The sequence below is a fragment of the Oceanobacter antarcticus genome, assembly GCF_044962685.1.
In the GTDB taxonomy this organism is placed as follows: Bacteria; Pseudomonadota; Gammaproteobacteria; order Pseudomonadales; family Oceanobacteraceae; genus Oceanobacter; species Oceanobacter antarcticus.
This window is the reverse complement of the sequence record NZ_JBBKTX010000023.1, coordinates 1-57,671: the sequence shown is the minus strand read 5'-3', so window position 1 is coordinate 57,671 and position 57,671 is coordinate 1. Positions and strand designations below refer to the sequence as shown.

The 57,671-nt window shown below is 53.7% G+C and carries 50 protein-coding genes, 2 pseudogenes and 1 riboswitch (1 of these 53 running past the window's edge); of the genes and pseudogenes, 35 read left to right on the top strand and 17 right to left on the bottom strand.

Features of this window, described 5'->3' with window-relative positions; all coding sequences use genetic code 11:
• The 3 genes in view from WG929_RS16765 to WG929_RS16755 are tightly spaced (at most 11 nt apart) and all read right to left on the bottom strand, a layout consistent with a single transcriptional unit that may run on beyond the window.
• A protein-coding gene (locus WG929_RS16765) for an FAD-dependent oxidoreductase (RefSeq protein ID WP_416207011.1) crosses the window boundary here: on the bottom strand, window positions 1-207 show its 5' end (the start). It extends 924 nt beyond the left edge of the window; only the first 207 of its 1,131 coding nucleotides appear in the window; the start codon lies at window positions 205-207; its stop codon lies off the left edge, out of view.
• A gap of 10 nt (window positions 208-217) precedes the next feature.
• Window positions 218-592: a Rieske (2Fe-2S) protein gene (locus WG929_RS16760; protein WP_369854662.1), complete on the bottom strand. Its 375-nt coding sequence runs from the start codon at window positions 590-592 to the stop codon at window positions 218-220.
• A gap of 11 nt (window positions 593-603) precedes the next feature.
• A complete protein-coding gene (locus WG929_RS16755) occupies window positions 604-1,536 on the bottom strand; it encodes a VOC family protein (protein WP_416207010.1) in 933 nt (310 codons plus the stop codon).
• Between the two features lie 349 nt (window positions 1,537-1,885).
• On the opposite strand from WG929_RS16755, the gene WG929_RS16750 reads away from it, so the two are divergent.
• The 3 genes from WG929_RS16750 to WG929_RS16740 all read left to right on the top strand — a co-directional run bounded on the left by WG929_RS16750 (window position 1,886) and on the right by WG929_RS16740 (window position 5,157).
• A complete protein-coding gene (locus WG929_RS16750) occupies window positions 1,886-2,032 on the top strand; it encodes a hypothetical protein (protein WP_369854660.1) in 147 nt (48 codons plus the stop codon).
• A gap of 304 nt (window positions 2,033-2,336) precedes the next feature.
• Window positions 2,337-4,121, top strand: coding sequence for a hypothetical protein (locus WG929_RS16745; protein ID WP_369854659.1), 1,785 nt, complete (start codon window positions 2,337-2,339; stop codon window positions 4,119-4,121).
• 76 nt (window positions 4,122-4,197) lie between these two features.
• Complete coding sequence (locus WG929_RS16740) at window positions 4,198-5,157, top strand: hypothetical protein (protein WP_416207009.1); 960 nt, start codon at window positions 4,198-4,200, stop codon at window positions 5,155-5,157.
• Between the two features lie 7 nt (window positions 5,158-5,164).
• Here the strand turns inward: WG929_RS16740 and WG929_RS16735 are convergent, their stop codons facing one another.
• The gene (locus tag WG929_RS16735; RefSeq protein WP_369854657.1) at window positions 5,165-6,088 is read right to left on the bottom strand and encodes a LysR family transcriptional regulator; all 924 of its coding nucleotides are present in this window, start codon (window positions 6,086-6,088) and stop codon (window positions 5,165-5,167) included.
• A gap of 640 nt (window positions 6,089-6,728) precedes the next feature.
• Between WG929_RS16735 and WG929_RS16730 the strand changes: the two genes are divergently transcribed.
• The 8 genes from WG929_RS16730 to WG929_RS16695 all read left to right on the top strand — a co-directional run bounded on the left by WG929_RS16730 (window position 6,729) and on the right by WG929_RS16695 (window position 16,812).
• Complete coding sequence (locus tag WG929_RS16730) at window positions 6,729-7,874, top strand: amidohydrolase family protein (RefSeq protein WP_416207008.1); 1,146 nt, start codon at window positions 6,729-6,731, stop codon at window positions 7,872-7,874.
• Window positions 7,871-8,881: an SMP-30/gluconolactonase/LRE family protein gene (locus WG929_RS16725; RefSeq protein WP_369854655.1), complete on the top strand. Its 1,011-nt coding sequence runs from the start codon at window positions 7,871-7,873 to the stop codon at window positions 8,879-8,881. The genes WG929_RS16730 and WG929_RS16725 overlap by 4 nt, the downstream gene beginning before the upstream one ends.
• Before the next feature lie 49 nt (window positions 8,882-8,930).
• Window positions 8,931-10,625 (top strand): DUF1302 domain-containing protein, encoded by a 1,695-nt coding sequence (locus WG929_RS16720; protein WP_369854654.1) that lies wholly within the window; start codon window positions 8,931-8,933, stop codon window positions 10,623-10,625.
• 15 nt (window positions 10,626-10,640) lie between these two features.
• Entirely contained in the window at window positions 10,641-12,011 is a 1,371-nt protein-coding gene (locus WG929_RS16715; RefSeq protein WP_416207007.1) for a DUF1329 domain-containing protein, read from the top strand.
• A gap of 121 nt (window positions 12,012-12,132) precedes the next feature.
• Complete coding sequence (locus tag WG929_RS16710; protein WP_416207006.1) at window positions 12,133-13,350, top strand: MFS transporter; 1,218 nt, start codon at window positions 12,133-12,135, stop codon at window positions 13,348-13,350.
• Between the two features lie 127 nt (window positions 13,351-13,477).
• On the top strand, window positions 13,478-15,337 hold the full coding sequence (locus WG929_RS16705) for a phytoene desaturase family protein (protein WP_369854651.1): 1,860 nt from the start codon (window positions 13,478-13,480) through the stop codon (window positions 15,335-15,337).
• A 104-nt stretch (window positions 15,338-15,441) separates the two neighbouring features.
• Window positions 15,442-16,224, top strand: a complete 783-nt coding sequence (locus tag WG929_RS16700; RefSeq protein WP_416207005.1) for an SDR family NAD(P)-dependent oxidoreductase — start codon at window positions 15,442-15,444, stop codon at window positions 16,222-16,224.
• A 45-nt stretch (window positions 16,225-16,269) separates the two neighbouring features.
• A complete protein-coding gene (locus tag WG929_RS16695; RefSeq protein ID WP_416207004.1) occupies window positions 16,270-16,812 on the top strand; it encodes a nuclear transport factor 2 family protein in 543 nt (180 codons plus the stop codon).
• Between the two features lie 116 nt (window positions 16,813-16,928).
• Here the strand turns inward: WG929_RS16695 and WG929_RS16690 are convergent, their stop codons facing one another.
• On the bottom strand, window positions 16,929-17,708 hold the full coding sequence (locus WG929_RS16690; protein ID WP_369854648.1) for a TOBE domain-containing protein: 780 nt from the start codon (window positions 17,706-17,708) through the stop codon (window positions 16,929-16,931).
• A 397-nt stretch (window positions 17,709-18,105) separates the two neighbouring features.
• Between WG929_RS16690 and WG929_RS16685 the strand changes: the two genes are divergently transcribed.
• From WG929_RS16685 to WG929_RS16670, 4 genes are all read left to right on the top strand, one after another.
• Complete coding sequence (locus tag WG929_RS16685; RefSeq protein ID WP_416207003.1) at window positions 18,106-18,372, top strand: hypothetical protein; 267 nt, start codon at window positions 18,106-18,108, stop codon at window positions 18,370-18,372.
• A gap of 231 nt (window positions 18,373-18,603) precedes the next feature.
• The gene (locus tag WG929_RS16680) at window positions 18,604-20,901 is read left to right on the top strand and encodes an ATP-dependent helicase (RefSeq protein ID WP_416207002.1); all 2,298 of its coding nucleotides are present in this window, start codon (window positions 18,604-18,606) and stop codon (window positions 20,899-20,901) included.
• A gap of 29 nt (window positions 20,902-20,930) precedes the next feature.
• On the top strand, window positions 20,931-22,127 hold the full coding sequence (locus WG929_RS16675) for a DUF4124 domain-containing protein (protein ID WP_416207001.1): 1,197 nt from the start codon (window positions 20,931-20,933) through the stop codon (window positions 22,125-22,127).
• Window positions 22,128-22,313: 186 nt separating this feature from the next.
• Window positions 22,314-22,799 carry an FKBP-type peptidyl-prolyl cis-trans isomerase gene (locus WG929_RS16670; RefSeq protein ID WP_416207000.1) on the top strand — a complete coding sequence of 162 codons (486 nt, stop codon included), beginning with the start codon at window positions 22,314-22,316 and terminating at the stop codon, window positions 22,797-22,799.
• A gap of 92 nt (window positions 22,800-22,891) precedes the next feature.
• Here the strand turns inward: WG929_RS16670 and WG929_RS16665 are convergent, their stop codons facing one another.
• Window positions 22,892-23,689 (bottom strand): type IV pili methyl-accepting chemotaxis transducer N-terminal domain-containing protein, encoded by a 798-nt coding sequence (locus tag WG929_RS16665; RefSeq protein ID WP_416206999.1) that lies wholly within the window; start codon window positions 23,687-23,689, stop codon window positions 22,892-22,894.
• A gap of 376 nt (window positions 23,690-24,065) precedes the next feature.
• On the bottom strand, window positions 24,066-24,914 hold the full coding sequence (locus WG929_RS16660; RefSeq protein ID WP_416206998.1) for an LEA/WHy family protein: 849 nt from the start codon (window positions 24,912-24,914) through the stop codon (window positions 24,066-24,068).
• 225 nt (window positions 24,915-25,139) lie between these two features.
• Here WG929_RS16660 and WG929_RS16655 point away from each other — a divergent pair, with 225 nt between their 5' ends.
• Entirely contained in the window at window positions 25,140-26,075 is a 936-nt protein-coding gene (locus WG929_RS16655; RefSeq protein WP_416206997.1) for a LysR family transcriptional regulator, read from the top strand.
• Between the two features lie 5 nt (window positions 26,076-26,080).
• On the opposite strand, the gene WG929_RS16650 is transcribed toward WG929_RS16655, so the two are convergent.
• Window positions 26,081-27,010, bottom strand: a complete 930-nt coding sequence (locus tag WG929_RS16650; RefSeq protein WP_416206996.1) for a D-hexose-6-phosphate mutarotase — start codon at window positions 27,008-27,010, stop codon at window positions 26,081-26,083.
• An 81-nt stretch (window positions 27,011-27,091) separates the two neighbouring features.
• Between WG929_RS16650 and WG929_RS16645 the strand changes: the two genes are divergently transcribed.
• Both WG929_RS16645 and WG929_RS16640 read left to right on the top strand, forming a co-directional pair.
• A complete protein-coding gene (locus tag WG929_RS16645; RefSeq protein WP_416206995.1) occupies window positions 27,092-27,571 on the top strand; it encodes a hypothetical protein in 480 nt (159 codons plus the stop codon).
• Between the two features lie 142 nt (window positions 27,572-27,713).
• Entirely contained in the window at window positions 27,714-28,550 is an 837-nt protein-coding gene (locus tag WG929_RS16640; protein ID WP_416206994.1) for a siderophore-interacting protein, read from the top strand.
• Between the two features lie 18 nt (window positions 28,551-28,568).
• Here the strand turns inward: WG929_RS16640 and WG929_RS16635 are convergent, their stop codons facing one another.
• Window positions 28,569-29,156, bottom strand: coding sequence for a YbhB/YbcL family Raf kinase inhibitor-like protein (locus WG929_RS16635; RefSeq protein ID WP_416206993.1), 588 nt, complete (start codon window positions 29,154-29,156; stop codon window positions 28,569-28,571).
• Window positions 29,157-29,468: 312 nt separating this feature from the next.
• Between WG929_RS16635 and WG929_RS16630 the strand changes: the two genes are divergently transcribed.
• The 4 genes from WG929_RS16630 (at window position 29,469) to WG929_RS16615 (ending at window position 33,563) form a co-directional block, all read left to right on the top strand.
• The gene (locus WG929_RS16630) at window positions 29,469-30,566 is read left to right on the top strand and encodes an OmpA family protein (RefSeq protein ID WP_416206992.1); all 1,098 of its coding nucleotides are present in this window, start codon (window positions 29,469-29,471) and stop codon (window positions 30,564-30,566) included.
• 272 nt (window positions 30,567-30,838) lie between these two features.
• Window positions 30,839-31,375, top strand: coding sequence for a hypothetical protein (locus tag WG929_RS16625; RefSeq protein ID WP_416206991.1), 537 nt, complete (start codon window positions 30,839-30,841; stop codon window positions 31,373-31,375).
• Between the two features lie 327 nt (window positions 31,376-31,702).
• The gene (locus WG929_RS16620; protein WP_416207029.1) at window positions 31,703-32,137 is read left to right on the top strand and encodes an energy transducer TonB; all 435 of its coding nucleotides are present in this window, start codon (window positions 31,703-31,705) and stop codon (window positions 32,135-32,137) included.
• 4 nt (window positions 32,138-32,141) lie between these two features.
• Window positions 32,142-33,563, top strand: a complete 1,422-nt coding sequence (locus WG929_RS16615; RefSeq protein ID WP_416206990.1) for a hypothetical protein — start codon at window positions 32,142-32,144, stop codon at window positions 33,561-33,563.
• Here the strand turns inward: WG929_RS16615 and WG929_RS16610 are convergent.
• Complete coding sequence (locus tag WG929_RS16610) at window positions 33,560-34,033, bottom strand: MaoC/PaaZ C-terminal domain-containing protein (protein WP_416206989.1); 474 nt, start codon at window positions 34,031-34,033, stop codon at window positions 33,560-33,562. The two genes, WG929_RS16615 and WG929_RS16610, sit on opposite strands and share 4 nt — an antisense overlap.
• A gap of 100 nt (window positions 34,034-34,133) precedes the next feature.
• Window positions 34,134-35,141 (bottom strand): alpha/beta fold hydrolase, encoded by a 1,008-nt coding sequence (locus tag WG929_RS16605; RefSeq protein ID WP_416206988.1) that lies wholly within the window; start codon window positions 35,139-35,141, stop codon window positions 34,134-34,136.
• A gap of 301 nt (window positions 35,142-35,442) precedes the next feature.
• On the opposite strand from WG929_RS16605, the gene WG929_RS16600 reads away from it, so the two are divergent.
• Window positions 35,443-37,143 carry an AMP-binding protein gene (locus WG929_RS16600; protein ID WP_416206987.1) on the top strand — a complete coding sequence of 567 codons (1,701 nt, stop codon included), beginning with the start codon at window positions 35,443-35,445 and terminating at the stop codon, window positions 37,141-37,143.
• 110 nt (window positions 37,144-37,253) lie between these two features.
• Here WG929_RS16600 and WG929_RS16595 read toward each other — a convergent pair whose 3' ends face one another.
• Window positions 37,254-38,066 (bottom strand): type IV pili methyl-accepting chemotaxis transducer N-terminal domain-containing protein, encoded by an 813-nt coding sequence (locus tag WG929_RS16595; RefSeq protein WP_416206986.1) that lies wholly within the window; start codon window positions 38,064-38,066, stop codon window positions 37,254-37,256.
• Between the two features lie 564 nt (window positions 38,067-38,630).
• Window positions 38,631-38,773, top strand: a riboswitch (cobalamin riboswitch).
• Between the two features lie 171 nt (window positions 38,774-38,944).
• Here WG929_RS16595 and WG929_RS16590 point away from each other — a divergent pair.
• The 10 genes from WG929_RS16590 (at window position 38,945) to WG929_RS16545 (ending at window position 47,485) form a co-directional block, all read left to right on the top strand.
• Window positions 38,945-39,769 (top strand): ABC transporter ATP-binding protein, encoded by an 825-nt coding sequence (locus WG929_RS16590; RefSeq protein ID WP_416206985.1) that lies wholly within the window; start codon window positions 38,945-38,947, stop codon window positions 39,767-39,769.
• On the top strand, window positions 39,766-40,788 hold the full coding sequence (locus tag WG929_RS16585) for a FecCD family ABC transporter permease (RefSeq protein WP_416206984.1): 1,023 nt from the start codon (window positions 39,766-39,768) through the stop codon (window positions 40,786-40,788). Before WG929_RS16590 ends, WG929_RS16585 begins: the two co-directional genes overlap by 4 nt.
• Before the next feature lie 14 nt (window positions 40,789-40,802).
• Window positions 40,803-41,873, top strand: a complete 1,071-nt coding sequence (cobT, locus tag WG929_RS16580; protein ID WP_416206983.1) for a nicotinate-nucleotide--dimethylbenzimidazole phosphoribosyltransferase — start codon at window positions 40,803-40,805, stop codon at window positions 41,871-41,873.
• Window positions 41,873-42,667, top strand: coding sequence for an adenosylcobinamide-GDP ribazoletransferase (cobS, locus tag WG929_RS16575; RefSeq protein ID WP_369854625.1), 795 nt, complete (start codon window positions 41,873-41,875; stop codon window positions 42,665-42,667). Before cobT ends, cobS begins: the two co-directional genes overlap by 1 nt.
• On the top strand, window positions 42,664-43,188 hold the full coding sequence (gene cobU, locus WG929_RS16570) for a bifunctional adenosylcobinamide kinase/adenosylcobinamide-phosphate guanylyltransferase (protein ID WP_369854624.1): 525 nt from the start codon (window positions 42,664-42,666) through the stop codon (window positions 43,186-43,188). The genes cobS and cobU overlap by 4 nt, the downstream gene beginning before the upstream one ends.
• A 3-nt stretch (window positions 43,189-43,191) precedes the next feature.
• Window positions 43,192-43,863 carry a histidine phosphatase family protein gene (locus WG929_RS16565; protein WP_416206982.1) on the top strand — a complete coding sequence of 224 codons (672 nt, stop codon included), beginning with the start codon at window positions 43,192-43,194 and terminating at the stop codon, window positions 43,861-43,863.
• Complete coding sequence (locus WG929_RS16560) at window positions 43,829-45,445, top strand: cobyric acid synthase (protein WP_416206981.1); 1,617 nt, start codon at window positions 43,829-43,831, stop codon at window positions 45,443-45,445. The genes WG929_RS16565 and WG929_RS16560 overlap by 35 nt, the downstream gene beginning before the upstream one ends.
• Window positions 45,429-46,034: a cob(I)yrinic acid a,c-diamide adenosyltransferase gene (cobO, locus tag WG929_RS16555; protein ID WP_416206980.1), complete on the top strand. Its 606-nt coding sequence runs from the start codon at window positions 45,429-45,431 to the stop codon at window positions 46,032-46,034. The genes WG929_RS16560 and cobO overlap by 17 nt, the downstream gene beginning before the upstream one ends.
• Complete coding sequence (locus tag WG929_RS16550; RefSeq protein ID WP_416206979.1) at window positions 46,031-46,945, top strand: cobalamin-binding protein; 915 nt, start codon at window positions 46,031-46,033, stop codon at window positions 46,943-46,945. The genes cobO and WG929_RS16550 overlap by 4 nt, the downstream gene beginning before the upstream one ends.
• Before the next feature lie 105 nt (window positions 46,946-47,050).
• Window positions 47,051-47,485 carry a ketosteroid isomerase-related protein gene (locus WG929_RS16545; RefSeq protein WP_416206978.1) on the top strand — a complete coding sequence of 145 codons (435 nt, stop codon included), beginning with the start codon at window positions 47,051-47,053 and terminating at the stop codon, window positions 47,483-47,485.
• Here WG929_RS16545 and WG929_RS16540 read toward each other — a convergent pair.
• The 4 genes from WG929_RS16540 to WG929_RS16525 all read right to left on the bottom strand — a co-directional run bounded on the left by WG929_RS16540 (window position 47,482) and on the right by WG929_RS16525 (window position 52,671).
• Window positions 47,482-48,708 carry a PepSY-associated TM helix domain-containing protein gene (locus tag WG929_RS16540; protein WP_416206977.1) on the bottom strand — a complete coding sequence of 409 codons (1,227 nt, stop codon included), beginning with the start codon at window positions 48,706-48,708 and terminating at the stop codon, window positions 47,482-47,484. The genes WG929_RS16545 and WG929_RS16540 overlap by 4 nt on opposite strands.
• A 6-nt stretch (window positions 48,709-48,714) precedes the next feature.
• Window positions 48,715-51,087 carry a TonB-dependent siderophore receptor gene (locus WG929_RS16535; protein ID WP_416206976.1) on the bottom strand — a complete coding sequence of 791 codons (2,373 nt, stop codon included), beginning with the start codon at window positions 51,085-51,087 and terminating at the stop codon, window positions 48,715-48,717.
• A gap of 77 nt (window positions 51,088-51,164) precedes the next feature.
• Window positions 51,165-52,166: a FecR domain-containing protein gene (locus tag WG929_RS16530; RefSeq protein WP_416206975.1), complete on the bottom strand. Its 1,002-nt coding sequence runs from the start codon at window positions 52,164-52,166 to the stop codon at window positions 51,165-51,167.
• Between the two features lies 1 nt (window position 52,167).
• Window positions 52,168-52,671, bottom strand: coding sequence for a sigma-70 family RNA polymerase sigma factor (locus WG929_RS16525; protein WP_416206974.1), 504 nt, complete (start codon window positions 52,669-52,671; stop codon window positions 52,168-52,170).
• A 273-nt stretch (window positions 52,672-52,944) separates the two neighbouring features.
• On the opposite strand from WG929_RS16525, the gene hrpA reads away from it, so the two are divergent.
• Window positions 52,945-56,889 (top strand): ATP-dependent RNA helicase HrpA, encoded by a 3,945-nt coding sequence (gene hrpA, locus WG929_RS16520; RefSeq protein ID WP_416206973.1) that lies wholly within the window; start codon window positions 52,945-52,947, stop codon window positions 56,887-56,889.
• Between the two features lie 46 nt (window positions 56,890-56,935).
• On the opposite strand, the pseudogene WG929_RS16515 reads toward hrpA, so the two are convergent.
• A pseudogene (locus tag WG929_RS16515) lies at window positions 56,936-57,130 on the bottom strand (transposase domain-containing protein); the annotation flags it as partial.
• Window positions 57,131-57,155: 25 nt separating this feature from the next.
• On the opposite strand from WG929_RS16515, the pseudogene WG929_RS16510 reads away from it, so the two are divergent.
• Window positions 57,156-57,460 (top strand): annotated as a pseudogene (locus WG929_RS16510) (IS3 family transposase); the annotation flags it as partial.
• Window positions 57,461-57,671 lie beyond the last annotated feature (211 nt).

Genomic DNA, 57,671 nt, shown 5'->3' with positions numbered 1-57,671 from the left:
TTGTGCCTTGAATTGTGGCAGCACGCCAATGGCTTCAATGGCGCGCAGCGACGGGCCACTGACGGTAATGCCAGCGCCATCGGTGCGCCAGTTGGGGTCGATTTCGACCAGTTCAACGTCAGCGCCGAGCTGCTTCAGCAGGATGGCGGCAGACATGCCGGTAAAGCCGCCACCGATAATCAGAATCTTCTGTGCGGGCAGGGTCATGGTGAATCCCTCAGTATTGTTCTTGTTCGTTGTCCGGAGTTTGCTGCAAATACAGCTCACCTGTTTCAGTCAGTCGCAGGATAACTTTTTCCAGCGACTGCCCAGGGCAAGGTCCAATCAGACACTCGCCGGTTTCAGTATCAAACTGTGCACCGTGGGCACCGCAAATAATGCGAGTGCCTGCCTTGTTGAGAAACCGATCCTTGCGCCAGGCCATCGAGGTGCCTTCATAGCCCCGGTGAGGGCAGGCATTTCGATAGCCCAGCAATCGGTCGCCTTTGCGTAATACAAACAGGCTGTCTCGTCCAAGCTGGTGCGGGTCAAATCCCCGAGCACAGCCATCGTCAATGTCGTTGAGATGGCCTAGCTTTATCCAGTTACTCATCGCCCTGGAGATCAGTGTGGGTCGCCGCCGGGCATCCACTTATCGACCAGAGTGAAGTTGAATATCTGCGAGGCATCGGCACTGGCGTCGATTTCCCGAGCTGTCCAGCTGTCGTCATGGAGATCCATATCGGCGTCGTATTCAACATGAACGCCCATTGGACTATTGAAGTACCAAAACCAGTTGGAGCCGTAGATGTGGCGGCCTGGGCCCCAGAAGGACTCATAGCCTTTGTCCTGGAAGCGTTTGCCTGCCAGCAGTAATTCGTTCGGGCCGCCCAGGTGGAAGGTGAAGTGTTCTACACCTTGCATCTCCGGTGGGGTATTCACCAAAAACAGGGTGTGGTGATCGAGGGTGCCTTGTGGGCGCAGGAATGGCCCCAGGTTGGTAAAGCGGTCGGCAACGCGAAAACCCAGTCGTTCGATGTAAAACTTCTCGGCTTTTTTGCTATCCGGGACGAAGTACACCACGTGCGACAATGAACGCAGCTTGATTCCTACCGACTCGTCAGCCCCGATCACATTGACCGGACGGCCCGGTTCGTCACCAGGGGCGTTGATTTTTTCGGCCGGAATACTGATCGGCTGGCGTATTGATAGCTGGAAGCCGAGGGTAAAACCCATATCGTCTTCGGCTTCAATGGAGCCATCATCGAGATGACGGACGTCGCGATCCTTGCCCAATTCTTCGGCAATGGCACTCAGAGTGGCCTGGTCGGCCACGCCGTGGATCGTTTTGCGCAGCATTGAGCCGGTCGGCAGAGCCGGTGGCAATGACGGATCGTCCTTGTGGCGAATCACCACAGAGGTGCCGTCGAGCGCTTCGAAGGTGCCGCCAGCGGCAGACACGTCTTTGGGGCTAAGACCGTAGTCGGTCAGGTACTGGTTGCAGGCTTCGACATCGTCGACGCCAAACACCAGGCTATCTAGGCCAGTGATGTTCATGGGCATTACCTTGTTGTCATTATTCTTGACGTCAGCAGCCGGGCGGTATGTCACTCGCAGGGGCCGAGACGATAAATGTCAGTCTAAGGAGGCTAGAGGTATCCATATAAATGGTTTATAGCTATGGCAATCATGGGTTTGCTGGATGGTTATCCGGTCGGGAGGATGAGCCAGTCCGAGTGCCTCGCAACAATGACGCGGGTCATGATGCAATATAGAGGCGAGCAGAGGCTGCTGCCAGACCCATGGTTTGTAGCAATTGCAGTCATTGGTGTAAGCGATAGGGGGCATCTATTTAATCCTGCACGGCTCTGCGCGAGTGTTGCCGTTGTTCAGGGCAAGGCGGCGAATGCAGCGAAATGACGCGTCCTTTTCACATTCGTCAACACCGCACTGGACGGCGGCAACCCGCGCCCTGCGGGGGCTGCCGGATGGTCTCGACTCGGTGTCGCCGACGTTTGACGTGACCCGTCAGGCCTGCAAGTCGGCTTCGTGATTCGAAACCATCCGGTAGCCCAGAGTGAGCACCGGATTAAATAGATGTCCCCATACGGTAAGGGTTGCTGGTGAATTTCAGGTTTGATAGCGCGAGTGGGTTGTCAGGAAGGTCAGTTTTTCTACTGTCTTGGCTGACGCTTTTTTACACCTCTGACCTGTAATGCTCCCTATTGCCAAACGGGATACAAACCATTGCGACTAGCCATTGTACTGATCCCTCGGGCGCTCCGTATGTTCTGTCGGTGCGTTCACCCAATTCGTGGGCGTCACGACAATAAACATAATAAATAAAGGGATCAAATATGATGGCTAACCTCAAACCACTGTGGTGTTTTGTTCGCTCCGTTTCTTGTCTGTTACCGGTTGCAGCTGCCCCGTTTTTAACCGCCTGTGGCGGTGACGATGACACCAATACGGCCAGTGCCGCAGAGCTTTCAGTCGAAGCGGATAGTAGTTATCAAATTGCTGAAACCACCAGTTTGTCGTCACTGACGCTAGCCACTGGTGCCAGTCTTGCTACGGCTGATGGCTATAGTTTGACGCTGACCGTTGATGGCGTGGAAACACCGATTGAGGCCGACAGTCGTTACAGTGGCGATGTTGTGCTGACACCGACCAGCAAGATTGCCATTACTTACGGTGAACTTGAACCACACGAATTCCGTACTGCCGTTTATGTGGAAGATGGTGCTTATATTGCCAGCAAATCGGTGAATGCTGCACTGGTGGATAGTGACGTAACCGATACCACTCTGACGGGTGGCAGTATCACCTCGGTTGGAGAGAATTTTAACGGTGTCATGGTGACCAGTAGTGCAGATAATACGGATACATTTGACTACAGCATCGATGGACTAACCGTCGACTTTAGCGGCAACGGCGGTAATGATTTTGCTGGTTTTGGTTCAGCGCTCTATGCCGGTGGCTATGCCAATGTGACCGTTGACAATACCACTATTAATACGCATGGGGCGATACGTACCGCTGTCTTTGCTGGCGGTAATAGCACCATGAGGGTGAATAACAGCTCGATTGAAGTAGAGAACGGCACACTGCCAGACGATTACGAATTTACCGTGGCGCTGGGCGAAATGATGGAGGTGCCTTGGATGCTGGGTCTGACCGGTAACGTCCGGGCTACCAATCTGGTGGGCAATGCCACAGCCTACTACATCAACTCCACAGTGAAAGCTCAGGGGTGGGGAGCGTTGTCCACTGATGATACAGAATCTGTGCGTCTGTATTGTATCGACTCGACACTGGAAACCGTCGAAAGTGGTTATGGGGCTTATTCTATTGGTGATGCCATTGATACTTTTAGTGGTTGTACCATCAATGTGAACGACTATGGCCTGATTATGGCTGCTGAAGGTTCTGGTATTTTTACTGATGGTACGGTGGTGAACTCAGATCGTTTTGGTGTGATGGCTCACTCCAACGGTAACGGTACTCTGCGTATTGAGCGTGGCAGTGTTTTTAATACCGGAGAGGCGATTATTCAAGCTAAGGGTAGTTTCCCGACGATTGAAGTGGATAACGCGACCTTGAACTCCGAAGACGGCATTATTTTGCAACTGATGGCCAATGATGACCCTTATTTTGCGGTATTCCTGGAATCCTTCCCGGAGCTGGCGGGGGAGCCTGGCTCAGCGGCGTCTGCCTCTTTCAGTAATATGGCGCTGACCGGCGATATCATCAACGGCAATACCGCCTGGGGTGATCTGGCAGTTTCGCTGGCCAATGTTTCTCTGACCGGGGCGATTACCACCGCCAATACTTCTTTCCAGTTTGCTGCTGATGGTCTGGCTGCTTCGGATGTCACCGCCGAGCAGTACTACTACATTGGTCAGGTGGTCAATGAATACGCTGCAACTGGCGAGGATTATGGCCTGACGGTCTCCATTGATGGCAGTTCCAGCTGGATCGTGAGTGCAACCTCCTACCTTACTGGCCTGACAATTGCCGACGGCGCGTCCATTGCCGCAGCGGATGGAGCAACGTTGACGATGCTGGTGGGCGGTGTCGCTACGCCGATTGCCGCAGGTACCTTCAGCGATGTGACGCTTCAAGTAGCCAGTACTGATTGATCATATGTGCAGGGTAGGGAATGCATTGAGTGCATCCCTGCTCTGCCGGTTTTCTATGTATCACAGGAGGGTGTCAATGAGAAGGTCATGGATAGCGGGCTTGTTGTTGCTTGGTCTGACGTTGGGTGTTATTTGCGACTCAAATGCTGAGCCAAATCCTGTCTTTCCATTGTGGGGCTGGGTCAATGATCAGCCAGTTTATCTCGACGAAGCTCGGTTCTGGCAGCGATTTGTTAATCGCCAGCAGGGTCAACTTGAAAAGCTGCGACCCGACGATCACGAATCCTTGCCCGAGTTGAATCAGCAAATGGCCAGTTACATGTGTCAGCAGCGTTATTTGCGCCAGCTGGCCAGCCAATCTGGCATTCGGGTGAATGAGCATGATGAGCAGGCATATCAGCAGCAACGGTTGCAAAATATCAGACGCTACGGAGGGGGCAGAGAATATTTGATGCAATTGACGCGCATGTACCAGAGCGAGGCAATGCATCATTGGCTATTTAATACCGAGTTGCTGGCAAATCGACTGTTTGAGCAACAGTACGGTATGGCCGGAGAGCGCGCACCGGCAGATACGGTGACAAAATTTATCAAACGCCATCATCTGGTATATGCAATCTGGCTGTTTCGGCCACTGAATATGGAAGTGTCGGAAGTGGATGAAACGCTGACGGATGTGCGCCGTCAGCTACAGGGCAAGACGACGGCACAGCAGTTAGCGACCATCAAGGCATGGCAGCAGCCGTTTGCAGATATACGCCTGAATGGTTATCCGAATGGTCGTTTATTGTCGCGTCACCTGCTACCCAGCGAGGTGGCACAGCAGTTGGATCAGTTGGCCGATTATGGTGTGAGCCCGGTCATTACCGCCAGCGATGGTCGGTATCTGCTGATGAAGTTACCGGTGCAGCCGCAGCAGGCGGTGAATAATAGCAATCAGCCGCTCAGCTATTGGGCTGCCAGACAGCTGTTATTCCGACCGTCCATTGAGCAGGGTTGTGTAACACCCGTACTACGGCTGGCAGCAGGTTCCTGAAGCAGATTTAGCGGTCAGATTGAGCGGTAATGGTCTGGGAGCAGGTAACAATCAGGTCACGAATCCATTGATTCACCGGATCTACATTATGCATTTCATGCCATTGCAGGCCCCATTTGAACGACGGAATTTCCATTGGGGTTTCGAGGATACGAATTGGCAGGAACTGGGCTCTCTGTTCAGCCAGGCGACGGTGAATGGTGGCAATACGCTGGGTTCCGACCACGCACTGTGGAATGGCGCTGAAGGTGTTGACGGTGACTTCAACTCGACGTTCGATACCGCCACGTTCCATCATCCAGGTATCAACGCTGGGTCGCCGCTTGGAGCCAAAACGTGCCAATACATGGCCGAGGGCACAGTACTGGTCGATGGTAATATTGTTGTCGATGGTGCGGTTGCCGTCCCAGCAAACGACGACAAAATCTTCTTCAAATAGGTCAACAGAAGGGTGGTCTGGTGACAGAAAGTTGGAGGGCAGCATCAGAAAGTCAGCGTTACCTTGTTCCATTTCTTCTATCGGAGCGTTGGTGGGAGCGGTGGTATCGAAGCGGATACCCGGTGCTTGCTCGGCTGCAAGACGAAACACTTCTGGCATCAGGATGGTGACCGGGTAGTCCGACATCACCATGTTGACCTGGCGTTGCACAAGACTGATATCAAGATCCGGACGACTGTCGAGCGTGGTCTGGATTTTCATTAACAACTCCCGCACCGGCACAATCAGGCTTTCACCCAGCGGTGTCAGCACCATCTTACGGCCGACCTGTACCAACAGGGGGTCATCAAAGTATTCACGCAAGCGGGCCAGAGCACCACTGGTGGCCGATTGGCTCAGAAAAACTTTTTCACCTGCTCGGGTGATATTGCGTTCAGTCAAGAGCGCGTCCAGAACAACCAGGAGGTTGAGGTCAAAGCGGTTGAAGCGCATGGCTACCTCTATGATGTTGTTATTGTTTTATGACTATCGTATTGCTGGATGAAAAAAATAACAACAATCCATTTGGTCGATGGTTCGATGCGGTCTAGTCAATGGCTTCAGTGTCATGGTGAGCAGTGTGGGTGATTGACGACCTTGATTTGAAACAGATGTTAGATTTTGACTGACCTTGTATTTCATGCTGAGGAGATATTTCTGAGGTTGCCGGCCTGCTTTACCATTATTTAAAAATATCTTTTAAATCAAATGACTGAAACGTGATTCGAAATGTATCCAGACACTTCCTGGGCGGTTGTTCATGTATTCCGGCGTCATTTGAATTGGTGAGGGAGTAAATTTTGGTATTTGCGTTGCAGATGCCAAGCATGGCAATAAACGATTTAGTGGATGGTATAGCCAGTCTTAGTATGACCCCATCAGCGTCAAACAGCGCTATCAACGTCAACAGATTCAGACTCTTACTTGAACGACGTTAGAACAATAACAATAACGCATGTCCTGATCGGATATCTGGCACCGCCAGATTGTACCGGGACAGTATCGGAGTGGTTTTCAGTATGTCTATCAACAAAACTTGCCCGTTCTGTACCTGTCTTTCTGCCGCCACCCTGAAAACGGCTGGAGGTGTTTGTTGAATTCCATCCGTCTGCATTCGTGCGGTTGTCGTCTGGGGTCAGATTCCAGCCAGGCAGCTTCTCTTGATGTCTGCGGCGCTATTGATATGCACTGCCATGTATTTGTCCCAGCGGCAAACGAACGGGTGTTCGGCATGGCGGAAATGCAGCGCGAACAGCAGGCATTTCTGCGTGCGATGGGTCATGCCTCGGTTGAACACAATCGCCAGGTGATGATGCCCACTGCGTTTGAACAATTGACCTGCGTTGACACCCGTTTGGCTGATATGAATGCCAACGGTATTGCCATTCAGTGTCTCAGTCCATCTCCCTCCCAATATTTTTACTGGGCTGATACATCGCTGTCAGCCGAGTTGGTGTCGATGCAAAACGACGCTATTGCCGAACTGTGCCAACGTTGGCCCGAACGTTTTGTCGGTCTGGGTACGGTTTCCCTGCAGCACCCGCAACTGGCGGTCGAGCAGCTGGTGGAACTGATGGCCCGGCCCGGTATGAAAGGCGTGGAAATTTCTACCCGTGTGAATGATATGGATCTGGATGATGCGGCCTTGTTGCCATTCTGGCAGGCGGCGGAACAACTGGGTGCGTTGGTGTTTATTCATCCGTTTTCCAGTCGTGTGGATGACCGTTTGCAGGACTGGTATCTGTCCAATCTGGTAGGGCAACCACTGGAAAGTACGATTGCGCTTTCCCGCTTGATCTTTGCCGGTCTGTTCGACCGTTTCCCCAATATTCGCATCTTGTCTGCTCACGGTGGTGGCTATTTGCCACAGTACTGTGGTCGGCACAATCGGGGAGCAGAAGTGCGCCCGGAAGCCGCTGGGTTGTCTCAGCCACCGGCGGACTACCTGAACAACATCTGGTTCGACAGTCTGGTGTTTTCACCTCATTCATTACGTCACCTGATCGACCAGGTGGGTATCGGTCAGGTGGTGCTGGGTACGGATTACCCCTTCGATATGGGCAGTGAAATGGCCCAGCCATGGCTCAATGTTTTGACACCAGAAGAGCGTCAGGCAGTACTGCGCGATAACGCTATTCGGCTGCTGGACTTGACTGTGCCGCAGGTGACGAATGACGACGAATGTTCATCCAGCCTGCCCGCAGCAGCGGCAACAGGCTCAGGTAAGGAGTTTTTATGACGAACCCATTGATTGGCTGGCAGGTCGATCGGTCTGCCATTGAAATGGTCGGCCACGACTTGCAACGGCCGGAATGCATTCTGGCGGAACCCGACGGAAGTCTCTGGACGGCGGATGCCCGTGGCGGTGTGATGCACATCGCCGCAGATGGTGAGCAAACCTTGATTGCCCAGCAGCCAACGGCCGGTCTGAGCGAATCGTCTTCTGCCGCCGATCGGATGATGGGTGGCACTTTGCCCAATGGCATCGCCTTTGATGCCAACGGTGACATTGTGATTGCCAACTTCGGCACCGATGCAATTGAACGTATGACCCGTGATGGCACATCGGAGCTGCTGTTTGACAGTATGGATGGCAAGCCGCTGGGCAAAATGAATTTCTGCTTGTTGGATAGCAAGGGCCGTATCTGGTTCACCGTCACGACACGCCAGAATCCGTGGACTATATCGATCAATGAAAAAACGGCCGACGGTTATGTCGGGGTGATTGATGAGCAGGGCATTCGCGTTGTTGCCGACGGTTTTGTCGGTACCAATGAAATCCGCTTCGACGCCAATGAAGAATGGCTGTACGTGGTGGAAACCAATGCCAAACGCATTTCCCGTGTGCGCATCAATGATGCTGCGGAGGAAGTGGAGCGGGAAATTTACGGCCCGGCGGATTTGGGTGGTTACCCGGACGGTTTTGCCTTCGATGCTTTCGGCAATCTCTGGATTACCCTGATTCTGACCGAGCGTCTGATCGCCCTGACACCAGAAGGTGAAGTCTTGACCTTGCTGGATGACGGCAACCCCGAAGCGCTGGCAATTTATGACAAGCACTACGCAGAAGGCACAACCACACCTGAACTGATGGGTGCATGCAAGGGCACGCTGGCACCGATGATGGCCAGCGTCACCTTTGGTGGGCCAGATCTTCAAACCGTTTATATCGGCAGCCTGGCAGGCACAAGCCTGCCAAGTTTTCGATCCCCTGTTCCCGGACTGCCAATGGCGCACTGGCGCTAACGGCTGTTCGATACACTGACCTATAAATATAACAAGGAGCCTATCAGTGATGACTACCAGGCAAACTACTATTGCAAAACGGGTAAAATCATTGGGACGTCCTGCTCTGCTGGCGACTGCAATTGCAGCTGCTGTAACCGCAGGTCAGGCCAATGCCTTTATGGTGACCAATAACTCCGACTGGCGGGTGCTGTGGGATACTACGGCAAAGTATTCCACCATGTATCGCCTGCAAGATCAGCACGATCGTCTGATTGAGGATACTCAGGGCGATTGGCCGAATACCGACGATGGTAATCGTAACTTCGACAAGGGGCTGGTTTCCAACCGTCTGGATCTGTTGACCGAGATGGACGTGATTTACAAGCGTAACTATGGCCTGCGTTTGAGTGCAGCGGCCTGGTACGACAGCGTCTATATGCAGAAAAAGAATGACAACCAGTCACCTTCGACTGCCAACCCGATGTCGGTTGAACATAACGAATTCACCCAAGGTACCAAAGATCTGCACGGACAGGATGTCGAAATGCTCGACTACTTTCTGTTCGGCCGGACGCGTCTGGGCAAAAGCATGCTGACCGGACGAATTGGTTCACACACCATGGTATGGGGTGAATCACTGTTCTTTGGTGGTAATGGTATCGCCAATGGCCAGGCACCCATCGACGTTGCCAAGGCCCTGGCGGTTCCCAGTGTACAGTTCAAGGAACTGATGCGTCCGGTTGAACAGGTGTCTGGTCAGTTGCAGCTGACCCGTGATCTCAGTGTTGGTGCGTATTACCAGCTGCAATGGAAAGAAACCCGCTTGCCAGGTTCTGGTAGTTATTTCTCCGGTGTCGATTTCCTCAGTGAAGGGGCCGAGCAAATGCTGCTGGCGCCAGACGGTTCGGTTTATTTCAAGCGCACAGCGGATAAAAAAGGGTCTGACTCTGGCCAGTTCGGTCTGCAGTTACGTTACCGTGGTGACGATTCTGACTATGGCTTCTACGCTATCCAATACAACGAAAAAGCACCCAATATCAACGTGATGCCTTATGCAAATGCGGTGGTTGCCAGTGATGGTCGTGTGCAGGCGGGTGAATACCGCTGGCTGTATCACGAAGGGGTGAAGGCATTTGGTGTATCGGCTACCCGGACTTTTGGCAATTTCAACTTTGCGGCAGAAGCGTCGATGCGGCGTAATACGCCACTGAACAGTGACGCAGCGACGGATTTGCGTTACATCACTGGCAGCGGGGGTGGCAACACCGAAAGCACAGCGCTGTATGCGTTGGGTAACACTTCCCATGCCCAGGTCAACTGGCTGGCCAGCCTTGGGCCCAGCTTTCTTTCTCGGGAAGCCGACTTCCTCGGTGAGGTCGCCTATAACCATGTGATGGAAGTAACTCATGATCGTGGTGGTGTGCTGAATCCGAACGGTGATCGGGATGCCTGGAATATGCGTCTGATTTTCTCACCCAAGTACCGTCAGGTACTGGCTGGTCTGGATCTGAGTGTACCCATGGTGCTGGGTTATGGCCTGCACGGTAACTCATTGGCGGTGGGCTCTTTTATGGGGGAAGACACCGGTGACTTGAGTGTTGGAGTAGAAGGTACTTATCTGGATATCTGGCGTTTCGGCTTTAACTACACCAACTTCTTCGGCCCGGTAGATAACACCATCGACGAGAACGGTCACGGCTCCTACAAGCAGTCCAACGCTGATCGTGACAATATTTCTTTCAACATTCGTCGTACTTTTTAAGCTCTGGAGAACAACATGAATCCTGTTAGCTCTACGTTAAAAGTTGCTCTGCTGAGCGCTTTTCTGACTGCCAGCTGTGTCGCCACTGCGGCGGTCTCTGAAAAAGAAGCGTCCCGTCTGGGCGCCGATTTGACACCATTTGGTGCCGAAAAAGCCGCCAATGCCGATGGCTCGATTCCGGCCTGGACGGGTGGTAATACCACCGTACCAGCTGGTTTCAAAAACGGTGGCAAGCGTTCGGATCCTTATGCCAGCGAGAAGCCGCTGTTTGTCATTACCGCAGCCAATATGGACCAGTACGCCGACAGCCTGAGTGAAGGTCTGAAGGGGATGCTGAAAAAATACCCGGAGACCTTCAAGGTACCGGTGTACAAAACTCACCGTACCGCAGCGGCACCGCAGTGGGTGTATGACAACACTAAAGTCAACGCTTCCCGGGCAACGCTGAGCGACTCGGAAGTCAAAGGTGCCTTTGGTGGTATCCCGTTCCCGATCCCACAAAATGGTGAGCAAGTGATGTGGAACCATTTGCTGGCATGGCGTACGCCATCGCATCACGTTGATGTACGTGGCATGCAAACGACTTCCAATGGCCAGCATGTGCCAACCATTTATGCTTCTGGTGACTTCCAGATGCCGTATTACTTCAAGGAAAGCAATCTTGAGACGTTTACGGATGATGACGAAGGCGTGTTCTGGAAAATTCGTCTGCTGAACTACGGCCCGCCTATTCGTGCTGGTGAAGCCATTGTTGGTCACGAAAGTATCAAACCGGGTGGTGGTCAGACATGGGTTTACTTCACCGGCCAACGCCGTGTACGTAAGTTGCCTAACGCCTGTTGTGATACCCCGACACCAGCCAGTGCCGGTATATCCATGTTTGACCAAACCGGTGTGTTTAATGGTACCACTGAGCGTTTTAACTGGAAGATTATTGGCAAGAAAGAGATGTACATCCCTTATAACGCCAATCGTCTGTTCCAGCGTCCTTCCGAAGATATCCTGATGGATCACCACGTGAATCCCGAAGATATGCGTTACGAGAAGCACCGCGTTTGGGTGGTAGAAGCGACGGTTAAAGACGGTCAGCGTCATTTGTCTCCCAAGCGTCGTTACTACGTCGACGAAGACACCTGGTTTGCGGTACTGGCTGACCATTGGGATGCCAACGGCGACCTCTGGCAGATGGGCTTCTCTAATCCGATTACCATGCCAGACATTCCAGCCACGGCACCACCAATGAACTTCGGTTTTTACGACCTGATCTCTGGCGCCTGGTACCTGGATGGTTTGCTGAACGATTCGAAGGAGCAGTACAAGGTGATGGAGCGCTACGACGACTTTACCTTTACGCCAGAAGCAATGGCAGGTGAGGGCATCCGTTAAGGATGAGAACACTCGACTATCGTTATCGTCCACTGCTTTAGTTTAGATAAAAAACCATGGCACCGGGTCTTTGACTGGACCCGGTACTCTTTAGCGTAACCAAATTTCGGGAGTCAACTATATGAACAAAAACATGGCCCCAGTCGCCCGGCCATACCATGCCTGGCTGCTGCTACTTTGCGGCTGTATGTCAGTGTTGGCTTCCGTTGTGATTGCCCCTGTATTACCCCAAATGCAGGAATATTTTTCCGACCAGCCGAATGTGGGATTTATGGTGCCGATGGCACTGACGGCTCCGGGGTTGGTGATCGCCTTGTTGTCGATGGCGATTGGTGTACTGGCTGACAAGGCTGGTCGCAAGCGTTTGCTGGTGATTGGCCTGGTGCTGTACGCCATTTTTGGCGTTGCTCCGGTAATGATCGATTCCTTACCGATCATTATTGCCACTCGTATTGGTGTTGGTTTTGCCGAAGCCATTCTGATGACCTGTTCTGTGGCATTGATTGGCGATTATTTTGATGGCGTTCGTCGTGAACGCTACCTGGCGTTGAACACCACCTTTTCATCGGTATCTGCGGTGCTCTTTATCGCCATTGGCGGTGCCTTGGGTGAGTTTGGCTGGCGGGTGCCTTTCTTCGTTTACGGTATCAGTATTTTTCTGGCGGTTGCGGCGCTGTTTATGTTGTGGGAACCCAAACATCACGAAGATGAAATGGCTGCTGTTGACGTCAGTGACGAAGAAAAAGCCAAGTGGAACCCTTGGAAAATCGCCGGTATCTGCTCGGTCACTTTTGTGGGTGCCATCCTGTTTATGTCTATTCAAGTACACATTGGTTATCTGTTGGGTGGGGTAGGTCTGAGTTCTCCCAGCCAGATTGGCCTGGTGGCATCTTCTGGTCAGATTGCGGTTGTATTGGGATCTTTGTTTTTTGGTTTTCTGCTGGGGAAAGCCGGGTTTGTCACGTCGATTCGGCTGGCAATGGCATTTACCCTGATCGCGGTGGGCTATCTGCTGGTCGGTTTTTCAGGTGCTAACGTTAACCTGATGGTTAGCGGTGTATTGTGCGCTGGTTTTGGTGGTGGTTTGCTGCTGCCCACCTTGATGGTCTGGAACATGAGTAACTTGCCTAAGCACCGCCGTGCTCTGGGCACCGGTGCCTGGATGGCCGGATTTTTCCTCGGCCAATTTTTTACCCCGATTGTGGTGGTGGGTTTGCAAAGTGTATTGGGCACGCATGCCGATGCCATTGGCATGATGGGGCAGGTGCTGTTACCGATAGGCATTGTGTTGATGATTGGCAGCAAGTTGCACAAATCTGCCCGTTTATCCGTCGCTTGAGCAACAACTCCTGTTTATTAAAAAATTGAAAATACGTTTTATGCAAGAGTCCGGGATGAAGCCCGGTAACCGATGGTCGGGCAGCCATTCCAAATCGTGCGCCTGATCACCAAAAGAGGAATACCAAATGAGCAGTAACAGCTACGATATCGTTGCTATGGGTGCCGGTCATAATGGTCTGGTCGCCGCTGCCTATCTGGCCAAGGCCGGTAAAAAAGTACTGGTTCTGGAGCGTAAATCTTATCCGGGCGGTGGTGTGACCACCCGGCAGTTAAATACACCGGGATACTGGCATGATGAGCACTCCAGTGTGCACATCATGATTCAGGGTAACCCGATGATTCGTCAGGACGAGCTGGACCTGATGAGTCAGCACGGTTTGGAATACCATTATTCGCCGGTGCCACATGCGACGATCTTTCCGGATCAGTCGGTGTTATATACCTATAAAGATCTCGATAAAACCTGCGAGTGCTTCGCCAAAATTTCCAGAAAAGACGCTGAAACCTATCGTGCCTTTGTGAAAATGAGCCAAGACTTCCTCAAAGTCTTTATGCCTGGTTTGTATTCGCCACCGCCGCCACTGGGCGAAATGATGGCGATGCTGGATCGCACCGACGAAGGCCGCACCATGCTCGACTACATGAGCCGTGACTGCCTCGATCTGGTTAACCAGCTGTATGAAAACGACAAGATCAAGATCCACTTGCTGCGTTTGGTGAGTGAAAACCTGCAAGCGCCAAACGAATTGGGCACCGGCATGGGCGTACTGCTGATGCCGGGCATTATTCATACCTACGGTGTGTCACAGCCAATTGGTGGCTCCGGCAAGCTGACCGAATCGCTGGTGCGTTGCATCGAGTTCCACGGTGGTGAAGTACGTTGTGATTCCGAAGTGCGCAAAGTCATCATGGCCGGTGACGAAGCCAAAGGCGTTGAGTTAACCGATGGTGAGCAGATCATGGCCAAAGACGCGGTGATCGGTGCCCTGCATCCTCATGTGATCCGCAAGTTTGTTGAAGGTGTGGACGAACCAGTACTCAAACGTGCCGAACGCGCCACTCTGGCACCGTTCTCGATCATGGTGTCGCACTACGACCTGAAAGAAAACGCCCAGTACCATGCCGGTGAAGACGTCGGTTACGCCACCATGCTGGAATTCATGGCGACCGATAACCTCGACGAAATGTGCGCCGACTTTGACGACCTCAAACGTGGTCAAATTACCCAGCGCCGTTTGTGTGCCGGTGGTGACGAATCCATTGGCGACAAGACCCGCGTACCGCAAGGTGCCGGTATGTTCCATGGCATCACCTTTGCCCCGTACGAAGTGAAAGACAAGCGCTGGGCCGGTCAGCACTGGGATGAATTCAAGGAAGAGATTGGCGACCTGTCGCTGGAACACTACCGCAAGTTCGTCAAGAACCTCACCTCTGACAACATCATCATGCGCACCATCTGCTCACCGGTCGACTTGGAACGCAGTTCGCCCAACTCCATGGTGCGTGGTGATTTGCACGGCGTTGCACCGTACATGTATCAGAGTGCAGGACACCGTCCAACACCGGACTTGGGTCAGTTCACCATACCGGGCATCAAGAACCTGTTCTTGGCGGGGCCATTCCAGCATCCGGGTGGTGGTGTGTACGGCGCAGGCCGTGCCACCGCACAAAAAATGTTTGAAGAGCTCGGCATGGACTTCGGGTCGGTTTCCAAAAGCGTACGCAACGATGCCGGTGATCCGAATGCCGCCGCTGCGGTACGTTCATCCGGCATGGTGCTGCGTGGGCCGGCTGACGAAGAATTGATGAACGTTGATTCCATCGGCCGTGAAGGCAGCGAGCTGATCATCAAGGGCAAGAGCTTTGGCACCATGCCGATGGAAGCTCGCCTGGATGCGGATGCTGCTCGTGCTGGCCTGAAAATGATGACGTTCAGCGATATGGCCTTCCTGGCGACTTTGCCGTTCCGGAAAGGTAGCAAGTAACAGCAATGGCCGCTGATGCGCACTGAGTAACTCACCTGGCTCCTACGCTCCGGCATGGGAGTCTTGATTTTCTGTGCGTTCCATCAATAGCAGGGAATATCGTTATGAATACAAATACTTCCGGCCGCTTGGCCGGAAAAGTCGCTATCGTCACCGGTAGTGGCAGCGGAATTGGTCGGAGCTGTGCGTTGATGTTTGCCGCCGCTGGGGCTCAGGTGGTTGGAGCAGACATCAACGCCAGCACGGCCTCTCAAACCGATGAGCTGGCAGCACAACAGGGCACACCAATGTTCTCGGTCGCCCCCTGTGACCTGACTCAACCCGACGACGTGCAACAGCTGATAGATCAGTGCATCAAGCGCCATGGTCGGCTGGATATTCTGGTGAACGCCGGCGCGTTCGGAGCATTTGCGTGGCTGGAAGAGATGGACTTCTTTGAGGGCTGGAAACGGACTCTCGACGGTGAACTCAGCGTGGTATTTCTGGCTTGTCAGAAAGCCTGGCCACACCTCAAGGCAAGCGGTTCAGCGGCCATTATCAACTTTGCTTCGGCTAACGCCCATCAGGCATTCAAGCCGCTGCCTGCTATCGCGCACTGCGCTGGTAAGGGTGGGGTGTTGGCGATGACCCGGCAACTGGCGATGGAAGGGCGGGGTTTTAATATTCGCGCCAATACCATCTCTCCCGCTCTGATTGAAACCACGGCTACCCGTGAGCCACTGGAAAATATTCCCGGTTTTCGGCAAGACGTCTTGGCCAAAACCATGATCAAGCGGCTAGGCAAGCCGGAAGATATTGGTTATGCCGCGCTCTATCTGGCTTCCGATGAAGCCTCCTGGGTGACCGGCGCCGATCTTCCTGTCGATGGCGGCTCTACCGCCTGGTGACGATTTGCAGATTGACAACCATCCTTCCTTTCGAGGGGAATTATCGTGCTTAAAACAATAAAAATATCACTTTGCATGCTGGGTTTGGCTGCTGCTGCACTTGGGCCAGTCAGTCACGTTTATGCTGACAAGAATGATCAGGAAGCGAGCAAAAGCTATCAGATGCTGAATCGGGCCAGCTTTGATAATTATATCGCCATGTTTAATGCCAAGAACCCACAAGCCTTTGAAGCCTACTTTGCTGATGATATGCGGATGCAGAACGGGCATCTGGTATTAAGTGGTATTCCAGCGGTCAAGGAGCATTATCACAAGATCTGGTCGTTGATGAAGGAAGAGCTGAACGTGGTGAACTATGTGTCTGACGGCAGCTCTCTGGCAGTGGAAATGAAAACCCATTTTACGGTTATGCACGACTCGGATAACTCTCCGTTTGGCAAGGTTAAAAAAGGTGAGAACTTCGATTACCACGGCGTCATCATCTACAAGATTAATCACATGGGTAAATTCAACGATATCAAAGTCGCGTATCTGGACTTTACCCGCACTACCGACGGTGTGACCCAATCGCTCGGCATTGTGCACTGATACTGCTATCGATATCGCCAGCAACACACATGCCGCAACCTCCGGAATGTGGCATGTGTGTTGCTGGCGGGTCGTGTGGTTATAGGCAGTTTGGTTATAGGTAAACAACCCACTGCTTAACTGACCAGAGCAAGAATCACGCTGTTTGGGCTAAAGGCAGCGTATACCGGCAGATCCAGCGCCAGCGCCATGGTGTCGCAGTCCTGGTTGCTGACAGCGCTGATGACACTTTTGCCACTGGGCAGATCTACCCGGACTTCCGTACTTTGCTCGCCACGTACCAGATCGGCGACCACGCCAGCAAAACAATTGCGGTGTGGCAGTGGTTGGGTATGCACGCTGGCATACGAGGTTTTGATCAGGGCAAACAGTTCGAGGCCAAGACGCAAGTCGAGATTTTCGGCACTTTCGTTGGTAATCATGGCGACAATCTCGGTCTGGTCATCGAGCTTCATACGAACTTCACAATTCACCATGCCTTGTATTAACGCGGTGACCACACCATGGAATTGGTTGCGGGCGCTGGTGCGCATGGCGAAGCGGTTCATCATGCGATGAAACTGATGCATATCGCCAAGGCTGTTGTTCATGCGGTCAAGCAGTTGCTGGTATTCCGCCTCAACCGTGCGATAGAGCGTGATCAGAGCGCGGCCCTGTTCGGTCAGATGGCTGCCGCCGCCACGTCGGCCTCCTACCTCACGAATCACCAGGGGTTCGTCACACAGATTGTTCATGGCGTTGACAGCATCCCACGCTCCCTTATAAGACAGGCCCATTTCCTGGGCAGCCTTCTGGATGGTGCCATGTTGGGCAATGGCTTCCAGCAGCTTCACCCGTTTTTCTGCCAATAACGAACCTTCGTCGGTATCAAGCAGGATACGTCCAACCAGTTGCATACCGGATCTCCTTGTTGTTTGTGCGGTTATTTTCTGAGTATACCTGCGGCGGAAGAGAAAAAGTGGGTTGCTGGCATGCCAATGTGATTGTCGCAATGACCTTTTGTCCCCTTTACTCGTTAGGTAGTTTGTATATATAACGACATGGCGTCGGGTTTGCGACAGATGAGCCGAGAATTGTCTCAGTCCTATCTGATAAACTCCATATAAATCAATCTATTGTATTTTCCTGCGTTGGCATTTATTTTGCTTTTTTATCTATATATGAAGTTTATATTCATATATATGATCGAAGATAGTGATGAATGGCCGTTAGCCAAACAGAAAGAACTCATTATTACTCAGGTGTCACCCCCTGTGTGCCAACCTAAGCCAGAGCCAGGCAAGGAGATAAGTCATGAATAAACAGCATTCCCACCGTGACCTGATACCCGACGAGGTCGAACGCAGTGCCTGTTACTGTCGTGGTGAAGCCTTATCGGCCAGTAATGATGCGCGCTGGAGGGGGGAGAGTGTTCCGGGTGTGATTCATCGCCGTATCGGTATGGAGGCAGTCTCAGCATCGTTGCCAGTCAGCGTACAGGGTGATCTGGTAAAACGATGGGGTCAGTGGTTTTTCTCTGAACTGGATGCTTGTTCTAGTGGTGATGGTGAGTCTGGATGATCGGGCTGCTGGGCTGCTGGGCTGCTGGGCTGCTGGAGCCAATGATCACCTCTACTAACAGGCTGCTGAAAATCGATCGGCGTGGCGGTGACGGGGTTATCAATCAGCGCCAGGTACTTATTTGTTAATCGTAAACTCCATTTTTTCATCGATTTTTGCCTTGTCTTTGCATCGCTCGTGACATTTGCTAATGCAGCCCATAGCATGCCTTCGCATCAATCCGGGGGCTGAATGTCACAACTTACCGATCATCAACAACAGGTCGTTCACCACGTCGATGGCCACGCCAGAGTGGTGGCGGTGGCGGGTGCGGGTAAAACCACCACGCTGACGCATTTTATTGCCGCACGCTTGCAAGCGGGTGTGGCGCCACGGCGTATGCTGGTGCTGATGTATAACAAAGCAGCCCAGCAGGAATTTCAGCAACGTTTGTCTGGCTGTTTGCCAGGTCAGGTGGTGCCGGAAGTACGCACCTTTCATTCGCTGGGATTACGTATTTATCACAAGTTGATTGCGTTGGGGCAGCTGCCAGCGTTTGAGCGCCGCTTGCTGGCTGATGGTGAAGTAGAAGGTCAGGTATGGCGGTTATTGCAGCAACTGGCCGATGATGACACCCGCCAGGATATTCTGTCGCAGCGGAAAAAATGGGTCGAACCCGCCGTGGGTTTTATCGAGCTGGTGAAATCTGGCTTGGAGTCGCCACAAGAAGTGTATGAGCAGCTCGATCTGCCGGTTCAGTGTCGGATGTTTGTCAAATTGTTTGCGTTGTTTGAAGACTGGCGCAAGCAACAGCGTCGTATCGGATTTTCCGACATGCTCTACGATCCGGTGATGCACCTGCGTCACGATGCCGAGGCGGCGCGTTATTTTGGTGGCCATATGCAGTGGATCCTGGTGGACGAGTACCAGGACATCAATGGTATTCAACAGCATTTGCTGGAGTTGCTCCATGGTGGTCGCGGGTCGGTGATGGTGATTGGTGACCCGGATCAGACCATTTATGAATTCCGTGGCTCACGCCCGGAGTTTATTGTCAGTGGTTTTGCCAATCAGCTGGGTGGTGTCACAACGTATCAGTTACCAGAGACCTTTCGTTACGGCCATCGGTTGTCGCTGCTGGCGAATCACCTGATTCATCATAATCGTCAGCGTGACCCGGTGATGGGATTGTCCCATCCCTCAACTCCGGCGACACAGGTTCAGGTGCATACCTGCTCGGCCAACGCTGAAGCACAACAGGTATTGGCACTGGTGAAACAGTGTATGGCGACTGTTCCTGCTCATCAGATTGCGGTGATTCATCGGCTCTGGGCGTTGTGCGCACCGGTTGAGCTGGCGCTGTTGCAGGCGGGAATTCCCTATCAGCTGGATCATTCGCTGTCGGTACTGGAGCGTTGGGAGCTGGAAATTTTCTGGTTGCTGCTGGAAATCGCTGCGGGTCGTTTTGGAGAGCGTAGCCGTGATCAGCGACGTCATGCCTGGTTGCAAATTCTGACCACACCGTTTCCCAAGGTACGCCGGGCGGTACTGGAGGAAATGGCCGATACCCTGGCTGATCACAGTGAGAACCTGGGTGTTGCCTTGCAGCAGGCTATACCAGCGAATCTCAGCCGATGGCAAAAGGCGCAATTACAGGCTCGGGCGGAAGTGCTCGACAGTGCTGAGCGGGTGGTGGTGCCGGTAGAGCGGCTGTTAAATGCCTATATCGATACCACCGAGCTGGAAAAGGGCATTGAAGACAGCGCCTTCTCAGCTCAGCAGGTGGAAGACCGGTTACAAACCATTCGTGCTTTCGTACGTTTTATGGCAGATACCAACGTCAGCTCGGATCAGGCGCTGGATCTGTTGTTACAACTGCGGGACAGGGCGCGGGCGCAGTCTCGTGAGCGCCATGCGGGAGTACGGCTGACCTCCATTCACAAAAGCAAAGGGCTGGAGTGGCCGGTGGTGATTATTCCGGGGCTGAATGGTCATTACTTCCCTTATTCGCCAGAAGGTGAATTCAGTACCCCGGCCAGTGACGAGAGTGAGCGACGCTTGCTTTATGTCGCCATGACTCGTGCGATTCAGCAGTTACACCTGCTGGTGCCGACGCCACAAGTGCGGCGCAAGCCAGACGCCAACGGTCATGAACGTGAACGACCCAGTCCGTTTTTTCATGAGCTGAATATTGCTTGTAGCGATCGGGTGGCCACTGCGTTGGCACAAAGCCAACCTCAGCTCACACTTGAAGGTGAGATTGCCGAGTGGTTGCCAGCGTATCTACAAGCCCAGCCACAGCCGCCGGAACTGGTGATCCAGCCGGTTCGGGTAGCGGTTGTGAAACACCGGGCAGATGCGCAGCAACCATCGCGGCCAAAGCAATTATCAGCGTCGCCGTCACCACAACGCTTGGTGCATGCTCGCTTGGGAGCGGGCGTGGTGGTGGAGATGGATGAGCAGTATCTGATCGTACATTTTGAGAACGAACGTACGACCCGCAGGCTGGATCGGGCGCTGGCGGAACCGCATATTCAGTGGTTACACTGATTCTTAACAACAGGATACAGGGACGTGGCATGACATTATTCAAGACACTTCGGCAGCTGGTCAGCCTGTTGTTGGTTCTGGTGTTGGCGCCAGAACTGGCTTGGCGGCTGACAACAGCAGCACAGCATGAGTATGTCGCGGTGCAGTATCCGGGAATCCCCTTGCCGAATTCATACAGTTCCAGTTTGTGGATGCCATTGCTGGGCATACAGACCCAACAGCAGCGCCTGGAACAGCTGGAGCGGCAGTCTCAACAGCAACTGGAACGGCAATCGTCGCCGCTATTGGTGGGTCAATCCGCTGACAAAAACAGCGTGGAGCGCCATATGGTGGCCGGGCGTTGTGTGACGCCGGAATCCTTACCGGTTGCCCAGCCAAAGCAGCAGCAGGTTTTTCGCTGGGTGGATGAACAGGGCAAGATACATTTTGGCGATCGTCCCGATGCATCCGATAGGCAACAGTCGGTGGATGATTTGAGTGCGCAGTACCGCAGTCAGCGCAAACTGGAGTTGCATGTAACGTTGCCGGATGGCCCGGATGCCGGTCTGGAAGCCGGTATCCAGCGCGAAGGAGAGCTGGTTTATCGGGTAGTCGCGACTTTGTTACCGGCGCGTTTTGTGCGCCCGGTGCTGATCAATATCACTGTATTTGCCGACGCTGCCGGGTATCAAGCTCAGCGCCGCAGCGATAACGTTGGTGAACAGGCTGCTGGGTATTACCACTTCGAGAAAAACCGTATTTATCTGCAGCGTCAATACCAGCGCGAAGCGACGTTGGCGTTGGTACGCCATGAAATGACCCATGCGCTTTCGATGGCGATGGTGGGGACGTTGCCGGTCTGGCTGGGCGAGGGCTTGGCGGAATATACTGAGCAGCTGGACTATCAGATGAGTGCGGCCAGAGTGGTGTTGAGCGAGCGACTGCTGGCTAGCCTGCGGCGGCAGACACCGCTACCGTTGGCCCAGTATTTGGCGTTAGAACCGGAATCTTTTTATCAACAGGGTTCCCGCCATTATCGGCAGGCACTGGCGTTGGTGTTTTTTCTCAATAGTAGCCAGGAAGGGAAGGTTGTGCTGGAGCGTGCCTACGAGGCAGTGACAGACAGCCCGTGCCAAACAGCAGCGGTCAATGCCACGTTGGCTTTCTATCCGGGCGGTCTGGCGGGGCTGGAGACCGCATTTGGACAGTGGCTGGCGAATGGGCCACACCTTCCGCAGAGCTACTGATACGATGAATAACCGGGTTTTACTGGCGACAAAAGCCGCTGACTGGTACTGAGCGGGGCAATTGTTATACTGGTGCTCCATTTCGTAGAGAACGACTCTTGTCGCCGATGGTTCCCAACGTCGTATCCTGTCTCCTTTACGTAGAATTCACTGCCCTTACCAGGGACAATAAAACGGACAATCATCATGACAATTGCCCATCACAAGGTCGTTTCCATTCATTATAAAGTGGTTGACGTTGCTACCGGAGAAACGATCGACTCCTCTGACGGTGCAGCGCCAATGACTTACCTTCACGGTGCCCAGAATATTATTCCGGGTCTGGAAGCGGCGCTGGAAGGCAAACAGGTCGGTGACGAGCTGGAAGTGACGGTAGAAGCCGCTAATGCCTACGGCGACTATAGTGAAGATCGTGTTCAGAAAGTACCACGCGAAGCCTTTACCGGCGTTGACCAGATTGAACCAGGTATGGCCTTTACCGCGCAAACCGCGCAAGGCCCGGTGAACCTGATCGTGACTGAAGTCGAAGAAGCAGAAGTGACGGTAGATGCCAACCATCCTCTGGCGGGCAAGGATCTGGCGTTCAGTGTAACGGTCGAATCCGTACGCGATGCCAGCGAAGAAGAGCTGGAGCACGGCCATGTACACGGTGAAGGTGGCCATCACCACTAATAGCCAGTGCCGTAACGGACAAATAAAAAGCGGGCTACCTTGATGGTAGCCCGCTTTTTATTTGTCCGTTACTTCTGCATCCGTCTGGATGATCAGCTATTCGACTGTGTGGCCATGATGCGTTCGTACATCTTGGTGATGTCGTTCATTTTCCAGAGAATGGATTCTGTGGTGACGGCAATGACGGTAGGGACGTAACGGCCTTCTGTGTCAAGATCAAAGCCGGACTGGGAAAAATGCCACTGCGATGCCACTTTCTCCAGTGCATCGTGTATTTCTGCAGTATTCATATCAGATCCACGCAGCTGTTCCAATGAATCACCAAACAGACGGATAGCATCGCTGAACTCCTGACGCACGGCAGGTGATTGTCCGTTCCAGTACAGCGCGACATAAGCCTTGGCGATGCGTTGCGACAACATGCGCTGGCGACCGGCAACATTAATCAGTTCGGTGCTGGGCATACGGACATGGCTGGATATGGCATCCACCACATCGTTACAGGCCTTGAGCATATTCAGGTTTTCCCGCATCAGGTTATCGATGACACTTTTGTCCGGGGTTGCAAGAATGCGAACCCGGTGCTGTTGCCACAGGTCTTCTACCTGCGCCAGTTTGTTATTGATCGCTGCCGATGGTGCATAGTCTCTCAGCATCAGCAGACGCTCTTCAAACTGGGCGACACTCTCATCCAACTGCTGTTGGGCGACTTCGGGTTTGATGCCTGCCCCCAGCATCAAATAACTCTTCATCATGCGTTGCGACAGCATTCGTTGGCTACCGGAAATGTTCACCGCTTCGGCATCGTTCAGGGCATAGACCGCAGGTGACAGGCTCAATAGCGCGGTTAGCAGCAGTATGGATGAGAACAGTGATTGGAAGACTTTCATGGTTTAACCCTTGCGACGTATTGGTTTAACTCAGGCTGGTACCTGTTGATGGCGGACGTTATAGGGTTTTTCGGAACGGTTATCAATTAGATTGTTAGACAGTTGTCTTTATGTGCAAGTTGCCTTGCTCACCGTTCTGAGGCTGCTGACAGGGTTGAGGGTCGCTTAAAGCCTTGCCCTGTTTGAGTTTTGTGGTTTTTTTGATACAACTTTTAGAGTCCGCCTATGTTCTGACGGGTCTGTCCTCTTTGTCTGTTAAATTGAATTTTACTGGGTGAGGGCGAGTGATGTTGGCATTGATTGAGGTGGCTGGGCTTCCAGAACGGCCTGCCCCTGAGGGAAAAATGCTTTCTCAGGGCCAGGACTTCTCGACGGTTCAGCGGCTCAGTTGCGTTGACATGGAAAAGTCGAGTGGCTGTGGTTTCCAGATGGCAAGATCCGGGGCGTAGTCGAGTGTGCCTGCCACACCGATGGCCACAGGTTCCTTGCTGGTCAGTAGCGACATCAGGCTTTTGCCCATATCCGCAAAGCTCAACGACAGTGGGATAATCAGTTGCTGCTGACTGTTTTTGGCCAGTTTTGCCGGTTGCACCGAACCTGAGGCGAGAGCGCTGTTGGCTGCGGTGACCTGATAGTTCAGCCCGTTAAGGTCAACACCAAAACCATTGGGGTTTTCCACATCGACCGTGAGTTGCAGTTCCACACCGCGCCAGCTCAAACTTGAAATACTGGCACTGGCCAGACTGATTTTGGGACGTTGTGGGACAGGAATACGGGTGCTGTAGCTGGCAGGAAGACGCATGTCTCCCAGTACGGGTAGTGTAAACAGCAGCGCGGCATCCACTTGACAGGTCACTTCATCCTGATCAGCAACGGCTTTGATTGCGTTATACAGGTCGCTGTAGTTGAGACTGATCGGTAATTGGGTGGTGGTGACGCCATTGGCTTTCAGGGTCAGACCGTTGTTGGCGGGACTGACCGTGGTCAGGGCGTGATCTTCGACCGAGAGGGTCAGTTCCAGGCCGCTGGCCGGGATTGAAAAGCCGTTCGGGTTGGTAATATCCAGTGCAACCAGCAAATTGGCCTGTTCCAGTCCCAGTGACTGGATTGACAGACCACTGATCGCGGCGCTGGGTTTTTCTATGTTGAGGCTGTCCTGCAGGGTGGCGCAACCAGCCAGAAGAGTCAGGCTGAGGGCGGTAAGCAGGGTCACAATCCGGTTCATGGGCGCTCCAAGCGTCAGGGGTTGAATGCGCGCAGTGTAAGGCAATGGCCTCCAGAAAACAGTGACGCGGCACCTTATAAAGCGGCTCTGGGTCTGATACCGGGATCCGGGTGTCAATATTGGCCTGAAATCACGAATAAAAATGCAAGTTGTTTTATTGATAGGCTTGGTGAATGCCTAGGGAGCTGCGACAATACCAGCGTTATTTTCAAGCCGGATACTGCTGTGAACCTTGCTCGAATAGATTTGAACCTGCTGGTGTATCTGGATGTTCTGCTGCGTGAAGGTAATGTGACGCGGGCAGCACAACAGCTGGGTATTACCCAGCCTGCGATGTCTAACGGACTGCGCAGGTTACGTGATTTGTTTAACGATCCACTGCTGGTGCGTACTTCGGATGGCATGACCGCGACAGAGCGAGCGCGGGAGCTGCAACCGATGATTCGCAAGGCGCTGGGCGAACTGGAAGCCGCCTTGCAGCCATTGGGAGAATTTGATGCCCAGAGCAGCAGCCGGGTTTTCCGAATTATGGTCAGCGACTATGCCGAGTCGACGCTGATACCGGAACTGGTCAAGCGTTTGCGTGAGGTGGCTCCCAACGTCATCCTCGATGTGCTGACGCCGTCAGACGTGACCTTCAAGGATGTTGAGGCGGGCAAGGTCGATATGGCGATCAATCGCTTTGATGATATGCCGCAATCGTTTCATCAGATGACCCTGTGGCAGGATGATTTTGTCTGTCTGGTTAACCATGACCACCCGTTGGCGGAAAAATTTGATCTCGAAGCCTATGTCGCCAGTAACCATATCTGGGTGTCCAAAACTGGAATGGGAGCGGGTGTTGGTATTGACCCGGAAAAAGTGATTCGGTTGGGGTGGGTCGACAACGCCTTGGCCAAACTGGGTTATAAACGGCGTATATCGGTGTTTACCCGCCATTATCAGATGCCAGCCTTGCTGGCTCACAATAATGACTTGGTGGCCACCTTGCCTCGCAAGGTAGCCGATATGCAGGCGGCATCAGCATCGTTACTGGTGATACAGCCGCCCTTTCCAATCCCACCTTTCGAGCTGAAAATGGCCTGGTCGCCGTTAGTACAGCATCATCAGGCTCATCGCTGGTTGCGTCGTATTATTGTGGATGTTGCTCAGTACTGTTGATAACGTTATTCCACCGTCAGGCGCAAGCTCAGGCAATGGTTGGCGCCAGCCGCCAGGTTGACCCAGTCGTCGGCAGCGTTGGCGGTCTCGATACAGAGCATGGTTTGCCAGGCATTATCTTCAAACTGACTCAGGCGTTGGGCCTTTGTTATCCAAGGATTCCAGACAACGGTACTGCGACTGCCACGGCTATGGATCAGCAGGGTGCGTTGCGGTGTGACCAGCCGCAATGGCGACGCCTGTTGCAGATAGATACGGTCAGTTTCACCCTGAAAGACTACATCGCCCTGTTGCTGTTTGCGTTGCCAGCCGGTCATGGTGTCAATATAGGGGTGGCCGGAGAGTCCGCCAATACGGGTTGCATTGATGTCTGTCGTTGGTAAATAGGTATGTAGTGCCTGACTAAAGGCGAGGGTGGATTGTCCGGTATTGGTGGTGATCAGCTGCATTTCCATACTGGTGGGGGTCAGAATCCAGCGCGCAGTAAGCTCAGCATCCCCCTGCCAGACCGATTGGATATGGTGGCTTTGTGGTAAGGACATGTCGATTTCAACACGATCGGCAGCTTCGTAAAGTCGGGTCAGCGTCCAGCGATTGGTACGGGCAAACCCGTGGGCGGGAAGGGGTTGTCCTTCGGCCATGGCTGCCTGCACTTCTGGAGAGTTTTTGTCGGCGTTACCAAACCAGGGCCAGCAAACCGGAATGCCACCACGGAGCGAGGTTCCCTGTTGATATTCGGCGGTCGGACTGAGCCAGATCCAACTGGTATCACCGCTGGGACAAAAAGACAGCAGTTGTGCTCCTTGCGGCAGCAGACTGGCAGTGAACCCCGGATGCTGAACAACGATGCAAGGCAGCTCTCCGCGTTGTTCAAAGTGACAAAAGGCACTGTTTGAAAGGCGTTCCTTTAAAGACCGGTTTTGATGTTGACGCATGGCTTACCTTGCATAAATCGCTAGAATGACGGGTTTTACCCAGTGTGGGTGTGACTTGCTTCTACTGTACCGGATTATTGTGTGAACAAAAGCCAACTGAAGTCCTGTTTGCTCGCGTTATTGGATCAGGAAATAGACGTTGCCCTGGCGTCGGCCCGAACTGCGCAGGAAAGCGCCTCGCATGAAGGCAACAAGCCGGAAAATCAATACGATACCTTGAGTCTGGAAGCAGCGTATCTGGCCCATGGCCAATCAGAACGTATTTGGGCATTACAGCAGGAGCGTATACACGTGGCTCGCTGGGCTGTGCCACTATTTGATGAGGATGCGGTGCTGGCATTGGGTGCTCTGGTTGGTCTTGAGCCGGTTGCAGCGACTGGCGCTTCGATACGTCGTTGGTTCTGGCTGACGCCTGTCGGTGGCAGAACCTTGCTTCAATCTGAGCAGTCGGTGCAGCTAGTATCGATATCGGCACCGCTGGCAAAACGTTTGTTGAAGCTGGGGTTGGACGACGAATTGCAACTGGGGCCAGATGTCTGGCGGATCGTTGCTGTCAGTTAGGTCACAACTGGTAATCAGCGCTGCGCCTATGACTGTGTGATATAAATTTTGAGAATCATTCTCGTCTTATATGTCCAAGGCGTTACACTGGCATCTGTTATCAGGTGTATTCAACCTGTCTGTTTTTTTATCTGGAGCTGTTATGTCTCGTCCTTCTCCTCGTGAACTGGTGGTTCATTCTACATCGCGCCTGACGGCCAATATGCAGCGGCTGATCTTGACCGGGGAGGCACTGGCCGACTTCCCCGTTGACAGTGCGAGCGGGTACATCAAACTGATGTTTGCTACCGATGGTGAACCGCTCACCCAAGCGACTGCGGGAGGGCAACGTCCGCTGATGCGAACCTATACTGTCCGGGCATTTGATCCGGAAAAACGCTGGTTAAGCGTTGATTTTATGCTGCATAACCATGGCCCACAGCCAGCTGGACCCGCCGCCAGCTGGGCAGAGAGAGCTCAACCCGGTGACCGTATTCTGGTTGGTGGGCCGGGGCCAACCAAATTTATTTATGCGGATGCCGACTGGTACTTTCTGGTCGGTGATATGACGGCATTACCTGCGATCAGTTGTAATCTGGAGCAAATGCCTGCCGCTGCTCGTGGTTATGCAGTGATTGAAATTGCCGGGGAAGATGATCGCCAGGCTCTGGTATGTCCGCCAGGGATCGAAGTGATCTGGGTGGTGGATGCCAGCCCTGTGCCATCTCTGGAACAGGCGGCTGTAACCGCAGAAACCAGTGCTTTACTGCAACAGGTACGAGCGTCCGAGTGGCTGCATGGTGATGTGGCGGTGTGGGCTGCCTGTGAATTTCACAAGATGCGTGCGTTACGGCAGTATTTCCGTCAGGAACAAAACACCGGCCGCAAGGAAACCTATATCAGCAGTTATTGGAAACTGGGTCGTAGCGAAGATGAGCACAAGCTCGATAAACGCGCCGACCAGGAAACCATTGACCAGGAAGTCATTGACGCGCCGTAGTCAGGCCAGATTCATCGGCTAACGGCTGTAATAAAGCGTAAATGCTGCTTTGTCTATGGCGTGGGCATTCAGCATGAATCCGACCAGGGCAGCGCTGGCATCTTCCGGGATATCAAGGCTGGGCTGGTCGAGAGCAAACAGCGTGAATTGGTAGCGGTGCGGCTGATCTCCGGCCGGAGGGCAGGCACCACCAAAGGCATGGCTGCCGTAATCATTCCGCCCTTGCTGGGCAGAGGCTGGCAGCAGGATTGAATGTTCAGCACCAGCATCTTCTTCCAGAGCATGGCTGTCAGCGGGCAGATTAAACACCTGCCAGTGCCACCAGCCCGAGCCGGTCGGGGCATCCGGGTCATAGACAGTGATCGCAAAGCTTTGTGTCGCTTCTGGCGGGTTAAACCATTCCAGTGCTGGCGACACGTTGTCTCCGGTGCAACCGAAACCTGAATATACGTTGCGGACACTGAGGCGTGACTCCGGCTCGATCGTTGGGCTGCGAAAACCAAAACTGCTGCCATCGGCGTGAGCTGAGAGCGCGGCTGTTGCAATACCCAGGGCACTGATCGTGAGCAGTGCCATTTTCTTGTAGCTGCTGGAGCAAATCGACATGGCTGTTCTCTCTCTTCGTCTGCAGAATCCATCGACCGGGTGATTATTTTAGCGTGCCTGTTTTAGTCTGATCATATGTCATCACACTTTTGCATACTATGACGTTGACTCAGGTGGGGGTATTCGACTTTGTTGGGTGGAAGGCTGATTTCTATGTGTTGCGACTGAATGTATATTGTACAAACAGCCTTGGCGACCACGACAGTTACGCATTTTGCAGGCTTTATGCTCGATTCTGCTTGAACTGTCACTCAGGCTTACTAATATGCGCGCAGTATAGAAAGAGTACACATTGTTCACTTGGAGAAAACTATGTTGACCAAACCATTATTGGTAGCCATGGCAGTTGCGACCGCAGCAATGGCACACGCCGACAAGGATATGTACGTAACCGCTGGTACCGGATTCGTCGAAAACGAGATTTATGACGATTTCAAACTTACCAGCGGCGACTCCATTAACGATTCCTGGACCATGGAATTGTCACTGGGTTATATGGTACTGCCTGCATTGGCAGTCGAGGCGTCTGTTACACTACCATCTTTCCTGCAGGGCGATATGAAGCCGGAAGTGACTCAGTACCAGCTGAAAGGTTTGTACTTTTTTGGGAAGCGCGCTCTGAAGCCTTACCTGACGGCAGGTTACGGTATCGAAACCTTTGATGTGCCTCAAGATTCTGCCTTTGACGAAAAAACGCACGTCTTGACTTGGGGTGCGGGCTTGCAGTACGACTTGAGAGAAGACCTGTTCGGTCGCGCGGAACTGCATGTTGATGAAATGAGCGACGAAAGTAACGAACACGGTGTGTTTATGCTGGAAGTCGGTTACCGCTTTGGCAATGACAGTGGCACTACCGTTACTCGTGTCAAGGAAACAACCAAGGAAGCCTACGAACCGGTTAAACAGAAGGTTGCTGAAGTCAAGGCACCGGTTAAGGAAAAAGTTGCGCCAGTAATTGCCCCTGTTGTTGTGCAGAAACCTGCTGACAGCGATGGCGATGGCGTTCCAGACGTCAAAGATCAGTGCCAGGCAACGATTACCGGTGCCAAGGTGAATGCGAAAGGGTGTGCTGTGTTTGAAGGTAACCTGCGCGGTGTTAACTTTGAAAGCGGCAGTGCCCGTTTGACTGCTAACGCGCGTGTTATTCTGGACAGCGCAGCAGCCGAGTTACGTCAGTACCCGGATGCCATGATCGAGATTGCCGCTTTCACAGATAGCCAGGGTGCGGAAGCTTTCAATCTGCGTCTGAGTCAGCAGCGTGCAGACTCTGTACGTAATTACCTGATTGGCAAAGGCTTGGCTGCGGGTCAGTTGACTGCGCGTGGTTATGGTGAAGCCAGCCCTGTCGCATCGAACGAAACTGCTACCGGTCGTGCAGAAAACCGTCGTGTTGAGCTGAGCGTCAAGTAAAGTCCTGCTGCGCCAGTGGTCTTTTACCACTGGCGCTTGTCTGTTTTTTGGGTAGTCAGGCACCCTGGCTGCTAATGTATCCAGAAATCCCCTTATTTCTGCCCGACCGACAGGTAGCGGTTTCTTACTTCTGTGGTACTGATTGTCATCTGCTACTTCGGTAGTGGGCATTGCGGGCCAGGGTTGATAAAAACATTGACCATACTGGCTCCTGTACGCATTCTTTGCGGCGCCCGAAAACCGGATAAAACAATAACAAAACGGGGGTGACCATGTCCGAAATTGCCGTTCAGCTGGCAGGCTCAGAGCTCTGGCTGCTGGAACAGGTTCAGTTTTGCTTGCAACATGAACTCAATGCTTCACTGCAAACGTCCCATTATCTCGCAATTATCGTCGCAGGTGGTGCCCGACGGTTTGTTGAGTGTGAAATTCCCGAGTGTATTACCCGTCATTACCGTCAGGCCAGTAGTTTCAGACATTGCAGCTTGTCTGCGGATGACCCGTTGGTGGGGCGTGCGCTGGCCGGTCAACCGGTCAGTGAGTTACTTTGGCGCTGTGCTTGGCAAGCCTGGAATGGCGATGTGCTTCCGGGCGGCAGTTTTAATCGTCGTGGCCGTTTGCGGGCTTTGCCAGCTGCGCATCTACTGGTCGAAGGGCTGACTGCGGAAAGAGAGCTGATACAGCAACTGGCAAAGTTGTTGTATCAGCAGGCGCTGACGTCCCGGCAACTGGCCGACTTGTCTGGCGCGCCTGATGCCTTGGCGGAACGATTTTTTGCAACGGCAGAGTGTGCAGGCTTACTCGAATAAACCACGTTTATAGGGTTGACGTGCTTATTTCCAGACTTCAACCCGTTTGCTGCTGCTCGGAATTCTCTCAACGTCTGGCTGTCTGGTTAACCTTGGTGGCCAGATGCTCCCCTTTGGTTGTATCTCTTGTTACTCCGTTAAATTTGGTTTTACTGAGCGCCTGCTGTGGCAGGTGGCGGGCTGTGCCTGCATCCATGCTTATTTTGACAACGGCTGCCGACAATACCGGTAGGGTGGAGGCGATGGATTTGTTAGCATCCGCTGCAGGGTATCGGGTTAATGTTCAGATGGTTGGAAGCAGCTCAACGGGAGTAGCAAGTGCAGGAGATGGTTAACTATTCAGAGCGTATGACATCGATTCTGGCTCTGATCTTCGTACTGGCAGGCATTGCGCCCTTGACCGGTTGTATGACGACAACGGTCACCAGCCGATCCGGGTTTGAAGTGCCGACGGAGGCACCGAAAACACGAGGTGTCACCCGCCTGATCTTTGCGGGTGATGTTCAGCCTGTGGTTCGTATATCGCCTCATTATCCTGACAAAGAGTTCAAGCGGGAGCGGGAAGGAAGGGTAGTGATTGAGTTCACGATTCTGGCGACAGGACAGATTGGTCAGTTACGATTGATTGAGTCCAGCGGCGAGGATTTTGCAGAAGCGGCGGGAATGGCCATGCGTGGTGTACTGTTTCAGCCGGGATATGCTGGTCAAACGCTGAGGGTCGAGGCCCAGTTTCTGATCCTTCGTGCTGGGGCTTCGGGCTAGCGTTATGGGAATGCCTTTTTGCCGTGATGTTGGAACCAAAGGGTACTGCCAGGCACGGTCTGCTCTCGTTGGCTTGTTATTGTCGTTCTGTTTATTGCCGTCTTATGCGGCTGAGCCGGTCAGACCGCTGGGTGCTGATCAATTGCGGGTGTTGACGGATGAGTTGCTGGTGTTGCTGTATCAAAGGCAAACCGGGCTTTTGGAGCAGCCGGCTGCCCGTTTGTTGGCGCAAGATCCACGACTAACACCTGCTCAACAGCGTTTGGCACGATACGCGCGAGTCCGTTTTTTGCTGGCGCAAGGACAACCTGAGAGTCTCAGTGAAGCCATGGATTTGTCGGCCCGGATCGATATCGTGCGCAGTGATCGCTCTGCGGGTGTCACGCTGCCTGAGGTCGGTTTACTGGCCCGACTGGAGGTTATTCTGGCGGCCAGAAGGTTGGGGGTAAAGTCGGAATTGCTGGTGTTTTTACTGCAAACACTACAGCAGGAGGTGGCTGATTCGAGAGTGCTGCTGGATCCAGAGTCGGCACGTCTGATGGCGTCAGTGCAACTGATGGTATGGATGACACAGTGGCAGACGGGCGCAGGTGTCGATATGCCACAACTGTCGAGATGGATAGCGCTGGATTCGCCCTGGTATGCCACCGCCCTGGTGCTGCAAGGGGTCAAGGTCTTGTTACCCGTCACTAACGGACCGACGCTCTGGTTGCATTCGGTGCCTGTGGCAGCTGCCGGGGGAGCCGTATACCCCGGCAGGCTTGATCTGTTCCGGTTGGAGCAGGCGATGCTGCAATTGCAGGTACTGGATGCCATGGGAGCAGTCTCAATACGATCCTTGTTTTTACAGAATCTGTATCAGGGTTTGCAACAACATATCGGTGCAATACGCCAGTGGCAGCATCCCGAGCGATTGGATCAGCTGTTGGCACATTGGCTGAGGCCGGTAATGATGCCCGATGCCGCAGAACCGGATGACCGCTTCAGGGCGTTTGTGGGGTGTCCTCTTGCTGGAGCGTTGACGGATGACATGGACGTTGCGGCGCGTTGCCAGCCGCTGTCTCTCAGTTATTTGCATCCGGCCATTCGCTCGCGTTTGTTACGTGTTGCCTGGGTTGACCGCCAGGAATCACTGGCGTTACTGGCGCGCCTCGACAGCTTGCAGGCCGATCTGCTGCTGCTGGAACAGTCGAGTATGGCCGATGCACGTTTGTTAACGGCGGACGTGTCCGAGTCAGCAGAAGCACCAGCGTTGGAAGATTTACTGCGCGGCAGGCAAGCGGCTTATGATACCCAGGCGAATTATTATTATCAGTTGGCGCAGCGCCATGTATACCTGAGTTTGCTGGTGTATCTGGCGCAAGAGCGTCAACGGCTGACCAGCTACTTGAGTATTGTGCACGAGCAGCTGGTCGAGCTGGATTAGCCCAGGCTGATTTCTGTCAGTTCGGGCATATCGATAGTCAGTTTTTCGGCAGGGGCAATCACGATGGCTTCACCGGTGACGACGGCTTTGCCATTCTGGTTGGTGATTGTGGTGTCGAGAATCACTTCCTGCTTGCGATCACGCTTTTCCTTGACCGTCAGGGTAACGGTGACGGTGTCACCAATCATGATCGGCCGTTTGAACTGGACGTTTTGTCCCATATAAATTGTGCCTGGTCCAGGCAATTCCATCGCCAGTGCTGCAGAAATCAATGCGCCAGAGTACATGCCATGGGCAATCTGACCCTTGAACTGAGTGGTGGCAGCGTAAGCCGGGTCAAGATGCAGCGGGTTGTGATCACCGGATACCATGGCAAACAGCTTCAGGTCGCGTTCGTTAATGGTGTGCGTGCGCTGACAGCTATCGCCGATATTCAGTTCGTCATAGGTGCGATTGGTAATGGTTTCCATAGAATCAATCCGATGTCAGAGTGAGGATTATATAGCCAGGCTGGCCGTGGGACGGCGCGAGTGTAGCGCGAATTTGAACCGTCCATGTGTCATTCACAAGTCATGTGTGTTGTTGTTGACCAAAATCATCTTTCAAGGCAGATCTTGTCCTTGTGGAGTAAGCGAGGGTTGTGTTTAACCACTTCAACAGATCAGACCGTACTTGATCGGCATTGGTTTCGTTAAACATTTCATGACGCCCGCCAGGATACAGTAGCGTTGTGACCTGGTCGTGACCGGTACGGCGCAAGGCGTTATCGAGCGCCCTCACCCCGCGACCGTACTGACCGACGGGATCCTGGTCTCCAGATAACAATAAAATGGGCAGGTTGTGGGAGATGGTGGTAAAGGCATCTTCTTTGGCGAGGTTGCCCAGGGCCATAAAAAAGTTCTGCCAGAATTCGGCGCTGCAATCAAATCCGCACAGAGGGTCTGCTCGGTATTGCTGCCGTATGGTTGCATCACGGGTAAGCCAGTCCCAGGTACTGGAGGCTTGTTTGATACGCTGGTTGTACCCGGCAAATGCCAACCTGCTGAGCAGGGCGGAGGGCGCTTGACTCGTTCCACAGCGCGCCACCATACGGGCGACGAGTTGGCCTAACTGGCATAACCAGCGTGGTTGGTAGCCGCTGCCGGAAAGTATCACACCTGCCAACTCCTCAGGGGGTTGCATGATTTCGGTCAAGGCAACAAAGGATCCCATTGAATGGCCGAGTACAATGATCGGTATGCCGGTTTCAAGATGCCGCTGGGCTGCTTGACGAGCGCTTCTTGCGTCATTTGTCAGCTGCTGCCAGCCGTTTTCTGGGTGGGTGCTTTGGTAGGGAATATGGCCGATTGGCTGGCGTTCCCCGTGACCTTGGTGATTGTGTACCAGTACGGCGTAGCCAGCTGCTGATAAGGTATCGATCAGTGGCTGATAGCGGCGCCAGTGTTCAGCCATACCGTGGTATATCTGCATCAGTGCCACAGGTTCTGTAGCTGGCATAAACAGCGCAGCATTAAATACCTGGCCACCAGCACTGGCTATACTCAGGGAGTGGATAGATGGGCCACTGGCATGATTCATGGGGTGTTCCTTTTCTGTCTGCATTGGGCAGTGGCTGTGTGGAAATACAGGTTGATGTGCTGAGTGTCTGTTTTTTTGTTGGCTTTTCGCTATCTTGCTGTCCGCTGAAGAATAAGATTTGTCAGAGTGATGGTGTTTAAGGAAACAGTTTTTTGCCTGAGTTTCAAAAGATGGTTACACTTCCGGGCTCTGGCTCAACAGTCACTCGTGACCCGCTACGGAAAAGGGGGTCATTGCAGCGGACACTATGAGCAGACGCGACGTATAAGAATAACCAATGTTGGGGTGTAAAGGGGGCGGTATGAACGAGCAGTTCTTCCAGGAACGCTATCCGGAAAATTATCCAGGCACTATTGATGCCGACAAGTACCATTCAGTCATCGAGCTATTCGATCGCTTTGTGAAAAAATTTGCCACGCGTCCCGCCTTTGTTTGTCTTGGGCATACGCTGAGCTACAACGATCTGGATGTGCTGAGTGCCCATTTTGCCAGCTATCTGCAACATAATCTGGGTTTGCAGCCTGGCGATCGGATTGCCATCCAGTTACCCAATATTTTGCAGTATCCGATTGTGGTGTTTGGAGCCATGCGGGCCGGGTTGATCGTGGTTAATACCAATCCTCTCTATACCGAGCGGGAAATGGAACACCAGTTTAATGACTCGGGTGCCAAAGCGCTGGTGGTGCTGGCCAATATGGCTGAAAAAGCGGAGAAGGTGCTCGACCGTACCGGTATCAAGCACGTGGTGGTGACGGAAGTGGCAGATCTGCATCCGGGACTGAAACGGTTGCTGATCAACGGCGTGGTGAAATACGTCAAAAAACAGGTACCTGATTATCATATTCCCACTGCGGTATCGCTACGACAAGCGTTGGCCAAGGGCTCCAGGCGTCCCTTTCGGCCATGCCCTGCCTCTGGTAACGATGTTGCCGTACTGCAGTACACCGGTGGCACTACCGGGATTGCCAAGGGAGCGATGCTGACCCACCGTAATCTGATCGCCAATATGTTGCAGTGTCACGGCCTGTTTGTCATGGCGCTGGATGAAGGCGTGGAAACCGTGGTAGCACCTTTGCCGCTGTATCATATTTATGCCTTTACAGTGCATTGTATGGTGCTGCTGGAAACCGGGAATTGTTCCTTGTTGATTCCCAATCCGAGGGACATTCCCGGATTTATCAAAACCTTGCAGCAAAACCCTTTTTCGGCGTTTGTTGGCCTGAATACCTTGTTTGTTGCCCTGTGTCACCAAGACAGTTTCCGGGCGCTGGATTTTTCCAGCCTTAAACTCACGATTTCTGGCGGTATGGCATTGACATCGGCGGCAGCTGAACGCTGGAAAGAGGTCACGGGTGGCGATATTGCAGAGGGGTATGGCATGACGGAGACCTCTCCGGTGGTGTCGTTTAATCCGCCCGGACATATTCAGCTGGGCAGTATTGGTATGCCGGTATCGAGCACAGTCTGTATTACCGTGGATGATGAGGGCAACGAATTGCCGTTGGGCGAACCGGGGGAGTTGTGCGTCAAGGGGCCGCAGGTGATGAAAGGCTACTGGAAGCGTGAAGCAGCTACCGATGAATCATTCCTGCCGGGTGCGGATGGCTTGCCTGCCCGTGAATGGCTGCGAACCGGAGACATTGCTGTTATTCAGGACGATGGCTACATGCGTATCGTCGACCGCAAGAAAGACATGATTATCGTCTCCGGTTTTAACGTTTATCCAAACGAGGTTGAGGATGTGATTGCGGCTCATCCTGAAGTAATGGAAGTCGCCGCCATTGGCATTCCCGATCTGAAAAGCTCTGAAGCAGTGAAGGTGTTTATTGTGGCGAAGTCCGAGCTGACGGATGCCGATATTCGACACTGGTGCAAAGAGCGGCTGACCAATTACAAGGTACCGAAGCATGTCGAGTTTCGCACCGAGTTACCGAAAACCAATGTTGGCAAAATTCTCCGGCGCGAACTGAGAGCGGAAGAACTTGCCAAGGACAGTGAATAATAATCTGAATCTGGGGGTTGTTAAACCGTAGTGCCGAATACGCAGGACTGAGTTTGGCCTCTGTCCTGCGCCGCTTACGGCTCCGGCAGTAGATCCTTGTTAACGGATTATCAGGATTGATCTGGAGGTAATTCTCCGACGAGCACGGCCTCGTACTGGCTGGTGATCTTATCCAGCTTGGCCAGCAGGGTTTCAGTCATCTCGTGGATATGCGGGACTTCCTTACGTTTATTGGCACTTTCCTGAAACAGGCGAAAGGTGGCTTTTGAGGTCATCCAAAATGACGCGGCCGATTCCAGTGATACCGCCAGTTGTGGCGTGGTAAAGCGCGAATGCATCAGCTCTCGAAGCGTGTGGTCGAACAAGGCAATGGAGGCATCCAGATCGGAATGTATCCATTGGTTGTCATAGCCCCAGTAAATGGCGATACAATTTCTGGCAATGCGTTGCGACAGCATGCGTTGTCTGCCTGCAAGGTAGACCATTTTGGCGCCATGATGGCCTTGCTGGTCTGCCTTGCTACGAGCCACATCATCACACAACGCCAGTAAGCGGTCATTTTCCTGGATCAGCGTACCAATAAGATTGTGATCCGGCCGTGCCATAATATGTTTACGGTGAGTTTCCCACACAGACAGCGTATTGATCAGCAGTTCCTGGATAACGTCACTGGATTCATCTTCCATCAGTCGTGCCAGCCGTTGTTCAAACAGCATGACGCTGACGTCGCGCTGGCTACTGGCTGAGCGGGGACTGATTCCGGCACCAATCATCAGATGATCTTTCATCATTCGCTGGCTGAGCATGACCAGACTGCCTGTCATTGTTGCGACAGTATTGTCCCTGCCAGCGGTGTAGGCGTTCTTTTTCGGTCGCTTGATCCAGAAAAACCAGATTAATGCGAGAAAGAAGATCAGAAGCATGTGAATTCCTCCGTGAATTCCCTCCAGCGTGACGATTAACCTTCACCGTCAAACGCGCTGGTGCTTATAAGCTTGGAGAGAACGACAGTCGGGTTATTTGATTGCTCTACAATGCAGCAAAAAATAGCGTGTACTAAGGTCGAAATCAACTAATGACCTTATCAATAGATATTTCTCGCAGTAACTGTCTGGATGGTCTGCCTTTCACCTCAACATGGCGGTATATGTCTGATTGTTTGACGCAGGGTCTGCGCTTGCTACTGCGGTTGCTCCCAGTCCCTCAATTTGAACTTGTGTAGGGGCAGTCCAAATCACTACGGATGCGCCTGGAGAGGCCCAGAGTGTCCACTTCCTCATAAGCGTTACTGATAATAAGCATAGCGCTGTTTTCTGCCGGATTACGTGTTTGCTGGTTGCTTTCTGTACAGATTGAGCGTTGAGTCTGATTTTTTAAATATCCTTGGAGATCAGTGAATTTTCTGCTGTGAAAGGCATCGGCTATGCAAGCATTGTCCTGTAGCGATTAGCCATCGTATGGAATTTGCTTTGCTGATATAGTCCACCGCTATCAAACAGGTGTCAGGCTGCCGTGGCGGCCTGATTTAATTGGGAATCCGGTGCAACTCCGGGACTGTACCCGCAACTGTAATTCTCTGGCCGTAACGGGCAGGGGAAAGTCAGATACCAGCCTGGGAATTGTTTGGCCGACATTCGGCGTGGGCGCGCTGTAATGTCTGGTCAATAAATGATTCTGTCTCTTGAATTTTGTTCGTGCGGGAATACACGAGCCATCTCCTTTCCCTGTTGATGCAGTTTGTCGACAGTCGACGGTGTTGGATGGTAATCCTGGGCATGAACTCTTGTTATCTGGTGCTTCCATGGTTGGCTGTTCCGGTCTGGTGGTTGACGAGCTGAGGCTCACGATTGATCAGCAACCGATTCTGAAATGTATCTCTTTTTCACTGCCTGCCGGTTCCGTGCTCGGTGTGCTTGGCCCGAACGGTGCGGGCAAGACCAGTTTGCTGCTGGCGTTGTCGGGTCAGTTAACTGGACAGATAACGGCGACTACGCTGGCCTGGCAAGATCGGCCATTGTCCGATTACAGCCTGAATCAGCGTGCCCGGCGTATCGCGGTTGTGAACCAGCTGAACGATGCGGTCTTTGCCCTCAGTCTGCGGCAAATGGTACGCATGGGGTTGTTGCCGCACCAATCCTTGTTGGGACGGCAGTCAGCAGCCGATGACGAGCGGATCGATCAGGCGCTGGAGCGTGTTGGCCTGGCAGAAAAATCAACCCGTGTATTTTCGACCCTGTCTGGCGGCGAGCAACAACGTGGTCTGATTGCCCGTGCCCTGGTGCAGCGGGCGGAACTGATTGTGCTGGATGAACCTGTTAACCATCTCGATGTGTATTTCCAGCACGATGTGCTGGCCTTACTGGGCCAGCTGGCACGTGATACCGGGCTGACGGTGGTCATGAGTCTGCATGACCTCAATTTGTCCGCGCACTACTGTGATCAGCTGTTGCTGTTGGAAAATGGCGAACAGGTGGCTTTCGGGACGCCGGACAGTGTGTTGGTGCCGGAGCGTCTAGAGCGTGTTTTTCGCTTGCCTTGTGCGGTTCGTCGCCACGACGACCGGGCGTTACGGGTAGATTTTTCACCCTTGCCCTTAACCGTTCAAACGCGGGATAAACGGCGATGAGGCAGCGTTGGTGGTGGTTGCTGGCCGTGGCGGTGTTATCACCGCTGGCTGCGCTGTTTTTTGGCTCTGCCAATTTGTCACTGGATACTGTTTGGCGTTGCCTCGTCGGTTTGCCTGTTGATCCACTGGATCAGTTGATTTTTACCGACTTGCGTTTGCCAAGAGTTGCTGCGGGGGTTTTGGTCGGTGCCGGGCTGGCGATTGCCGGAGCATCCTTGCAGAACGTCACACGTAATGGCCTGGCGGATCCTTACTTGTTTGGGGTGGTCGCGGGCGCCGGATTGGGTGCCAGTGTGGTCACGGTGCTGATGGGCTCGGCACTGGCCCAGCATCCGCTGCTGGCGGGGTTGCTGGGTTGGTTACCGACGGCAACCGCTTTGCCGATTGCTGCGTTTGGCGGTGCACTGTTTGCGGTGATGCTGGTACAGATACTGGCAGTCACTTCGTTTGCCCGCAGCTCCGAGCAGTTGTTATTGGGCGGCGTTGCCATTTCACTGATGCTGGGTTCGCTGACGCATTTTATTCTGTTTGTAGGCGAGCCGTTTGCGGCCAATAAAGTCTTGTTCTGGCTGATGGGCAGTCTTGCCAGAGTGGAAAGCAGTCATCTGTTGCTGCTCTTTCCCGTAGTGCTGATTTGTAGTGCTGTTTTATTGCTGTTGGGACGACATTTCGATGCCATGCTGCTCGGCGATGACAATGCCCGGACGCTGGGGGTTGATGCGGTTCGGTTGCGGGCCTTGGCACTGGTGATGTGCGCCGCTCTGACGGCAGCGGTGGTGGCCTACTGCGGTGGTATCGGTTTTGTTGGTCTGATGATTCCCCATATTGTGCGGCGTTGGCTGGGGGTGACGAACCGAACACTGATTCTGGGGTGTTTGTTACTCGGCAGTACCTTTCTGGTATGGGTTGATGTGATTGCCCGATCGGCGGTTGCCAGTCAGGAAATTCCCATCGGTATTATCACCTCGGCGATTGGTAGTGTGTTTTTTCTGATTGTTATGCGTCAGCGTTTGGCCTGAGCGGAGCCCGGTTTATGCAAGCTGTTCATTTTGATATTCAAGCTGTCGGGAATACCTGGCTGACACACATACAACAGCGGATTGATGAAAAAACCAAACCGTTGGGGTCGTTGGGAGAACTGGAAGGGTTGGCGGCCAGGCTGGCACAGATCCAGACTCAGACCCTTGATGGCGTTGCTGCTGGCCGTATTAGCATTGTCCGGCCGACCATGCTGGTGTTTGCAGCTGACCATGGCATTGCTGGTCATCCGATCAGTATTGCTCCGCAAACGGTGACCGAACAGATGGTTCGCAATTTCCTTGCCGGTGGCGCGGCGATCAATTGTTTTTGCCAGGCCAATGAAATGGCGCTGATGGTGATTGATGCGGGCATGATCAGCCCGGTCTGTTCGGATCATCCGTTGTTGTTGACGCGCAGGGTCAATGCCGGAACCGATGATTTCTCCCAGCATGCGGCGATGACAGCGGCGCAGTGTCAGCAAGCGCTGCGATATGGCGCTGACGTTGCCCGAGACCAGATCAGCGCCGGATCAAATGTACTGGGCTTTGGCGAAATGGGCATCGGTAATACCAGTTCCGCCTCGGCTGTGCTGGCGTTACTGGAAAATATAGCGGTAGACCGTGTGGTTGGGCGCGGAACCGGAATCAACGATGACCAGCTGCAGCTCAAGCGTGAACTGATTCATCAGGCCGTTCAGCGGATTCGATCCATGCACCCGGAGGTGACTGCTGACATTGCCATGCAGGAAGCTGGCGGGTTTGAAATTGTCCAGATGGTGGGGGCGATGCTGGCGGCGGCAGAGCAGCGGGTGACGATTCTGGTTGATGGTTTTATTGTGTCGGTGGCGGCACTGCTGGCTTGTCGTATGGCACCCAACTGCCGGGACTATCTGGTGTTTTGTCATCAGTCGGCTGAGTCGGCACATGGCTTGACGTTACAGGCGTTGAATGCACGTCCTTTACTGAGTCTTGGTTTGCGCCTGGGAGAAGGCACCGGTGCCGCATTGGCGCTGCCATTACTGCGGGCTGCGGCTGCGTTTTATAACGATATGGCGACCTTCGCCAGCGCCGGGGTGGAGGTGTAATGGCTGCGATGACCTTGCTGCTGCGACAACACGGGCAGCGCTTGCAGTTGGCGCTGGGTTTTTTGACCCGTTTGCCGATGAGCCGTCAGTTGCCATACAGCACGGACAATATGCACAAGGCGCTGGGCTATTTTCCCTTGGTGGGTTGGCTGCTGGCCGGGTTGCTGACGGTTGTGTTCCTGCTGGCTGAGGCCGGTCTGGGGACGCTGCCTGCGGTTTGTGTACTGCTGATCACCAGTTTGCTGTTGACCGGGGCGTTGCATGAAGACGGTCTGGCCGACTGTTTTGATGGTTTTTACGGCGGACTGGAGCAGCAGCACAAGCTCACCATTCTCAAGGACAGTCGGCTTGGCACCTACGGCAGCAGCGCCTTGATACTGGCCTTGCTGTTCAAGTTTGTCCTGCTGGTGAGTCTCGCAGGTCAGGGAGAATTGCTGCTGGCGCTGGTTATTGGTTATCCCTTCTCCCGTGCGCTGGCAATTACTCATGCACAAGATCTGCCTTATGTCTCGGCACCCGGCAGCAGTAAAAGTGATCCGCTGGCACAGCCGATGAATGCGGTCTTGTTGGCGCAGGTGCTGATAACCGGGACAATAGGCCTGTTGTGGTTGCCGTTCTGGTCGGCCCTGACGGTGATCGCTGCTGTTGTGGTAATGCGCCAGCTGCTCAAACAATGGATGCAAAAGCACCTGCACGGCTTCACCGGTGATTGTCTCGGTGCCGCCCAGCAGCTGCAGGAACTGTTGATCTATACGGTATTACTCGCCCTGGCCCAACATGGATACCTGACATGATTCATTTAATCCTCGGTGGTGCCCGCTCTGGCAAATCCCGTTACGGGTTAGCGGTGGCCAGTGCTCTGGCGATACAGCAAGGCGTGGATCAATATTTTGTGGCGACGGCGACGCCCTTCGATGACGAAATGACCAGCAGAATAGAACGACATCAGCAGGAAAGGGGGGAAGACTGGCAGCTAGCTGAAGTCCCTCTGGCACTGGCAGAGTATTTGAATCAGCAATCAGGTACTGGCGTTATTCTGGTGGATTGCCTGACGTTGTGGCTCAACAACCAGTTTTATCACTTACCTGAACAGGATTTTCCGGCGCTGTTCGCTCAAATGACCCAGGCGCTACAGCAATGCCGTATGGATGTTGTGCTGATCGCTAATGAAATCGGATTTGGGGTGGTGCCTGCGGGCGGAGTCAGCCGGGCGTTTGTCGATCAGGCCGGGTGGTTGAATCAGGCCTTGGCAGCCATTGCCGACCGGGTAACCCTGGTGGTTGCCGGGCTACCACTGACCGTGAAAGAGGTATAAGGCATGACTACAGGGGATACGATCATTGATCTCGTTCGTCATGGAGCGGTAGCGGGTGAGCCAGCGCTGTATGGCAGCACCGATGTTGCCCTTAGTAACGCTGGCTGGCAGCAGCTGGAACGTGCGTTTGCTGCTATTTCGGCCCCGGTCAGTGTCGTCAGCTCGCCGCTGCAGCGCTGCCAGGCCTTCGCCACGCACTGGTCGCAACAGCAAGGGCTGACGCTGGCGATTATTGCTGAATTACGCGAATACGATTTTGGCGACTGGGATGGCATTCCGTTTGACGTGTTGTTCGGTACGCCAGAGGACAACCCCGACGGCTGGAGCGAACTGGAAGCCTTTAGCCAGTTTCCGGCAGGCAATCCACCACCTGGGGGAGAGCGAATTGAACAGGTCTATGAACGGGTGGTTCGTGGCTGGAACCAGGTGCTCAAGCAGAGCGCTGGCGGCCATACCGTGGTGGTTTGTCATAGCGCCGTTATTCGTTTGATTCTCGGTTATTTACTCCCGGTCGACTGGCGTGATGGCAGTTGGTATTCCTCGCTGTCGATCCATTACGGCAGCCGTACCCGCATCCGTATTCCGGCCCACCCGGAGGCCGCTGCGGTGGTGGAATGTATTGGCTGGTTACCGGCTGACAATGATCAGCCAGAAAGGCAACACGGTGGTGAATAACTGGCAATCTCCCAGCACCCTGATGGTACAGGGCACTACCTCGGATGCCGGTAAAAGTTTGCTGGTGGCGGGATTGTGCCGGTGCTTTCGTGATCTTGGTATCGCGGTGGTGCCGTTCAAGCCGCAAAATATGGCGTTAAACAGCGCGGTGACTCTGGATGGTGGCGAAATTGGTCGCGCTCAGGCGCTACAGGCCAGAGCTGCTGGTCTGCAGCCGCATGTGGATATGAATCCGGTGCTGCTCAAACCCAACTCGGATACCGGTGCCCAGGTTATTATTCATGGCCAGGCCGTCACCGATATGGAAGCAGCGGCTTACCATGATTACAAAACCACCGCGATGACTGCCGTGCTGGCTTCCCACCAACGCTTGCAACAGCAATATGAGCTGATTGTGGTTGAAGGTGCGGGCAGCCCGGCGGAAATCAATTTGCGCGACCGCGATATTGCCAATATGGGGTTTGCCGAGGCGGTGGATTGCCCGGTGATTATTGTGGCGGATATCGATCGGGGTGGCGTATTCGCCCAGCTGGTGGGGACACTCGAACTTTTGTCGGCCTCCGAGCAACAGCGGGTGGTGGGCTTTGTGATCAATAAATTTCGCGGTGATCTTGGCTTGTTGCAGCCTGGTCTTGACTGGTTGCAGCAGCGTACCGGCAAACCGGTATTGGGTGTGTTGCCCTATTTAACCAATCTGGGTGCGGCAGCAGAGGATGCCATCGAGATTGAGCAGCAACTCGACACCTGGGATGTCCGGCTTCGGGTCAAGGTGCCGGTGCTGTCCCGTATCAGTAACCACACCGACTTCGACATGCTGCGCCAACACCCCCAAGTGGATTTCAGCTATGTTGGTCCAGGTCAGCCACTGACCGATGCCGACTTGATTATCCTGCCGGGCAGCAAGAATGTACGTGCCGAACTGGATATGTTGTGTAACAGCCGCTGGGCCAGCGATATTGCCCGCCACCTGCGTTACGGTGGCAAGGTGATGGGGATTTGCGCTGGCTATCAACTGCTGGGGCAGGGTATTCATGACCCGGACGGCGTCGAAGGCGTTGCGGGGAGCCGTGTTGGTCTGGGGTATTTACCCATCGAAACCCGGCTGTATCGGGATAAATTCCTGACCAATGACAGCGGTGAATTGGCTTTGCCTGGTAGTGAGCAGAATACTGGTGGCGTGCCGGTGACCGGTTATCAGATCCACGCCGGGCGGAGCCGTTACCTTCATGAACAGCGAATCCAGCCTTTTGCCTACCTGCAGGATAGTCAACCGGACGGCTGTTATAGTGACGACAATCAGGTGGTCGGCACCTACTTGCACGGCGTGTTTGATACCCCGCAAGCCTTGCAGCAGATACTGCAGTGGGCCGGTGCCACCACCGACCGGATAGACAGCTATCAGCAACAGCAAGAACAGGCGCTGGATCGCATCGCCAGCGCCTGTGCCGAACATCTCGATATAGCGACATTACTGGCCTTTACCTCGGCCACTGTCACCGCCCCTGAAACCAGTCCTGAAACCAGTCCTGAAACCATTCCTGAAACCGATCGCCGTGGAGAGTCGCGTGAATCCAGTACCTGATAAAAATGCAGCACACAAAGCCAAAATGCAGCAACAACAAGCCGCTGTTGCTGAGCGGGTCAAGGCCGCTCAGGAAAAGCGCGGCACCCTGATCGTGATTACCGGCAATGGCAAAGGCAAGTCCACCTCGGGTTTTGGCACGGTTGTCCGGGCGCTTGGATACGACTTGAAAACTGCCGTAGTGCAATACGTCAAAGGCACCTGGCCTTGTGGCGAACGGGATTTGTTACAAAAACTGGGGGTGCCGTTTCATGTGATGGGCACCGGATTTACCTGGGATACCCAAGATCGGGACAAGGACATCGCCGCCGCACAGGAAGCCTGGGCGGCCAGTAAGGTGTTTCTGGCCGACCCGGAGATTCACGTACTGTTGCTGGACGAACTGACCTATATGCTCAGCTACGAATACCTCGATCTTGAGGAGGTGCTGACGGCGCTGGCCAATCGCCCGGTCGAACAAACCGTGGTGATTACCGGTCGTGATGCCCATCCGCGCTTGATCGAACTGGCCGATACCGTCAGTGAGGTGCAACCGGTCAAACACGCGTTTGATGCCGGTATCAAGGCACGTAAAGGCGTGGACTGGTGAGTCGACCGTATCGGGCGGGTTGGCTGCTGTTGCTGGTTCTGTCTGCTGCTCATGGTGCGGAGCCGGGACAGCAGACAGAACTATCATCAGCAAAACAGGCACCAGCAACAGTGCAGAAAACGTCAAACCCGGCAGACGCCCGAGCATCGCTGCGTATTATCGCCTTGGCACCGCATATTGTGGAATTACTCTATACCATTGGAGCGGGAGCACAAATCATCGGCACTACCGAATACGCCGATTATCCAGCCGCTGCCAATGACATTCCCCGGGTCGGCTCCTACGCCGGTTTGCAGATTGAAAAAATCCTGCAAATGAAACCCGACCTCATTATTGCCTGGCGTAGCGGTAATCCGGTAACGGATCTGGAGCGGCTGCAGCAATATCATCTGAACGTGGTGTATTCCGACGTCACCCGGCTTGACGATGTCGCCAGTGCATTACGCAACTTTGGACGTCTGACCGGCCACGAAGCCAGTGCCGAACAGCATGCTTTGGCTTATGAGCAGGAGTTGCAGCGACTGCGCGCCACCTTTGCCAAGCGGACGCCGGTGCGGGTGTTTTACGAACTCTGGTCGCGGCCGCTGACCACGGTGGCGGCTAATGCCTGGCCACAACAACAGTTGACACTTTGTGGGGCAGACAATCCATTTGCCCAACTGAATCAGGATTACCCTGGGGTCGGGCTGGAGCAGGTGATTGTTTCGATGCCCGAAGTGATTATCCAGCCAAGCCACCAAGGAAATAACAGCATTGATGCCGATGCGGTTAACTGGCAGCGCTGGCGTACCATTCCGGCGGTCAAAAATGGTTATATCATTCACCCGGATGCGGACAAGTTGCATCGCATGACTCCCAGAGCGCTGGATGAAATCGGCCTGCTGTGTGAACAGATCGACCATGCCCGATAAACTGGCTGATATAAAAACACTTTTTAGTCACCTCTAGCCTGATCACGACGGCGGTCTGGCGTAGTACTCTGCGTTGAATCGGTTACTTATGAGAATGACTGCCAAATGACCCGTTCCCACACAGAAGCATTGATTTTTAACTACTATCAGGCATTTAACCAAGGCGATATGAACGCCTTTCTGGCATTGCTCTCTGACGATGTCATTCACGATATCAATCAGGGAGAGCGAGAAACCGGCCGTGAGGCCTTTGCCCGCTTTATGGCGCGTATGAATCATCATTACCGCGAAACCCTGAAGGATATCGTGATTCTCAGCAGCCCGGATGGAGAACGAGCCGCTGCCGAGTTTGTCGTGCATGGCGAATACCTTGCCAGCGATGAGGGCCTGCCAGCAGCTTATGGGCAAGGGTATGTGCTACCGGCGGGCGCTTTTTTTGATATTCAGAATGGCAAAATTGCCCGTGTCAGCAACTACTACAACCTCGACGACTGGATTCGTCAGGTAACAGCGGCCGCCCTTGCGGACGGAGTGGTTTAAAGCCTGTCTGGTTGAGTGCGTCGGGGGCTGGTCAGCCGGGTACGCTTGAGCCAGATCAGGATGCCCGTCAGGGATAACATAGCAACCAGTACTCCTAACAAAGACAGTATTATTCTGCCAGTGAGACCCAAAATACGACCGGAATGCAGTGGGTATTGGGCCTGTACAAAAATATCTGCTGCAGTGCCCTTGCCGGTTTCAATTCGAGCGAGGATATCACCGTTGTCACTGTCGATTTGTAACCAGTTTGGCCCCAGTCCGCCATCTCCATGAGCGCCTTCCAGCGTATAAAAACCGACGCCATAGACTTTGTGCAGAGCACCATAATATAGGCCGCCAGGTGGCTTCTTCCAGCCCAGACGCCGGGCTTCGTCGGTGGCGATGGCGAGTATTTGCTCCCGTGTCAGTTGCGGGCTGGCGGGTTCGTTCATGGGGCGAGCAGAGCGGGTGTCGAATGCATCGGGGGTCAGGCTGGATATTTGCCCCAATAGTGGCCTGACCAGCTGATATTCCAGATTCATGGAAATGGAACTGAACGCCACAATCAACAGCAATGGCCAGATCCAGACACCGCCGGAACGATGCAGGTCAAACGTGAGTTTGTGGCCCGGCTGACGCCAGCGGAAACGGAAGGACTTGCGCCATACCCGCCGCGACGGGAAGCTGATTCCCAATGCGATCAGGCAGTCGAGTGTCCAGAATACCGCGACCACTCCCATAAACAGAATGCCCAGTTCGAGACCCAAGCCGTCGGGCAAATGCAGGCTGTAATGCAGCTTGTATAAAAACGGCAACAGGTTTTCTCGGCTCAGCGAGATATCGCCCCAGTGACGCCAGGATTGTGCCGTGCCAGTGTAAGGGTTCATGGCAATCTGGTTATGCGACAGACGCTGTTGCTGACCGCTGACAGGATCCGCTGCTCCTTCGACATAAAGCAGGGTGTTGTGACCCGGCTCCTGATGCAAATCGAGCCAGGTGACTTGGGCGGCAGGCTGCTGCTGTTCGTAGCGGTTGGCCAACTCAAGGGCGGTAAACAGCCGTTGACTTGGCTCCGTGTTGTCCGGGATGGCGGTTTCAAATAATTGGGGATTGAGCCATTCATCCAGCTCATGATCCCAGGAGATGATCGCGCCGGTTGCCCCGGCGACGAACAGAAACAGAGCCGTTGCCAGTCCGATGACCCGGTGACAACGAACCATAAACGGTCGCAGTACATTGACCATGCAGGATTACCAGCGATATTTGATGGAAGCAACTGCCTTGCGGCCTCGAGCTCGATAGCAGTAGCCGTCATGACACAAAGTGTACGTGTTGTCGGCCAGGTTGCTGATATTGAGCGCTGCGCTGGCACCACTTAACCATTGACCCAGCTGCCAGGATGCGCGGGCATCAACAACCGAATAGGCGTCATTTTTCCAGCTGTTGGCAGCATCGGCATAGCTCATACCCACCCAGCGGGCTCCCAGTCCTGCCTCAAACTGGCCAAACTGATAATTACCCCAGGCATTGGCCATGTTGTTGGGGGTGCCAGTGGGTTGATTGCCTTGGTAGCCGTCATTACTGCGGCTGACTTCCGGGTCGAGATAGGTATAGGAAGCGGTCAGGTCGAGGTTGCGGAGGTTGAGTTTACCTTCCAGTTCCAGGCCCTGGGTGCGTAATTCGCCGGTTTGCACATTGAAGTCAGAATTGTTGAGGTCTGTGGTCAGGACGTTGGTTTCGGTCAGATCAAAGAGACTGGCAACAGCAAACAGACGCTGGTTGGCCGATTGGTATTTGACCCCGGCCTCCAGTTGCCTGCCTGCGCCAGGTTCAAACGGGTTGCCATTGGCATCGCTGCCAATATTGGCGGTGAACGAGGTGGCGTAACTGATGTAGGGAGCCAGGCCGTTGTCCAATTCACGAATCAGGCCGAGGCTGCCGCTGGTCGCCTGGTCATTCTGGCGCGTGTCATCTCCATAGAGAATGTCTTCTGTCTGGGTGTTGAGGTTATCTCGGCGGAGGCCAGCGGCCAGATGCCAGTGGTTTGCCCAGGTCATCTGATTCTGCAGGTAGATACCGGTCTGGCGGCTGCGCTGTTGCTCTTGATAAATGCTGCTGCGTTGCGGGAAGTCCTGATGGTAATCCGGTGCCGCAGAATCAATGGCTGGGGCCTCACCCATCAGATAGTCGACATCGGTATTGATGCGATAGTGGTCGATCCCCAGTGCCAGACGGTTACTGGTTGCTCCGGCGCTGTATTGCCATTCGAGGTGAGTGTCGAGTGCCAGCGTGTTCATGGCCTCTTCGATTTCGGCGGCGTCACGTTCAATCACTGTGCCGCTGGTTTCGCCGGAGGCATCGGCGTAGCGGTTGAGGGCGTCGACGCTGCCGAGTGTCAGCGTCTGGTGCAGGCTGAGTACATCGTTGATGGTGTGGGTCAACTCGGTGGTCAGTGCACTCTGGGTTTGATGCAGTTTGTCGTAATCGATATCCCCGGCCCAGAAATCGGTCAGTTGGTCACCGTCCTGATACAACTGTGGTGAACCGGCGGTTTCATAGCGCTGGTGATGAGCCAGGATGGTCAGCTCTGTATCGTCTGAAATACGCCATAACAGGGACGGGGCGATATAGAGGCTGTCATCATTGATGCCAGTGACATCGGAGTCGGCATCACGGGCGAGTGCCACCAGCCGGTAGCTGAGTTGCTCGCTGAGATCGGCACTGATGTCCAACTGTCCTTGGCGATGTTGTTCGCTACCGATTTGCAGCTCTGCAGTATTGCCGGTGTCATAACCTGGACGTTTGCTGACCCGGTTGATCAGTCCGCCGGGCGTCACTTGTCCATAGCTGACGGAGTCGGGGCCTTTGACCACCTCAAGACGTTCAAGGCCAAAGGGTTCGGTGCGGTAGTAAGCCAGCCAGCCGGTATTCAGCTGACGCAAACCGTCACGATAATCGGCTCCGGTGGTGACGGAGTAACCCCGGATAGAGACCTGATCAAAACGCAAGTCCTGCCCGAAAGCCGCTACCTGTACCCCGGAGGTGTAGCCGACCGCCTGTTCAACGGATGTCGCTGCCAGGTCTGCAATCAGATCTGCGGTGACGACGGAAACCGAGCGGGCGGTTTCCATCTGACGTGTCGCCATGCGGCCCAGCGAACCGGTGTTGTTGGCGATATAACCCTCAACTGGCGCAGTGGCGGATTCCCGAGCGAAGCTGTCCTGAACCTTGAGCTTGGGCAGGTTAAAAACACCGTCGGGTGACTGCTGTGGTATCAGTACCAGCGCGCCATTGTTGTTGCGGGAAAGCATCAGATCAGTGCCTTGGATCAGCAGGTCGATCAGATCTGGTACAGAATATTGCCCGGACACGGCGGCGTGACGGATACTGTCCAGTTGTGCTGGATCAAATATCAGAATGGTACCCGTGCTGACTGAAATTTGTGTCAACGTTGTCGCCAGTGGCGCTGCTGGCAGGTCGAACTGCTGTTGCGCTGCCGGGTTGTTTGTTGCAGTGGTCTCTAATGACTGTGCTGCGGCTGATAAGCCGGTCGTCAGCACCAAGGCCAAGGAAAGGGCTTTGAGAGGGAATACCGGTCGGGAATGCGGGCGATGGGTCAACATGAAATACCTTATATCGAGGCTGCTTTCCTTGTATGCCGCATGAGTTGATAAAAAGTATCCGTTGTTTGACTGTTTTTTTATAAGCGTGGCTGAATGGTCAGCCAGACTCCAAACAGATTACTGACTTCCAGCGGGTGCGATTGCGCCAGTAAAGACAAGGTGTCGGGGATGTTGTTGATCGGGAATAAACCGGAGACGCGCTGATTGGCAAGGGTTGGGTGCAGGCGAATATGGCCGCTGAAATAGCGCTGCAATTCAGTCACTAGCTCGGCCAAGGGCAGGTTGTCGGCCGCGAATAACTGCTGGGTCCAGAGCGTGCTACTGATCGACGCAGCTTGCTGGTGCCGGATGCCCAGTTGGTTGAATTGCACCTGCTGCCCAGCCGTCACAATTTGCCACTCTTGTCCTTGATGGCCGCTGACGCGCACACGGCCTTCAAAGACTTGCAGTCGGGTTTGATGCTGTTGCTGTTGCACCGAAAAGCGCGTGCCCAAGGCTTGCAGTTGGGCATCGCGGGTACTGACATGAAAGGGCGCTTCGAGGTAAAGGCCATTTTTGCCAGTGTTGATGAGTATTTCACCTTGTTGCAGTTGGATCTGACGCCGGGATGAAGACAGGCTGACGTCAACCTGGGTGTTGGTATTCAGTTGCAGGCGAGTGCCATCGGCCAGAGTGACATCCAGCTGTTCGCTGGTACGAGTGGTAAAATCGTGTGAATTGAGTACACCGGATTGCCAGGCAAGCAAGCCGCCGGTTGTCATCATCATCACGAGGGTTGACATTGCCCGGCGACGCGACAGCGTGGGGTTTGACTGCAAAATCTGCGCGGACTGCTCGGGCAAGTTACCCAACATGCTTTGCAGGTGTAATGCCCGTTGCCAGGCCCGTTGATGATCCTGGTGCTGGCCCAACCAGCGTTGAAAAGCCTGTTTGGCCGGTTGATCCCAGTCATCGGAGCTGAGCAGCAACCATTCGGCTGCCTGTTCCAAAACGGCAGGGTTCAAGGCCGGATAGGCTGTTGATGTGGTCGGAGTGGATGCTGTCAGGTTGTGGCCATCACGATCGGGTCGGTGTGTCATGTCAGTCATCCATAACGCTCAGGCAGGCAACCAGGGCGCGTTTGATATGGCGCTTAATGGTAATTTCGGCTACCCCCAGGCGAGTCGCAATGTCGCGGTATTTCATGCCTTCGAATTGTGCCAGTAAAAACGCTGCTTTGACGTCAGGCGTCAAGCTGTCGAGTGCCTGACTGACCAGACAGAGCGTTTCCAGAATCAGCTCGCGTTGCTCCGGCGATGGTGCGTATACGGCAGGCTGTTCAGCCAGAGTGGCCAGCCAGGCTTGTTCAATATCCCGGCGCCGAAACCAGCTGATCAGTATGCCTTTGGCTATGGTGGTGAGGTAGGATCTGGGTTCGTTCAGTGACAGTGAACAGGGCTTGCGCAGCAGGCGCAAGAAAGTATCGTGAGCCAGGTCGGCGGACTGCTCATTGCAATTGAGACGGCGGTAAAACCATTGCCGCAGCCAGTCATTGTGATGCTGGTAGAGCTGCTGGATGTCGCTTGATGAGGTGGCAATGGGCACGAGGGTCAATCTCTGTTTTGAGCTTGTTATGCATTATATGCAAATGCAAATCTTTATCAATTGTATGGGGGTGATGGTTGCTGCTTTTGGGCGTCATTACTTTGGCAACCTTTAATCAGCGGGTATTCGCTTCTGACAGACTCTTAGGCGGATATTGTGACTCTATGGGGTCACTTGCCGGTCATTGCCACTCGCGCCATCTGCCCAGTGGCGCTGACACGTCGTATAATAGCCACTCGATTTCCCCCATCTTCGTTGTTTTCAGGATCGCTTTTGTCTTCCGACCACTCTTCAGACCACACCTCCGATCACACTGTGATCGCCGAATCAACGCCTGTCACCATCGATCAGCGGGCCTTGCACCAGGCGATTGATCATTGTCTGATCCGGGATCGCTCCCGTTTGCGGCGTCAGTTGAAAGAGCTGCTGGACAGTCAGCGGCGGCAGCAACCGCTCGACGCGGCGCTGACCAAACTGCTGGCGGGCATTGAAACCAGCCAACAGCTGGTGGCGCAGCGCAGTGACAGTGTGCGCTTGAGCTACCCGGATTTGCCGGTATCGGAACGGAAAGACGAGATTCTGGCGGCCATCAAAAACCATCAGGTGGTGGTGATTGCCGGTGAAACCGGATCGGGCAAAACCACTCAGTTACCCAAAATCTGCCTGGAGGCCGGTCTCGGTCGTTATGGCCGTATTGGCCATACCCAGCCACGACGGCTGGCGGCCCGCTCGGTGGCCCAGCGTATTGCCGACGAGCTGCACACCGAACTGGGTTCACTGGTGGGCTTTCAAATTCGTTTTACCGATCAGAGCAGTGATCGAACCCGTATCAAGTTGATGACCGATGGTATCTTGCTGGCGCAAACCCAGCATGACCGTTTTCTCAATGAATACGATGTCATCATCATTGACGAAGCCCACGAGCGCAGTCTGAACATCGACTTTTTGATGGGTTATCTGAAAAACATGTTGCCCAAACGACCGGATCTGAAACTGGTCATTACCTCGGCGACCATTGACGTTGAGCGGTTTTCTGCCCACTTCGACAACGCTCCGGTGATACAGGTGTCTGGTCGAACCTATCCGGTTGAAACCCGCTACCGAGCACTCGTTCGAGAAACGGAAGACGAAGAAGATCGCACCCTGTTTGAAGGGGTAAACGATGCGTTGGCCGAACTACGTAATGAAGACAAAAAAGGCGGTATTCCCGGCGACGTGCTGGTATTTTTGCCCGGTGAACGGGAGATCCGCGAATGTGCGGAATACCTGCGCCGTGCCAGCTTGCCTGCAACCGATATTCTGCCGTTGTATGCCCGTTTAAGTGGTTCGGATCAGCAACGGATTTTTAAGCCTCATGGTGGTCGGCGGGTGGTGTTGGCGACCAATGTTGCCGAAACGTCGTTGACGGTGCCGGGTATTCGCTACGTGGTCGATTCCGGGGTGGCGCGGATCAGTCGCTACAGTTACAAAAGCAAGGTACAGCGCTTGCCGGTTGAGGCTATTTCTCAGGCCAGCGCCAACCAGCGTGCCGGGCGTTGTGGCCGCACCTCTCCGGGCATTTGTATTCGCTTGTACGAAGAGAGTGATTTCCTCGGTCGCGATGAATTTACTGATCCGGAAATCCGCCGTACCAACCTGGCGGCGGTGATTCTGCAAATGCTGCACCTGGGTCTGGGTCGGTTGCAGGATTTTCCATTTGTTGATCCGCCGGACGAGCGGTTTATTAACGATGGTTTCACGCTGCTGCAAGAGCTGGAAGCGGTTGATAAACAACAAAAACTGACCCCGTTGGGGCGTCAGATGGGGCGTTTGCCGACCGATCCCCGATTGTCCAGAATGATGCTGGAGGCGGAGAGGCAGGGTGCTCTCAGTGAGGTGTTGATTATTGCAGCGGCGTTAACCGTGCAAGACCCTCGCGAACGCCCGCAGGACAAACAACAGCAGGCCGATGAAAAGCATCGTCTCTGGCAAGATGAAGACTCGGATTTTGTCGCATTGGTGAACCTCTGGAATGCTTATGAAGAGCAACGTCAGGAGTTGACCCAAAACCAGATTCGCAAGTGGTGCAGCAAACATTTTCTCAATTACATGCGTATGCGCGAGTGGCGTGATACCCATCGTCAGCTGCACCTGTTGTGCAAGGATCTGGGCCTGACGGCAAACACCCAGGTGGCCAGTTACGAGTCGCTGCACAAGTCGTTGCTGGCGGGCATGCTGAGCCAGATTGGCTTCAAGGGTGAAGGACAGGAATATCTGGGTGCCCGTAATCGCAAGCTGTTTGTTTTTCCGGCGTCAAGCCAGCACAAGAAAAAACCGAAATGGATGATGGCGGCAGAGCTGGTGGAAACCAGCAAGTTGTTTGCCCGCACCGTCGCCAAGATTGAACCGCCCTGGATTGAGGAAATTGGCCAGCCACTGCTCAAATACCAGTACTTTGAGCCGCACTGGCACGAAAAACGCGGTCAAGTGGTGGCGTATGAGCAAAGTATGTTATACGGCCTGATCGTCAATCCGCGCAAGCGTGTGAACTACGCGCTCAGTCACCCACGCGAAGCCTGGGAAATATTGATTCTGGAAGGTCTGGTCGGACAAAAGATTCGTACTCGGGCAGATTTTTTGCAGCGCAATATCGACCTGATTACCGAAGTAACGGAATACGAAGAGAAATCCCGTCGGCGTGATCTGGTGATTGATGACAACTTCCTGATTGATTTTTACCAGGCGCGTTTGCCCGTAGAGATTGTCACGACCCGACATTTGGAGCGCTGGTACAGCACGGCCACTGCCGAGCAGCAAAATGCCCTCAAACTGACCCGCGAATTGCTGCTGAGTGATGCCGCCGCAGGGATCACTGACACGGATTTCCCCGCCGAGCTGGAATGGCAAGGGCTGCAATTTCCACTGAGTTACAAGTTTGCTCCCGGCACAGTGGATGACGGCGTGTCGTTAAGTGTGCCCGTGGCGATGTTGCAGCAAGTTCCATCTGCTCAAGTGGAATGGCTGGTGCCCGGTTTTGTTGCTGAAAAAATTGCACTGATCATCAAGGGGTTGCCGAAAGCCGTTCGCAAGCTGTTTGTGCCGGTGCCCAATACCGTAGAGGAATTCCTGCAAACAGCGCATGTGACCAAAGGCAGTTTGTATTCCTTGCTGGCAGCGTATCTGAATCGGATTGCGCGTCCTCGCATCGAAGTCGAGGATTTGCGCGGTATCGAGTTACCACCTCATATGCTGATCAATATCCAGGTGCTGGATGATGGCAAGCTGATGGCTCAGAGTCGCGATCTGGAGGCATTAAAGTCTGATCTGAGTGAACTCAGTAAAAGTCAGATGCAGACCATGGTGAAACACGAGCTGCAACGGGATAACGTTCAGCGTTGGGACTTTGGTGACTTGCCCGAGGCGACCCAGACTGAGGTGAATGGTCTGCAGGTGCGGGCGTTTCCTTGTCTGAAAGTCGAAAACGAGCAGTTACAGCTGACCGTCGAAGCGGATGCTGAAGCCGCCAGACGCAGTCATCGCCGTGGGCTGGTGGCGCTGTTCCGTAAATCGTTGAGCGAACAGGAGCGGCTGTTAAAAAACAGTATTCAGAAAAAAATGAGTAGCCGCTGGTTGCAAGCCAAGGGTATGGGGACGCAACAATCGCTCACTCATGAGCTGGTGGAGGCCGCTTTCCAGCAGGTGTTTGTACCACTGGATGAGCCGCTGCCCTATAAAGAAGACGAATTTCAGCAACGTGTCTTGCGACGGGCAATGCTGGTTGAGCATGGCGAGCAATTACTGCTGCAATTCATCGAGTGGATGGCCTTGCGTCACAAGGTACTCAAAAGCATGAGCGGGGCCGTCAGCCTCGATCGAGCCATGGCCTACAGCGACATCAAGGTTAATCTGGAACGCTTGCTGAAACCCGGATTCATGCTTGATGCCAGCTGGGACCGGCTGAAGTGCTTCCATCGTTATCTCAAGGCCATGGAATATCGTATCGACAAGCTGCAAGGTAACTTGCCCCGTGATCGTCTCGGCATGACGGAGTACGCCTCGGTGTACGAACCCTTTGTGAAATTTACCGATGGCATGGCGCTGGATGAGCCGTCGGAGTGGACGGATTTTCGCTGGTTGCTGGAAGAGTTCCGGGTGTCGCTGTTTGCCCAGCCGCTAGGAACCCAGGAAGCAGTCTCGCTAAAACGGCTCGATAAACGCTGGCAGGAGTTGACTCGCTAATCAGGGATTTTTGGAGCTGGAAATATTGACCAGGGGGCGTTCTCAATTATTTGCCACGGCCTGTCAGGAGGAAAAATCGTAACCGCTCCATGATCTGATTCCAGGGCAATAATGCCTCTATCGCTTCCAGACTGTCTGCTTGCGACAGGTGAGTGAAGACCGTTTTGAGATAGGCCGCCGATTCCAGCCCATTGGCTTTGGCGGTTTCGATCAGGCTATAAAGATTGGCGCTGGCGTTTGCTTCCGGCAATCGAGGCGGTGCATCAGTCTTGCACTCAGATCGCGGTTCGCAGTTTACCAGTGGCGATTATCAGCTAGGGCTGAAGCAGCATGATCTGATAAGCAGTATGAGTGTGGTGGGCCATTGTGCTGACAATGCAGCGTGTGAAGGATTTTTTGGCGTGATGAAACGTGACCGGATCAATCTGAAAAATTACCGCACAGTGGACGAGACAAGATCGGATATTTTTGACTATATCGAACGGTTCCATAACCCAAGAATGAGACGTAGACTTGCAGCACAAGATCAGAGATTTAGTGCTTTATTAAACCGTCCGTGAAAACGGGGTAGAACCCAAGCTGCCTGGCACTGCGGGCAAGCAGGCTCGGTTCGTATGAGCCTTCATTTCTTTGTCCTTGTTGGCCAATCCGCCAACACATACGGTAGTTTTCAACCCAGTTGTCCAAAATACTGCGTTTAAGCAGCACATTTATTCCGTTCAATCTCCTGCAGTTTTGCAGGATTGAGTGATACCGCTCCTGCAACGTTGCAGTTTCGGGTA

Bases quoted from the DNA above. Each gene is read 5' to 3' on its own strand.
- WG929_RS16760 (WP_369854662.1), bottom strand. From the start codon at position 592: ATGAGTAACTGGATAAAGCTAGGCCATCTCAACGACATTGACGATGGC.
- WG929_RS16755 (WP_416207010.1), bottom strand. From the start codon at position 1,536: ATGAACATCACTGGCCTAGATAGCCTGGTGTTTGGCGTCGACGATGTC.
- WG929_RS16750 (WP_369854660.1), top strand. From the start codon at position 1,886: ATGCAGCGAAATGACGCGTCCTTTTCACATTCGTCAACACCGCACTGG.
- WG929_RS16745 (WP_369854659.1), top strand. From the start codon at position 2,337: ATGATGGCTAACCTCAAACCACTGTGGTGTTTTGTTCGCTCCGTTTCT.
- WG929_RS16740 (WP_416207009.1), top strand. From the start codon at position 4,198: ATGAGAAGGTCATGGATAGCGGGCTTGTTGTTGCTTGGTCTGACGTTG.
- WG929_RS16735 (WP_369854657.1), bottom strand. From the start codon at position 6,088: ATGCGCTTCAACCGCTTTGACCTCAACCTCCTGGTTGTTCTGGACGCG.
- WG929_RS16725 (WP_369854655.1), top strand. From the start codon at position 7,871: ATGACGAACCCATTGATTGGCTGGCAGGTCGATCGGTCTGCCATTGAA.
- WG929_RS16720 (WP_369854654.1), top strand. From the start codon at position 8,931: ATGACTACCAGGCAAACTACTATTGCAAAACGGGTAAAATCATTGGGA.
- WG929_RS16715 (WP_416207007.1), top strand. From the start codon at position 10,641: ATGAATCCTGTTAGCTCTACGTTAAAAGTTGCTCTGCTGAGCGCTTTT.
- WG929_RS16710 (WP_416207006.1), top strand. From the start codon at position 12,133: ATGAACAAAAACATGGCCCCAGTCGCCCGGCCATACCATGCCTGGCTG.
- WG929_RS16705 (WP_369854651.1), top strand. From the start codon at position 13,478: ATGAGCAGTAACAGCTACGATATCGTTGCTATGGGTGCCGGTCATAAT.
- WG929_RS16700 (WP_416207005.1), top strand. From the start codon at position 15,442: ATGAATACAAATACTTCCGGCCGCTTGGCCGGAAAAGTCGCTATCGTC.
- WG929_RS16690 (WP_369854648.1), bottom strand. From the start codon at position 17,708: ATGCAACTGGTTGGACGTATCCTGCTTGATACCGACGAAGGTTCGTTA.
- WG929_RS16685 (WP_416207003.1), top strand. From the start codon at position 18,106: ATGAATAAACAGCATTCCCACCGTGACCTGATACCCGACGAGGTCGAA.
- WG929_RS16680 (WP_416207002.1), top strand. From the start codon at position 18,604: ATGTCACAACTTACCGATCATCAACAACAGGTCGTTCACCACGTCGAT.
- WG929_RS16675 (WP_416207001.1), top strand. From the start codon at position 20,931: ATGACATTATTCAAGACACTTCGGCAGCTGGTCAGCCTGTTGTTGGTT.
- WG929_RS16670 (WP_416207000.1), top strand. From the start codon at position 22,314: ATGACAATTGCCCATCACAAGGTCGTTTCCATTCATTATAAAGTGGTT.
- WG929_RS16665 (WP_416206999.1), bottom strand. From the start codon at position 23,689: ATGAAAGTCTTCCAATCACTGTTCTCATCCATACTGCTGCTAACCGCG.
- WG929_RS16660 (WP_416206998.1), bottom strand. From the start codon at position 24,914: ATGAACCGGATTGTGACCCTGCTTACCGCCCTCAGCCTGACTCTTCTG.
- WG929_RS16650 (WP_416206996.1), bottom strand. From the start codon at position 27,010: ATGCGTCAACATCAAAACCGGTCTTTAAAGGAACGCCTTTCAAACAGT.
- WG929_RS16640 (WP_416206994.1), top strand. From the start codon at position 27,714: ATGTCTCGTCCTTCTCCTCGTGAACTGGTGGTTCATTCTACATCGCGC.
- WG929_RS16635 (WP_416206993.1), bottom strand. From the start codon at position 29,156: ATGTCGATTTGCTCCAGCAGCTACAAGAAAATGGCACTGCTCACGATC.
- WG929_RS16630 (WP_416206992.1), top strand. From the start codon at position 29,469: ATGTTGACCAAACCATTATTGGTAGCCATGGCAGTTGCGACCGCAGCA.
- WG929_RS16625 (WP_416206991.1), top strand. From the start codon at position 30,839: ATGTCCGAAATTGCCGTTCAGCTGGCAGGCTCAGAGCTCTGGCTGCTG.
- WG929_RS16620 (WP_416207029.1), top strand. From the start codon at position 31,703: ATGGTTAACTATTCAGAGCGTATGACATCGATTCTGGCTCTGATCTTC.
- WG929_RS16615 (WP_416206990.1), top strand. From the start codon at position 32,142: ATGGGAATGCCTTTTTGCCGTGATGTTGGAACCAAAGGGTACTGCCAG.
- WG929_RS16610 (WP_416206989.1), bottom strand. From the start codon at position 34,033: ATGGAAACCATTACCAATCGCACCTATGACGAACTGAATATCGGCGAT.
- WG929_RS16605 (WP_416206988.1), bottom strand. From the start codon at position 35,141: ATGAATCATGCCAGTGGCCCATCTATCCACTCCCTGAGTATAGCCAGT.
- WG929_RS16600 (WP_416206987.1), top strand. From the start codon at position 35,443: ATGAACGAGCAGTTCTTCCAGGAACGCTATCCGGAAAATTATCCAGGC.
- WG929_RS16595 (WP_416206986.1), bottom strand. From the start codon at position 38,066: ATGCTTCTGATCTTCTTTCTCGCATTAATCTGGTTTTTCTGGATCAAG.
- WG929_RS16590 (WP_416206985.1), top strand. From the start codon at position 38,945: ATGGTTGGCTGTTCCGGTCTGGTGGTTGACGAGCTGAGGCTCACGATT.
- WG929_RS16585 (WP_416206984.1), top strand. From the start codon at position 39,766: ATGAGGCAGCGTTGGTGGTGGTTGCTGGCCGTGGCGGTGTTATCACCG.
- cobT (WP_416206983.1), top strand. From the start codon at position 40,803: ATGCAAGCTGTTCATTTTGATATTCAAGCTGTCGGGAATACCTGGCTG.
- cobS (WP_369854625.1), top strand. From the start codon at position 41,873: ATGGCTGCGATGACCTTGCTGCTGCGACAACACGGGCAGCGCTTGCAG.
- cobU (WP_369854624.1), top strand. From the start codon at position 42,664: ATGATTCATTTAATCCTCGGTGGTGCCCGCTCTGGCAAATCCCGTTAC.
- WG929_RS16565 (WP_416206982.1), top strand. From the start codon at position 43,192: ATGACTACAGGGGATACGATCATTGATCTCGTTCGTCATGGAGCGGTA.
- WG929_RS16560 (WP_416206981.1), top strand. From the start codon at position 43,829: ATGATCAGCCAGAAAGGCAACACGGTGGTGAATAACTGGCAATCTCCC.
- WG929_RS16545 (WP_416206978.1), top strand. From the start codon at position 47,051: ATGACCCGTTCCCACACAGAAGCATTGATTTTTAACTACTATCAGGCA.
- WG929_RS16540 (WP_416206977.1), bottom strand. From the start codon at position 48,708: ATGGTCAATGTACTGCGACCGTTTATGGTTCGTTGTCACCGGGTCATC.
- WG929_RS16535 (WP_416206976.1), bottom strand. From the start codon at position 51,087: ATGTTGACCCATCGCCCGCATTCCCGACCGGTATTCCCTCTCAAAGCC.
- WG929_RS16530 (WP_416206975.1), bottom strand. From the start codon at position 52,166: ATGACACACCGACCCGATCGTGATGGCCACAACCTGACAGCATCCACT.